The organism is Oceanithermus desulfurans (assembly GCF_014201675.1).
Classification (GTDB): Bacteria; Deinococcota; Deinococci; order Deinococcales; family Marinithermaceae; genus Oceanithermus; species Oceanithermus desulfurans.
Genome location: NZ_JACHEZ010000002.1, coordinates 329362 through 371779, shown reverse-complemented (window position 1 = coordinate 371779; position 42418 = coordinate 329362). Strand labels below are relative to the sequence as shown.

At 70.7% G+C, this 42418-nt stretch carries 40 protein-coding genes (1 of these 40 cut by a window edge); 13 read left to right on the top strand and 27 right to left on the bottom strand.

Going from position 1 to position 42418, the window contains the following annotated elements:
• Nucleotides 1-104: 104 nt before the first annotated feature.
• From HNQ05_RS04175 to mtnK, 6 genes are all read right to left on the bottom strand, one after another.
• The gene (locus tag HNQ05_RS04175) at nucleotides 105-1055 is read right to left on the bottom strand and encodes a sugar-binding transcriptional regulator (RefSeq protein ID WP_147147107.1); all 951 of its coding nucleotides are present in this window, start codon (nucleotides 1053-1055) and stop codon (nucleotides 105-107) included.
• On the bottom strand, nucleotides 1052-2200 hold the full coding sequence (locus HNQ05_RS04170; RefSeq protein WP_147147109.1) for a RuBisCO large subunit C-terminal-like domain-containing protein: 1149 nt from the start codon (nucleotides 2198-2200) through the stop codon (nucleotides 1052-1054). Before HNQ05_RS04170 ends, HNQ05_RS04175 begins: the two co-directional genes overlap by 4 nt.
• An 85-nt stretch (nucleotides 2201-2285) precedes the next feature.
• Complete coding sequence (locus HNQ05_RS04165) at nucleotides 2286-3287, bottom strand: transketolase family protein (RefSeq protein ID WP_147147111.1); 1002 nt, start codon at nucleotides 3285-3287, stop codon at nucleotides 2286-2288.
• Nucleotides 3284-4192, bottom strand: coding sequence for a transketolase (locus tag HNQ05_RS04160; RefSeq protein WP_147147113.1), 909 nt, complete (start codon nucleotides 4190-4192; stop codon nucleotides 3284-3286). The genes HNQ05_RS04165 and HNQ05_RS04160 overlap by 4 nt, the downstream gene beginning before the upstream one ends.
• A complete protein-coding gene (gene mtnA / locus HNQ05_RS04155) occupies nucleotides 4189-5220 on the bottom strand; it encodes an S-methyl-5-thioribose-1-phosphate isomerase (protein ID WP_147147115.1) in 1032 nt (343 codons plus the stop codon). The genes HNQ05_RS04160 and mtnA overlap by 4 nt, the downstream gene beginning before the upstream one ends.
• Complete coding sequence (gene mtnK, locus HNQ05_RS04150; protein WP_147147117.1) at nucleotides 5217-6434, bottom strand: S-methyl-5-thioribose kinase; 1218 nt, start codon at nucleotides 6432-6434, stop codon at nucleotides 5217-5219. The genes mtnA and mtnK overlap by 4 nt, the downstream gene beginning before the upstream one ends.
• A 179-nt stretch (nucleotides 6435-6613) precedes the next feature.
• Between mtnK and HNQ05_RS04145 the strand changes: the two genes are divergently transcribed.
• A complete protein-coding gene (locus tag HNQ05_RS04145; protein ID WP_147147119.1) occupies nucleotides 6614-7441 on the top strand; it encodes a CPBP family intramembrane glutamic endopeptidase in 828 nt (275 codons plus the stop codon).
• On the opposite strand, the gene HNQ05_RS04140 is transcribed toward HNQ05_RS04145, so the two are convergent.
• From HNQ05_RS04140 to HNQ05_RS04105, 8 genes are all read right to left on the bottom strand, one after another.
• A complete protein-coding gene (locus HNQ05_RS04140; RefSeq protein WP_147147121.1) occupies nucleotides 7438-8577 on the bottom strand; it encodes a phenylacetate--CoA ligase family protein in 1140 nt (379 codons plus the stop codon). The two genes, HNQ05_RS04145 and HNQ05_RS04140, sit on opposite strands and share 4 nt — an antisense overlap.
• A gap of 14 nt (nucleotides 8578-8591) precedes the next feature.
• Nucleotides 8592-9662, bottom strand: coding sequence for a branched-chain amino acid ABC transporter permease (locus tag HNQ05_RS04135; protein WP_147147123.1), 1071 nt, complete (start codon nucleotides 9660-9662; stop codon nucleotides 8592-8594).
• Nucleotides 9652-11520: an AMP-binding protein gene (locus HNQ05_RS04130; RefSeq protein ID WP_147147124.1), complete on the bottom strand. Its 1869-nt coding sequence runs from the start codon at nucleotides 11518-11520 to the stop codon at nucleotides 9652-9654. Before HNQ05_RS04130 ends, HNQ05_RS04135 begins: the two co-directional genes overlap by 11 nt.
• Complete coding sequence (locus HNQ05_RS04125) at nucleotides 11517-12266, bottom strand: ABC transporter ATP-binding protein (RefSeq protein ID WP_147147126.1); 750 nt, start codon at nucleotides 12264-12266, stop codon at nucleotides 11517-11519. The genes HNQ05_RS04130 and HNQ05_RS04125 overlap by 4 nt, the downstream gene beginning before the upstream one ends.
• Before the next feature lie 8 nt (nucleotides 12267-12274).
• Nucleotides 12275-13051, bottom strand: a complete 777-nt coding sequence (locus HNQ05_RS04120) for an ABC transporter ATP-binding protein (RefSeq protein ID WP_147147128.1) — start codon at nucleotides 13049-13051, stop codon at nucleotides 12275-12277.
• A gap of 1 nt (nucleotide 13052) precedes the next feature.
• Nucleotides 13053-13868 (bottom strand): branched-chain amino acid ABC transporter permease, encoded by an 816-nt coding sequence (locus HNQ05_RS04115; RefSeq protein ID WP_246104115.1) that lies wholly within the window; start codon nucleotides 13866-13868, stop codon nucleotides 13053-13055.
• Between the two features lie 56 nt (nucleotides 13869-13924).
• Nucleotides 13925-15106 (bottom strand): ABC transporter substrate-binding protein, encoded by a 1182-nt coding sequence (locus HNQ05_RS04110; protein WP_183677607.1) that lies wholly within the window; start codon nucleotides 15104-15106, stop codon nucleotides 13925-13927.
• 349 nt (nucleotides 15107-15455) lie between these two features.
• Nucleotides 15456-16067 (bottom strand): phosphoribosylanthranilate isomerase, encoded by a 612-nt coding sequence (locus HNQ05_RS04105; protein WP_147147135.1) that lies wholly within the window; start codon nucleotides 16065-16067, stop codon nucleotides 15456-15458.
• Nucleotides 16068-16145: 78 nt separating this feature from the next.
• Here HNQ05_RS04105 and HNQ05_RS04100 point away from each other — a divergent pair, with 78 nt between their 5' ends.
• The 5 genes from HNQ05_RS04100 to HNQ05_RS04080 all read left to right on the top strand — a co-directional run bounded on the left by HNQ05_RS04100 (nucleotide 16146) and on the right by HNQ05_RS04080 (nucleotide 19288).
• Nucleotides 16146-16547 carry a hypothetical protein gene (locus HNQ05_RS04100; RefSeq protein ID WP_147147136.1) on the top strand — a complete coding sequence of 134 codons (402 nt, stop codon included), beginning with the start codon at nucleotides 16146-16148 and terminating at the stop codon, nucleotides 16545-16547.
• A complete protein-coding gene (locus HNQ05_RS04095) occupies nucleotides 16507-17214 on the top strand; it encodes a response regulator transcription factor (protein WP_147147138.1) in 708 nt (235 codons plus the stop codon). Before HNQ05_RS04100 ends, HNQ05_RS04095 begins: the two co-directional genes overlap by 41 nt.
• Nucleotides 17215-17226: 12 nt before the next feature.
• Complete coding sequence (locus tag HNQ05_RS04090) at nucleotides 17227-18486, top strand: sensor histidine kinase (protein WP_147147141.1); 1260 nt, start codon at nucleotides 17227-17229, stop codon at nucleotides 18484-18486.
• A gap of 134 nt (nucleotides 18487-18620) precedes the next feature.
• Nucleotides 18621-18911 carry a type II toxin-antitoxin system RelE/ParE family toxin gene (locus HNQ05_RS04085; protein WP_147147143.1) on the top strand — a complete coding sequence of 97 codons (291 nt, stop codon included), beginning with the start codon at nucleotides 18621-18623 and terminating at the stop codon, nucleotides 18909-18911.
• Nucleotides 18912-18985: 74 nt separating this feature from the next.
• Nucleotides 18986-19288: a HigA family addiction module antitoxin gene (locus tag HNQ05_RS04080; RefSeq protein ID WP_183677604.1), complete on the top strand. Its 303-nt coding sequence runs from the start codon at nucleotides 18986-18988 to the stop codon at nucleotides 19286-19288.
• A 71-nt stretch (nucleotides 19289-19359) separates the two neighbouring features.
• Here the strand turns inward: HNQ05_RS04080 and HNQ05_RS04075 are convergent, their stop codons facing one another.
• Genes HNQ05_RS04075 through HNQ05_RS04040 form a run of 8 tightly spaced genes read right to left on the bottom strand, consistent with a single transcriptional unit; the run spans nucleotide 19360 to nucleotide 25389 of the window.
• Nucleotides 19360-20310 (bottom strand): 4Fe-4S dicluster domain-containing protein, encoded by a 951-nt coding sequence (locus tag HNQ05_RS04075; protein WP_147147145.1) that lies wholly within the window; start codon nucleotides 20308-20310, stop codon nucleotides 19360-19362.
• An 11-nt stretch (nucleotides 20311-20321) separates the two neighbouring features.
• Entirely contained in the window at nucleotides 20322-21404 is a 1083-nt protein-coding gene (locus HNQ05_RS04070) for a bifunctional 3-deoxy-7-phosphoheptulonate synthase/chorismate mutase (protein WP_147147147.1), read from the bottom strand.
• A gap of 15 nt (nucleotides 21405-21419) precedes the next feature.
• Nucleotides 21420-22169, bottom strand: coding sequence for a twin-arginine translocase subunit TatC (gene tatC / locus HNQ05_RS04065; protein WP_147147149.1), 750 nt, complete (start codon nucleotides 22167-22169; stop codon nucleotides 21420-21422).
• A 6-nt stretch (nucleotides 22170-22175) separates the two neighbouring features.
• Nucleotides 22176-22412 (bottom strand): Sec-independent protein translocase subunit TatA/TatB, encoded by a 237-nt coding sequence (locus HNQ05_RS04060; RefSeq protein WP_147147151.1) that lies wholly within the window; start codon nucleotides 22410-22412, stop codon nucleotides 22176-22178.
• Nucleotides 22409-23821 carry a bifunctional UDP-N-acetylglucosamine diphosphorylase/glucosamine-1-phosphate N-acetyltransferase GlmU gene (gene glmU, locus HNQ05_RS04055; protein ID WP_147147153.1) on the bottom strand — a complete coding sequence of 471 codons (1413 nt, stop codon included), beginning with the start codon at nucleotides 23819-23821 and terminating at the stop codon, nucleotides 22409-22411. Before glmU ends, HNQ05_RS04060 begins: the two co-directional genes overlap by 4 nt.
• Nucleotides 23818-24672: a prolipoprotein diacylglyceryl transferase gene (gene lgt, locus HNQ05_RS04050; RefSeq protein WP_147147155.1), complete on the bottom strand. Its 855-nt coding sequence runs from the start codon at nucleotides 24670-24672 to the stop codon at nucleotides 23818-23820. Before lgt ends, glmU begins: the two co-directional genes overlap by 4 nt.
• Before the next feature lie 3 nt (nucleotides 24673-24675).
• A complete protein-coding gene (locus tag HNQ05_RS04045) occupies nucleotides 24676-24891 on the bottom strand; it encodes a glutaredoxin family protein (protein WP_147147157.1) in 216 nt (71 codons plus the stop codon).
• A gap of 18 nt (nucleotides 24892-24909) precedes the next feature.
• Complete coding sequence (locus HNQ05_RS04040; RefSeq protein ID WP_147147159.1) at nucleotides 24910-25389, bottom strand: DUF456 domain-containing protein; 480 nt, start codon at nucleotides 25387-25389, stop codon at nucleotides 24910-24912.
• A gap of 126 nt (nucleotides 25390-25515) precedes the next feature.
• Here HNQ05_RS04040 and HNQ05_RS04035 point away from each other — a divergent pair, with 126 nt between their 5' ends.
• The 3 genes from HNQ05_RS04035 to HNQ05_RS04025 all read left to right on the top strand — a co-directional run bounded on the left by HNQ05_RS04035 (nucleotide 25516) and on the right by HNQ05_RS04025 (nucleotide 29580).
• Complete coding sequence (locus HNQ05_RS04035; RefSeq protein ID WP_147147161.1) at nucleotides 25516-26385, top strand: EamA family transporter; 870 nt, start codon at nucleotides 25516-25518, stop codon at nucleotides 26383-26385.
• Nucleotides 26386-26502: 117 nt separating this feature from the next.
• Entirely contained in the window at nucleotides 26503-26985 is a 483-nt protein-coding gene (locus HNQ05_RS04030) for an arsenate reductase (azurin) small subunit (RefSeq protein ID WP_147147163.1), read from the top strand.
• Nucleotides 26986-26994: 9 nt separating this feature from the next.
• Nucleotides 26995-29580, top strand: coding sequence for an arsenate reductase (azurin) large subunit (locus HNQ05_RS04025; protein WP_147147165.1), 2586 nt, complete (start codon nucleotides 26995-26997; stop codon nucleotides 29578-29580).
• Nucleotides 29581-29646: 66 nt separating this feature from the next.
• On the opposite strand, the gene HNQ05_RS04020 is transcribed toward HNQ05_RS04025, so the two are convergent.
• Together HNQ05_RS04020 and HNQ05_RS04015 are read right to left on the bottom strand one after the other, a co-directional pair.
• The gene (locus HNQ05_RS04020; RefSeq protein WP_147147167.1) at nucleotides 29647-30468 is read right to left on the bottom strand and encodes an EamA family transporter; all 822 of its coding nucleotides are present in this window, start codon (nucleotides 30466-30468) and stop codon (nucleotides 29647-29649) included.
• A 203-nt stretch (nucleotides 30469-30671) separates the two neighbouring features.
• Nucleotides 30672-32471 (bottom strand): S9 family peptidase, encoded by a 1800-nt coding sequence (locus tag HNQ05_RS04015; RefSeq protein WP_147147170.1) that lies wholly within the window; start codon nucleotides 32469-32471, stop codon nucleotides 30672-30674.
• A 78-nt stretch (nucleotides 32472-32549) separates the two neighbouring features.
• Here HNQ05_RS04015 and HNQ05_RS04010 point away from each other — a divergent pair, with 78 nt between their 5' ends.
• Nucleotides 32550-34445 (top strand): potassium transporter Kup, encoded by a 1896-nt coding sequence (locus HNQ05_RS04010; RefSeq protein WP_147147172.1) that lies wholly within the window; start codon nucleotides 32550-32552, stop codon nucleotides 34443-34445.
• Nucleotides 34446-34554: 109 nt separating this feature from the next.
• Here HNQ05_RS04010 and HNQ05_RS04005 read toward each other — a convergent pair whose 3' ends face one another.
• From HNQ05_RS04005 to HNQ05_RS03995, 3 genes are all read right to left on the bottom strand, one after another.
• A complete protein-coding gene (locus HNQ05_RS04005; RefSeq protein ID WP_147147175.1) occupies nucleotides 34555-36279 on the bottom strand; it encodes a hypothetical protein in 1725 nt (574 codons plus the stop codon).
• A 95-nt stretch (nucleotides 36280-36374) separates the two neighbouring features.
• On the bottom strand, nucleotides 36375-38216 hold the full coding sequence (locus tag HNQ05_RS04000; RefSeq protein ID WP_147147177.1) for a serine/threonine-protein kinase: 1842 nt from the start codon (nucleotides 38214-38216) through the stop codon (nucleotides 36375-36377).
• A 22-nt stretch (nucleotides 38217-38238) separates the two neighbouring features.
• Nucleotides 38239-38454, bottom strand: a complete 216-nt coding sequence (locus HNQ05_RS03995) for a transcriptional regulator (protein WP_147147179.1) — start codon at nucleotides 38452-38454, stop codon at nucleotides 38239-38241.
• A gap of 119 nt (nucleotides 38455-38573) precedes the next feature.
• Here HNQ05_RS03995 and murA point away from each other — a divergent pair, with 119 nt between their 5' ends.
• The 3 genes from murA to HNQ05_RS03980 all read left to right on the top strand — a co-directional run.
• Nucleotides 38574-39848 (top strand): UDP-N-acetylglucosamine 1-carboxyvinyltransferase, encoded by a 1275-nt coding sequence (murA, locus tag HNQ05_RS03990; RefSeq protein ID WP_147147182.1) that lies wholly within the window; start codon nucleotides 38574-38576, stop codon nucleotides 39846-39848.
• Nucleotides 39849-40140: 292 nt separating this feature from the next.
• Nucleotides 40141-41076, top strand: coding sequence for an ornithine cyclodeaminase family protein (locus HNQ05_RS03985; protein WP_147147184.1), 936 nt, complete (start codon nucleotides 40141-40143; stop codon nucleotides 41074-41076).
• Between the two features lie 68 nt (nucleotides 41077-41144).
• Nucleotides 41145-42418: the 5' portion of a methyltransferase domain-containing protein gene (locus HNQ05_RS03980; protein WP_147147186.1), read on the top strand. It continues 121 nt past the right edge of the window; the window shows 1274 of its 1395 coding nt (coding positions 1-1274); its start codon is at nucleotides 41145-41147; its stop codon lies beyond the right edge, outside the window.

Genomic DNA, 42418 nt, shown 5'->3' with positions numbered 1-42418 from the left:
GGACGGTACTTACGTCACGCCACCTTTCAAGATCCGTGCGCCGGGTAGAGGACCGTGGTCCTTACTGGGCGCAAGACTCAAGATATCAAAGGGGGAGAAAAGTGTCAACCATCCGGCCCCGGTTTTCCGCGCGGCTCCAGGAGCCGCGCCGCCGTCGGCGCGTCGGTGATCAGCGCATGGAAGAGGCCGCCGCGAAGGGCGGCGGCGAGCGCGGGGAGCTTGGCGGCGCCGGCGGCCATGGCGACGCGGTGGGGGATCTGCAGGAAGTCGTCCCAGCTTACGGCCAGCACCCGCTCGTCGAGGGGCGTCCTCACCGGGCGTCCGTCGGCGTCGAAAAAGCGCATCAGCACGTCGCCGACCGCACCCGCCTTTTCGATGAGGGCCATCTCCTCCGGGCTAAGCATGCCGGTGCGTACGGTGGTGCTTTCCCGCCCTACCTGGCCGATACCGACCACGGCCAGGCCGCTTTTGCACCCCGCGGCCAGCGCAGCGGCGATGCGCCCGTCGGCCAGGAGCGCTTCGCGCACCGCCGGGCTTTCGACCAGCACCGGCGCCGGCAGCGCCTCGAGCCCGCACCCCAGCGCCGCCGCCAGCGGCCCGCTGATGGAGTAGGGGTTGGCCTGCCCCAGAAAGCTGCCCGCCAGCTCGACCACGGTGCAACCTTCTACCGGCCGCAGCCGCCGCAGATAGGGGGCCATGCGGCCCACGGTGCTGCTCCAACCGAGGCCGACGCGCATACCTGGTCTCAGGCGGCCCGCCAGGTAGTCGGCCCCCGCCGCGCCCAGGGCGTCCTGGGTCGCCTCGACCGAGCCGGCGGCCGGCACCACCACCGCCGCGGTCAGTCCGTAACGTTCGCGCAGCGCCTCGGCCAGGAGGAAGGGCTCGGGGAGGGGGCGGGTGATGACGAACTGCACCACCCCCTCGGCCCGGGCCCGCGCCAGCAGCCGGGCCACCTTGACGCGGCTGACGCCCAGGCGGCGGGCCACCTCCTCCTGCTTCAGGCCCTGGTGGTAGTAGAGCCAGGCGGCGACGGTGACCAGATCGTCGGGCTTCATTTCACCTCCGCGGCCAGACGGCGGAAGTGGCGGGCGTTCTCGGTGAGGTCGGGCCCGCGCCGGTGCAGCGCCCCGCCGATCAGAAAGATCAGGTCGTCGCCGTAGAGCTCGCGCATCTCGGGCACCCGCTCCAGGCTCATGCCGCCGCCGGGGGCGGGGAAGGCGGGGGCGAGGCCCGTGAGCTCGTCCTTGAGGCCGGCGTTGACCTGGGCGCATTCCTCGCGGCTGAAGGCGAAGCGGCCGCCGTAGTTGGGGAAGATGACCACGTCGGCCCCGGCGAGCCGCTGCAGCTGACCGAAGAGGGCGTAGTGGGCGATGCCGCCGTCGCCCTTGGGCACGAAGCCGCCCAGGAAGGCGGGGTGGCTGAGGATGGGCAGCCCTACCTCGCGGGCCAGTCGCTCCATGCGGTCGAAGCCGACCAGCCCCGGAGCGACCATCACCGCCCCGGCCCCGGCTTCGCGGGCCAGGCGGGCGCGGCGCAGCGTCTCCTCGCCGGGGGCGGTGACGTTGGGGGCGTAGACCGCCTTCATGCCGCTTTCGCGCTCCGCGCGGGCGACGGCGGCGGTGACCGCCTCGAGCCGCGCCTCGAAGGGCGCGAAGGCCTGGTTGGCCAGCCCGTGGTCGTCCTTGATCAGCTGCACCCCGCCCAGGGCCAACCGGTAGGCCATCGCGGCCAGCTCCTCGGGCCCCAACCCCAGCGGCTTGAGGGCAGTGGAAAGCAGCGGGCCGGCGGGCACGTCGAGCACCCGGCGCAGGCCGCGGGTGCCGTAGCGGGGCCCGGGAAAGCGGCGGGCCAGCTCGGAGCTCAGGCCGATGCGCTCGAGCCGGACGTTCGGCAGCAGGCTGGAGTTGCCGAAGAAGACGTTGAGGAGTTGGGGCAGCTCGCCACCCACCAGCTCGACGGCGAAAGAAAGCTCGGCGGCGTAGACGCCGGGGGCGGTTTCTTGCAGGCTCTCGACGCGGGCGACGACCTCACGGGCGATCGTTCCTTCCACGAGCTCGGCGGGAAACTCGATGGTTTGCTCCACCGCAAGCGCCCTGGCCGCCTCCTCGGCCGCCGCCGGCGTTTCGGCGGCGATGCGGTAGCGGGCGGTGAAGCGCGCGCCGGAGAGGGGGAGGGCGGTGTCGTAGCGCGGCCGGTTCATGAGACCCCCTCAGCCCGCAGGAAGTAGGAGGTAGGGGGTAGGAGGCGGGAAGCCCCACATCCCCCCTCCCACATTCCACTCCCCATCACAACGCCTCCGCCTTGAAGTCGCCGTGCACCGGCTCCACCCGCACCGCCGCCAGGTCGTCCTCGCCGATGTTCAGGTCTTCGCCCACCAGCTTCTCGACCGCCCGCACCAGCGCCAGGGCGTCGAGGCCGTAGTGCCGCATCAGGTAGGGGCGGCTGCCGCCGTGGGCGTAGGTGTCGGGGATGCCCAGGCGCACCAGCCTCTTGCCGACGCCGTGCTCGGCCATCACCTCGGCCACCTCGCTGCCCAGGCCGCCGACGGTGGTGTGGTTTTCGAAGGTGATCACGCCGTACTTGGGCCGGCTTGCGGCCTCGAGCACCGCCGGGTCGGTGAAGGGCTTGTGGGTGGTGACGTGCAGGTGCTCGATGCTCACGCCCCGCTGCTCGAGCACCTGGGTCGCCCGCATCGCCTCCTCGGTGGTGATGCCGGCGGTGAACAGGGTCACGTCGGACCCGCGGCGCAGCCGGCGGGCGCGGCCGAGCCGCATGGGGGTGGTGAAGAGCCGGGGAATCTGCCCCCGCAGCATGCGGATGTAGACCGGCCCGTCGACGCCCTGGGCCACGTCGAGCACGCTCTCCACGTCGGCGGCGTCGCCGGTCTCGAGCACGGTCATGTTGGGAACGGCGCGCATGATGGCCACGTCCTCGATGGCCTGGTGGGTGGCCCCGCCGGGGGTGGTGATGCCGGGCAGGAAGCCGACGATGCGCACCCGCAGGTTGGGGTAGGCGACCGACATCTGCACCTGGTCGAGGGCGCGGCGGTAGAGGAAGACGGCGAAGGTGTGGACCCAGGGGGTGAACCCCTCGCGGGCCATGCCGCCGGCGGCCGACATCATGTTCTGCTCGGTCATCCCGAAGCTGTAGAAGCGGTCGGGGTAGGTCTCGGCGAAGCGGCGGACCTCGGTGGAGCTGGTCAGGTCGGCGGAGAAGACGACGACCTCGGGCTTGTCCGCCGCCCACTTGACCAGGTTCTTTTGGTGCACCTGGGTTTCGAGCGTCACTCCCTACCTCCCCACTTGCGCACGTAAAAGCGCTCGAGCGCCTCCTTTTCTTCCGGCCCCGCGAAACGGATGTAGTGGAACCTGGGCGCCCGCTCCGAGAGCACCTCGACCCCGCAGTAGGGGTTGGTGCGGGCGACGACCACCAGAGGCCGGCCCTCGTGGGGCGTTTCGGCCGCGGCCGCGAGCGCCTCCACGTCGTGCCCGTCCACCTCCACCGCCACCGCGCCGAAGGCCTCCAGCCGCTCCTTGAGCGGCTCGATGCCCATCACCTCGTCGATCCTGCCGTCGGCCGACTGGCCGTTGGCGTCGACGTAGGCGATCACGCTGTCGAGCTTGTAAAAGCTCAGCGTCTCCATCGCCTCCCAGGTCTGGCCGATCATGAACTCGCCGTCGGACATGAAGGCGAAGTTGCGCCCCGTCTCCCCTTTGCGCCGGCGGCCCAGGGCGATGCCGATCACCTGGCTCAGCGCCTGCCCCAGCGACCCGGCCATCAGCTCGTGGCCCGGGGAGTGCTCGGCGCCGATCATCTCGACGGTGCCGCCGTCCTGGTTGAACATCTCAAGGCCCTCCTCGGCCATCCGTCCGGTCTCCACCAGGGTGGCGTAGAGGACCAGGGCGTAGTGGACAGGGCTGATGAAGAAACGGTCGCGTTCGGGTTCGTGGGGGCCGTTGTAGCCGGCCCCGGTGGTGTAGTCGGGGTTCTTGCCCGGCACCCCGCCAAAGGGCGGGGGCACCGGGGGGGCCACCGAGGGCCCCAGGTTCATGACCCTGGTGTAGAGGGTCGCCAGAATCTCGGCGCTCGAACACGCCTGGCTCAGGTAGCCGCCGCCGTTCTTGAGGGTGAACGCGGTCACCCGGCGGCGGATGCCGTCGGCCACCCGCTTCGCTTCCTGTGGCCAGCTCATGACCTTTCCTCCTTGGCTTTCCTGACCAGTGCGGGCAGGCTCTCTTCAAAGGGCGGGTAGGCCAGGCCCGCTTCGGTGACGATTGCGGTGATCAGCTCCGCCGGGGTGACGTCGAAGGCGGGGTTGTAGACGGGGCTGCCCTCGGGCACCACCCGGACCGGCCCGCAGTGGGTGAGCTCCTCGGGCGAGCGCTCCTCGATGGGAATCTCCGCGCCCGCAGCGGTCTCCAGGTCGATCGTGCTCGTGGGGGCGGCGACGTAGAAGGGCACCCCGTGGTAGCGGGCCGCGAGGGCCAGGTTGTAGGTCCCGATCTTGTTGGCGGTGTCGCCGTTCCTGGCGATGCGGTCGGCCCCCACCACCACCAGGTCGATCCCGAACTTCTGCATCACGTGGCCGCTGGCGCCGTCGGCGATCACGGTGTGGGGGATGCCCAGCTCGCGCAGCTCCCAGGCCGAGAGCCGCGCCCCCTGCAGCCGCGGACGGGTCTCGTCGAGGAAGGCGTGCACCTTCTTGCCGGCCTCATGGGCGATGCGGATGATGCCCAGGGCGGTCCCGTAGTCCACCGTGGCCAGCGAGCCGGTGTTGCAGTGGTGGAGGATCTTCGCCTCGTCCGGGATCAGCGGCAGCGCGTTCCTCCCGATCGCCTTGTTGGCGGCCACGTCCTCCTCGGCGATCTTCAGGGCCTCGGCCTCGAGCGCCCCCACAAGCTCCTCGCGGCCGCCCGCGAAGCCCGCCCAGACCCGCTTCATGCGGTCGAGGGCCCAGAAGAGGTTGACCGCGGTGGGGCGCGACGCCCGCAGCCGCGCGTCGGCCGCCTCCAGGTCCTCTCCCCGGCGGGCGGCGAGGACGACGCCAAAGGCCGCGGCCGCGCCGATGGCGGGCGCCCCCCGCACCGCCATGGTGCGGATCGCCTCGGCCACCTCCCCGGGGGTCTCGAGCTCCAGGAACGTCTTTTCCTCGGGAATGCGGCGCTGGTCGAGGAGGACGAGCCGTCCCCCCTCCCACGCGATCGATCGGAACGTGCTCACAGCAACACCCTCCCCGCGCGCACCAGCGCGGCCAGGTCCTCGGGTCGTTCCAGCGCGCGCCAGCTGGCGATCCAGGCGCGGGCGATGTCGAGGCCCAGGCTCTCGGCGGCGGCGCGCTCGTCCTCGTCTTCGATGCTCCAGAAGTCGGAAACGTGGGCCATCCCGATCAGGCGGCGGAACATCTCGGCCGCGCCAAACCCGGCCGCGTCCTGTAAGAGCCGCTTCAGGTAGCGCTCGCGGTAGCGGTCCGAAGACCACTCCTCTCGCTGGACGTCCTTCTCCCAGGCCGCCAGGAACTCGCGCTCGAAGACGCGCCAGGTCTCGATCAGGCTCTCCAGCAGCCAGTCGCGGAAGGCCCGCTTTTCCTCTCCGTTCGCCGCGTGCGCCTCGTAGGCGGCGTAGGCCAGTGCCAGGTTGCCCAGGTAGGTGCCCAGGTCGTGGCCCATCGGCCCGAAGAAGGCGAACTCGGGGTCCACCACCTTGGTCTCCTCCTCGTTGGCCAGAATCGAGCCGGTGTGCAGGTCGTTGTGGATCAGCGCCTGGGCCTGGGTCATGTAGCGCTCCTTGAGTTCGTGGACCTCGGCGCGCAACCCGTCGTCGGCGTAGATCTCGCGCACCAGGGGCTCGAGCGGCGGCGAGTAGCGGTTGTTGGGGTGCTCCATGAAGGGCTGGGTGAAGACCAGGTCCTCCTGCACCTTGCGCAGCACCGGGTTCACCAGCTCGGCCGCCCGCGCCTTCTTCTCGCCCGAGGGCAGGTAGAGGTCGGAGGTGTAAAAGAGCGTCCGCGCCATGTAGCGGCCCAGGTGCTCGGCCGCCCGTGGAAAGCGCGTCCCCTCGCGCAGCGCCGCGCGCATCTCGCGGTGACGGTTCAGGTCTTCCATCACCAGCACCGCGTCCTCGGGGCTGAAGAAGTAGACCTCGGGCACCTGCTCGGGGGCGTGCTCGGCGGCCACCTGCAGCACCGCGTGCTCGATGGCCAGCCGGCCCTTGGGCATCTTGAAGTCGGGGTAGCGCCAGGCGTAGCCGAGGGCCTGCTTGACGATCAGCGACCGCCCCGCGTGCGGGTTCTTCACCCGGAAGAGCAGGTTGACGTTGCCGTCGGTGATCGGCTCGGCCACCCAGTCCTCCGCCCCCCCGCCCAGCCGCTCGGCCAGGCCCCTTTGCGCCAGATAATCCTTGACCGTGGTCTCGTTCAGGGCTTCCAGCTCGCCCACGCTAAACCTCCTCCCGCCGGGCCCGGCCCGGTCGTGCTGAACATTTGTTCGTGCTTAAACATATTTTCGGCTAAGGATACCGGGCCGCCGCCCCGACCGCAAGGGGCGGGCCGCCACCCGGCCGCCGGCGGACTTGGGGCGGCGGGGCGGACCGCGGATTAAACTGAACCCGAACGGCCATGCGCGTGCTGCACGGAACCCGGCGTGCGCGGTTCGGGCTGGCCTGCGTGGCGGCGGCCCTGGTGCTCAACTACATCCTTCTGACGTCCGCGGGGCCGCTGGTGTCGCTGCCCGCCTGGCCGCTGGTGCGGCTCGCGCAGCAGCTCGAGCCCGCCGACCCCAACCTGGCCGCCACGCTCCACTACCTCGCGGCCACCTGGGGCCGGCTCGTCTGGCTGGTGGTGGGGCTGGGGTGGGCCGTCTGCGGCCTGCGGGCCCGCGACCTGGGGCTTCGCTGGGGCGGCTGGAAGGAGGCGCTACGGGCCACGCTGGCCCTGTGGGCCGCCAGCGAGGCAATCCTGGCCGCCGCCTCCGCATGGCGGGGCGGCCTGGAATGGAACCCGCTATTCCACCGGCTCTCCCCGGCGGCCGTGGCGGCCGGGGCGGTCTACTACGTTTTCGGAGTGGCCCTCTTCGAAGAAGCCTTCTACCGCGGCCTGCTGGTGCCGCAGTTCTTTCACTTCTTCCGCGCCCGCTTCCCCGGCCGCGCTCCGGCGCTGGCGGTACTCGTCTCGCAGCTCTTCTTCGCGCTCAGCCACCTGCCCCACTACTCGCTGCCCTTTCCCGTTCCGGTGGGGCTCGCCGTCCTCTGGTTCACCGGCGTCCTGCTGGCGCTCATGTGGCTGCGCACCGGCAACCTGCTGATGGCCGTCGGCTGGCACGGGCTCATGGACCTGCCCTACCACCTCACCGCCGCCCCCGCGGGCTGGCCCGAGGGGGTCACCTACCTGGTGGGTCTGCTGCTCCTGGCCGTCTGGCCGCGCGCCGCCGCATGGCGGGCACGCTAGCCGAAGCGGCGGTCCACCACCAGGCCGCCTTCGATCACTTCGGCGGCCTCGATCCGGTCCACGCGCAACCCGGTGGCGCGGCGCACCGCGTCCGCGAGCCCTTCGGGCACCGCGGCGGCCTTGACGCGCAGCACCAGCGCGTCGGTGCCGCCCTCCTTGGTCTCGACGACCACCTGGAAGCCGCGGGGGTCGAGGCCGAAGCCGGCCAGGATGGGCGCGAGCTCTGTGGGGTAGAGCTTCACGCCCTTGACCTTGACCATCGTGTCGGTGCGGCCAAAGACGCCGCGGGGCAGGCGCAGGCCCCCCTCGCTGCGCTCGGCGATGGCCAGGTCGCCGGTGCGGAAGCGGATCATCGGCATGAGGGTGCGCGAGAGCGCGGTGACCACCAGCTCGCCGCGCTCGCCGTCGGGTACAGGCTCGAGCGTCTGGGGGTCCAGCACCTCGAGCACGGCCATCTCGGGAATCTCCCACAGCCCGTCTTGGTCCATGGTCTCCGCCGCCACGATGCCCAGCTCGCTGGTGCCGTAGGCGTCGAGAGCGCGGCCGCCGATGGCCCGCTCGACCCGCTCGCGGTAGCCGGGCACCGAGGTGAAGGGCTCGCCCCCGGCGAGCAGCAGCTCGAAGCGCCCCCCCGCCTCGGCGATCTTGAGCGCGAAGCTGGGGTTGGAGACGAGCGCGTCGAAGCCGAACTTACCGGCGATCTCGGCGATGCGCGCCGCCTCGCCGGGCCCGTGGGGGAAGACCGTGGCCCCCGCGCGCACCAGCGCCTCGTGGAAGAGCCAGCCCCCGGCGAAGACGTGGTAGCTGAAGGCCACGATCACCCGCTTGCCGGCGAGGCCCAGCCGCCGGAAGTAGGCGCCCAGGGCCTCGGCCTGGGCCTCCAGGTCGCCGGCGGTCAGGTACTCGGGCATCCAGCCGAGGAGCGGGCTGGGGGTGAGGTGCACCAGCGCCGTGCCTTCCGGCGGCCGCGGGTGCTCCTTCAAGAAGGCCACCCAGTCGTCGCGGGTGACGGGCTCGACCTGGGCGAGGTCCGCGGGGGTGAAGGCGCCGGGGTCTGCGCCCGCCAGCCGCTCCGCGTAGAGGGGGTGGTCCTTGGCCGCAGCGATCACCGCTTGGAGACGTTCGGTCCGGTTCATGGCTTCCTCCTTGGTTAATAGGGTAACGGCCAGGTGCGCAGGTAGGCGCGGATCCGGCCCCACAGCCCCACCAGCCCCAGCGGCTCGAGGATCAAGAAGAGCAGGATCAGCCCCCCGAAGGCGACGTTGCGCCAGGCGGCCAGCGCTGCGGCGTACTCGGGCCCGAAGGCGCCCACCACGGCGTTCAGCAGCTCGGGGATGAGCATCACGAAGACGGCCCCCAGCACCGCGCCGAGCACCGTGCCCGCCCCGCCGACGATCACCATGGCCAGGTACTGCACCGAGATGCCGAAGAGGAAGTACTCGGGCGTCACCGAGCGGTAGAGGTTGGCGAGCAGGCCGCCGGCGATGCCGGCGTAGAAGGCCGAGAGCGCGAAGGCCGAGAGCTTGGCCAGCGTCAGGTTCACCCCCGCCACCTGGGCCGAGAGGTCGTTGTCGCGCACCGCGAACCAGGCGCGGCCGGCGCGCGTGGCCAGGAGCCGCTTGCCGTAGAAGAAGAGCGGCACCGCGAAGGCGAGGACCAGGTACCACAGCCGCTCGGCGCGGTCGAGCTCGAGCCCCAGCACCTCGGCCGGCGGCAGGTTGCGCCCGCGGATGCCGCCGGTGACCGGCTCCCAGTTGTTGAAGACCCACAGCGCCAGGAACTGGAAGGCCATGGTGGCGATGGCCAGGTAGACCCCCTTGATGCGCAGCGAGGGCAGCCCCAGCACCACCCCGATGGCCGCGGCCACGGCCCCGCCCAGCAGGATGCCCAAGGGCGCGAGCGGCCCCGCGAGGTGGCTGGCGGCGTAGGCGCCCACGCCCAGGAAGGCCGCCTGCCCCAGCGAGATCTGCCCCGCCCCGCCCACCAGCAGGTTGAGCCCCAGCGCCCCGACCGCGGCGATGGCCACCAGGGTGAGCACGTAGACCGGGTAGCCGGGCAGCAGCAGGGGCACGGCCAGCAGCGCCAGCAGCAGCAAGGCCACGCCCGCGCGCCCCAGCGGGGTGCTGGCGTAGGCCTCGTCGGCGGCGTAGCTCTCGCGCACCGCGCGGGCGAAGCGGCGGCTGTAGGCGTCGGTCAGCGTCTTGGCCAGCTCAAAGAACATCGGCGATCCTCACCTCCGCTTCCAGCACGTCCTCGCCGCCCTCGAAGCGGATGGGCAGCTCGAGCCGCACCCGCTCCGCGCCCCCGTAGAGGCCCTCGATGAGCGGCGCGTAGCGCACCTCGACGACGTTGCGCTTGACCTTGCGGGTGCGGGTGATCTCCTCGTCGTCGGGGTGCAGCTCCTTGGGCAGCACCGCGAAGCGCCGCGGACGCAGGGCCTCGGGCATCTGGGCGCTGGCCGCGGCGATCTCGCGCGCGATCAGCTCGTAGACCTCGTCGCGGCCGGCCAGGCTCGGGTAGGTGGTGAAGGGGATGCGCCGCCGCCGCGCCCAGTTCTGCACGTTTTCGGGGTCGATCTCGACGAGCAGGGCCACGAAGGGGCGGTCGTGGCCCAGCACCACCACCTCGCGGATGAAGGGCGAGTACTTGAGGCGGTTCTCGAGCAGCTGCGGCGCGAAGCGGGTTCCGTCCGCCAGGTGCCCCACCTCCTTGAGGCGGCCCAGCACGATCAGGTGGCCGCGCTCGTCGAAGGCGCCCGCGTCGCCGCTCTTGAACCAGCCGTCCGGGGTGAAGGTCTCGCGGGTCGCCTCCTCGTTCTTGTAGTAGCCCACGAAGACCTGGGGGCCCTTGACCAGGATCTCGCCCTCCTCGGAGATCTTCACCTCGGTGCCCGGCAGCGGCGGGCCCACCGTCTCGGGGGGGGCGTCGCCGGCGGGGTGGGCGCAGGTGGAGGCGGCCGTCTCCGACTGGCCGTAGACCTGGCGGATGTCCAGGCCAATGGCGCGGTAGAAGGTGAAGACCTCGGGGCCCAGCGGCGCGCCGCCGGTGATGGCCACGCGCGTGTCCGCGAGCCCCAGCCGGCCGCGCAGCGGCCGCGCCACCAGCGGGTAGGCCGCGGCCCGCGCCAGGTCGAGCCCCGGTCCCACGCGCTCGCCGCGGAAGCCGCGGCGGGCGCCCTCGAGGAGCGCGTCCAGCCCCCAGCGAAAGGTGCGCCGCTTAAGCCAGCCCGCCTCCTGGGCGCGGCTCTGCACGAAGGCGGCGGCGTCCTCCCACAGCCGCGGCGGGGCCAGGTAGAAGTCGGGCTGCACCTCCCTCAGGTCCTCGGCCAGCGTGGCCGGCTCCGAGGGAAAGTGCACCAAGAGCCCCAGCGCCAGCGTCTGCACCACGGTGAGCATCTGCTCGCCGATCCAGGCGAGCGGCAGGTACGAAAACAGCCACTCGTCCCCCCGCAGGCCGAGCACGTCGCGCAGCGCGTGGTGGCCCGCCATCAGGTTGGCGTGGCTGAGCATGGCCAGCTTGCTGCGGCCGGTGGTGCCCGAGGTGGGCGCGAGCAGGGCCACGGTTTCGGGCGTGAGCGCCGCCAGCCCCGCGCGCACCGCCTCGCGGCGGGCCCGGCCGGCCTCGGCCACCGCCGAGTAGGGGCGGACCTTGTCCGACCAGTAGCGGCTCATCCCCGCCTCCTCCCAGACGAGGACGAAGCGCAGCCGCTCCAGGTGGGGCAGCACCTTGTCGAGCTGTTCCTCGTCGGCCACCACCACCCCGACGGCCTCGGCGTACTCGAGGAACCAGCCCACCTCGTCGGCCATCGCGTCGGCGTAGAGGCCCAGCGGCAGCGCCCCCAGCGCCTGGGCCGCGAGCTCGGCGGTCACCCACTCGGGGGCGTTGCGCCCCAGCACCGCGAGCACGCCCCCGGCCCCGAGCCCCAGCGCCTCCAGGCCGCCGGCCAGGTCGAGCACCTCGTCCGCCCAGGCGCGCCAGCTGCGCGGCTGCCAGACGCCCAGCCGCTTGACCCGCAGCGCCGGGGCCTGCGGGCGCACCTCGGCCCAGCGGAAGAGGGGCTCGAGCAGCGTCCCCTTCACGCCTCCGCCCCCAGGTAGGCCTCGACGACGCGCGGGTTCTCGCGCGCCCCCGCGGGCTCGCCCTCGTAGAGCACCTCGCCGTACGAGAGCACCAGGACGCCGTCGGAGAGCTCCATCACCGCGCGCAGGTCGTGCTCGACCCAGACGAGGGTCACCCCCCACTCGCGGCGGGCGTCGAGCAGGTAGCGGGCCAGGTCCTGCTTCTCCTCGAGCGCCAGCCCCGCCATGGGCTCGTCGAGCAGCAGCAGCTTGGGCCGCCCCGCCAGCGCCCGCGCCACCTCCACGCGCTTCTGCAGCCCGTAGGGCAGCATCCCCGCGGGGACGTGGCGGTAGGGGGCGAGGTGCAGGTAGTCCATCACCTCTTCCGCCCAGGCGCGCGCCGCCTGCTCGCGGCGCGCCCGCGGCAAGAGCGCCGGGTAGCCGAAGCGCAGGTCGGCCCCCAGCTTGACGTTCTCGAGCGCGGTCATGCCGCGGAAGATCTCCAGGTTCTGGAAGGTGCGCCCCAGCCCCAGACGGGTGCGCGCCTGGGGGCTCTGGCCCTCGAGGGGGCGGCCGTCGAAGCGCACCCGGCCCCGCTGGGGCCGGTAGAGGCCCGAGAGGACGTTGAGCAGGCTCGTCTTGCCCGCGCCGTTGGGACCTATGATTGCGTAGAACGCGCCCGCGGGCACGCTAAAGCTCACGTCCGCGAGGGCGAGCACTCCCTTGAAGCGCAAGGTTACCTGTTCGACCGAGAGCAGCGGTTCCACCCTACCTCCTAGATCCAGCGCTTGCGCCGGCGGTAACGCTTGGCGCCCGTAAACCCGCCCGCGCCGGCGCCCAGGTAGAACTCCATCACGTCGGCGTCGCGCTCGGCCGCCTCGCGTTCCCCCTCGAAGACGACGCGGCCGTGCTCGAGCACGTAGACCCGGTTCGCCAGCTTCATGGCCGCGCGGGCGTTCTGCTCCACGAGCAGCAGCGCCATGCCTTTTTCGCGGTGCATCCGCGCCAGCACCTCGAACAGCTCCTCGACCAAGAGCGGCGCGAGCCCCAGCGAGGGCTCGTCGACGACGAGGACCCGCGGGTCGGTGATCAGCGCCATCCCCAGCACCAGCATCTGCTGCTCGCCGCCCGAGAGGTAGCCGCCCTGTTCGTGGCTGCGCTCGGCCAGGCGCGGGAACCAGTGGAAGACCTCGTCCATGCGCGCCGCCAGCTCGCCGGCGGGCAGGCGGTGCCCGGCGGCGCGCAGGTTCTCGCGCACGGTCAGGTAGCGGAAGATGGGCCGCCCTTCGAGGACCGCGGTCAGCCCCTGGCGGTGCACCGCCAGCGCCCCGGCGGTGGTGACGTCGCGGCCGCCCAGCTCGATGCGGCCGTCGCTGACGCGCCCCTCGTAGCTGCCGAGCAGCCCCGCCAGCGCCCGCACCAGCGTGCTCTTGCCGGCGCCGTTGGGGCCCAGCACGGCCACGGCCTCGCCCTTTGCGAGCTCGAGCGAGACCCCGTCGAGGGCCAGGATGACGCCGCGGTAGAGGGCCTTGAGGTTCTCGACCTTCAGCACGTCACACCCGTTCGATGTCGCGCCGCCCGAAGAGGCCGTAGGGCCTCACCAGGACGACGATCAGGACGATGACGAAGGGGATGGCCTCGCTGATGCCGGGCAGGTAGGCCTCGAGGTAGCCCTTGGACATGGCCTCGGCCACGCCCACGATCAGGCCCGCCACCAGCGCGCCCCCCACGGACTCGAGCCCGCCCAGGATGGTGACCGGGAAGACCATCAACCCCAGCTGCACCAGGTGCGGCCCCACCCCCGAAAGCCCCGCCAGCAGCGCTCCGCCCACCGCGGCCAGCGCCGCCGAGAGGCCCCAGACCGCGGTGACGATGCGCGGCGCCGGGATTCCCATGGCCAGCGCCGCCACCTCGCTCTCGCTGACCGCGCGGATGAGCACCCCCCAGCGGCTCTTCTGCAGGAAGTAGATCAGCCCCAGGGCCACCGGCAGGCTGATGGCCAGGCTCCAGAAGGCGCGCGGCGGCAGGATCAGCTCGCCGAAGGTGAGCAGCACCGGCGGCAGGCTGCCCGAGAGGTACTTCTGGTCGGGCCCCCAGACGAGCTGGGCCGCGCCGTCCAGGGTGAGGGCGAGGCCGATCGTCGCCATGATCACGGCGACGACCGAGCGGCCGATCAAAGGCCGCACGAAGGCGCGCTCCACCCCCACGCCCACCAGGAAGGCGACGGGCAGCGCCCCCAGCATGGCCAGCGGCAGCGGCAGGAAGTGGGCCAGCGTGAAGGTGACGTACCCCCCGACCAACAGGAACTCGCCGATCGCGAAGTTGACCACCGAGGTGGCGCGGTAGACGAGCACGAAGCCCATGCTCATGAGCGCGTAGAGCGCCCCGGTCGCCACCCCGGTGAGCAGCAGCTGCCAGAAGAACGTCACGCCAGTTCGAGCCAGTCGGTCAGCGGTTCGTAGATGCCCTTGCCCGCGTTGGCGCGGTAGAGCCGGGTGTAGGGCAGCCGGTGGTTGACGAAGCGCATCGAGTGGATCAGCCCCATGGCGTCGTAGTCCCACATCTTGCCCAGCGCCTTGGTGATCCCGGGCCGGGTCAGCTCGCCGGCGGCGGCGGCGCGGCGCATGGCCTCGCCCACGGCCACGCCCACGAAGAAGGCGCCCATGTAGAAGGTGGTCAGGTAGCCGGGCTCCTTGCCCTTCGACGCCCGCAGCTTGTAGATCTCCTGCACCGCGGGGGTGTTCTTGTCGTAGGAGTAGGCGTTGTGGTAGGTGGCGATGAAGCCGTCGGCGGCGGGGCCGGCGCGCTTCATGAGGATAACCTCGGAGGAGTAGTAGGTGCCCATGAAGGTGGCGTTCAGGCCGTACTCGCGCGCGGTCTTGACGAGCAGCGGCTCGGCGGTGAGCACGTAGCCCTGGGTGAGGACGAAGTCGGGCTTGGCCTGGCGCAGCTTGAGGACGGTGGGCGTGGCGTCCGAGAGCACCAGCGGCGTGACCTCCTCGGCCACGACGGGCAGGCCCAGCTGCTCGGCGCGCTGCTTCACGTAGGGGATGGGGTCGCGCCCGAACTCGCTGTTCGAATGCACCAGGGCGATGCGCGCGCCGGGCTTCTTCTCGTGGATGTAGCGCAGCAGCGCCTCCATCATGTCGGAGTAGGTGGGCCCGAAGACCCAGATCCCCGGGTACTTCTCGGGGTCGGCGAGCTCGCTCGAGTAGGAGGTGGCCGAGTAGGGCACCCCGATGCGGGCGATCTCGGGGGCCAGCGCCTTGGAAAGCCCGGTGGAGTCGCCGTAGACGAAGAGCAGCTCGTCGGGGCTCTCCTTGCCGATCACCCGGTTGAAGGCCGCCGTGCCCTTGGCGACGTCGTAGCCGGTGTCCTCGACGATCAGCTCGAGCTTGCGCCCGCCGACGCCGCCCATCACCTCGTTGACGTAGTCGGTGGCGTCGCGGAAGGCGTCGAGCGCGGCGTTGCCCGCGAAGGCGAAGGGGCCCGTGAGCGGCAGCAGCGCCGCCAGCTTGACCGGGCGCGCCTGCGCCCGGGCGAACCAGGGCACGCCAAAAGCGGCCGCGGTTCCGATACCGGTTTGGAGCAGTTGCCTACGTGTGATCTTCATGCATCCCTCCCGTCCCTGCTTGTGGTTTGGGTCCCAGTTTATACCAAACCTCCACCTGCTCCACAAGACCCGCTCCTTGAGCCGGTTTCTGCCCAAGCTAGGGAAAAGCGTAGCGCCGGGGTATGCAACCCGCCGGCCGGGGATCTGCGGCCTGCGGACCGCGGCCCGCGGCCCGCCCCTCTCAGCTGCGATTCATTTGCAACAAGTCTGGCCGCGCGGCCAAAGCCGATGCGCTTCGGCCGTTTCGACTTCGTAAAGCTATACGTTTATCCACACGCTGCATATTTCAGGTTTTTACGATGGGTATCGGGGTTTTCCGGATCTCCACATTTATATTCACAGGTTATCCACAGCCCCGGCGCACCCGCTGTAGAAAAGCCCGCAGCCGCGCCTCGTCCTTCACCCCGGGCGCCGACTCCACGCCGCTCGAGACGTCGACCGCGTAGGGGCAGAGCCGCGCGAAGAGCTCGGGCAGCCGCTCCGGCGAAAGCCCCCCCGCCACGATCAGGCGCGGGTGGTCCGCCAGGGGCTCGAGCCAGCCCCAGTCGTAGGCCTCGCCGCTGCCGGGGCGGGGCCCGTCCGCCAGCAGCGCGTCGGCCGGGTACGTCAGCAGCGCGGGATCGGGCGGCCCCGAAAGCCGCACCGCCTTGATCACCGGCAGGTGGCGCCGCAGCGCCTCGGCCCACTCGGGCGGCTCGCGGCCGTGCAGCTGCACCGCGCCGAGCCGCGCCGTCCGCGCCACCGCCAGCACCTCGTCGGGGGGCGCGTCCACGAAGACCCCCACCCGCATCACGAAGGGGCCCAGCCGCGCCCCGATGGCCGCCGCCTGCTCGGGCGTGACGCGCCGCTTGGAGGGCGCGAAAACGAACCCCACCGCCCAGGCCCCCAGCCGCTCGGCGGCGAGGGCGTCTTCCGCGCGGGTGAGGCCGCACACCTTGGCGCGCACCGGCTCCATAGGCCCAGCCTAATGCATTAAACCGGGCTTAACCGCTCCCACATCGCCCCCGTGCGCGCCGCGCGCTATCCTAAGGGCATGGTCGGCCTTCTGCTCACCGCCGTGCTCGCCCTGGCCCCGCTGCCGGGCCTGCCGGCGCTGCCCGACGGCACCGAGGTGCGCATCGTCTCGCCGAACCTGCGCACCGTCTACCTGTTCTGGCGGATCGAGCAGGGGGCGCTGCGGCTGAAGGCGCGCCCGATCCGCCCCCCGGAGAACGCCAGCGTCCGCCTGATCGTCAAGACCCGGCGCAGCCTGCACATCTACGAGGGCCGCGTCCGCGGCGACGACATCTTCCTGCTGCTCGACACCGGCATCGTCAGCCTGCGCGAAACCTTCGTACGGGTCTACCACCTGCGCACCTCCAAGGCGCTGGACTTTTGGAGGGAAAGGAGGGAGGGTGAACCCCCAACACCCCGAACCCGCCCCCGAAGACCCTAAACGCATCCTCATCATCGAGGACGACCCCGAGATCGCCCGCCTGCTCCAGGCCGAACTGGGCGAGGCCGGCTACCGGGTGGAGTGGGCGCCCGGGGGCATGCAGGGCCTCGTCAAGCTGCGCGAGGACCCGCCTCACCTGATCGTTCTCGACCTGGGGCTGCCCGACCTCGACGGCTCCGAGATTGCCCGCCGCGCCAAGCAGCACGGCGACGTGCCGATCATCGTGCTCACGGCCACCGACGCGGTGGAGCGCAAGGTGCAGCTGCTGCTCGGCGGCGCCGACGACTACCTGACCAAACCCTTCCACCCCGCCGAGCTGCTGGCGCGCATCCAGGTGCAGCTGCGCCGCGGCGAGGGCGGCGAGGTGCGGCGCGTCGGCGAGCTGGAGATCGAGGTCGAGTCGCGCCGGGTACGCGCCGGCGGCCGCGAGGTGGCCCTCTCGCCCAAGGAGTTCGCGCTGCTCGAGCTGCTCTCCAGCCGCCCCGGCCGCGTCTTCAGCCGCGACGAGATCGCCCGCCACATCTGGGGCAAGCCGCTGGAGACCGAGTCGAACGTCGTGGACGTGCACGTCGCCAACCTGCGCGCCAAGCTGCGCGAGGCCGGGGCCTACGGCTACCTGCGCACCGTACGCGGCGTCGGCTACGCGTTGCGCAAGCCGGCTTCGTAGCAGAATACGGTTGTGCGTTACACCACCCGGCTCACCCTGGTCTTCGGGCTGATCTGGGCGCTGATGCTGGCGCTCAGCCTGCTCGGCATCTACGGCGCCCTGCGCGCGGGGCTGGAGGGGCGCATCGTTCGCCAGCTGCTCGACGACGCCGGCGCCCTGGCCGAGCTGTACAACTCGGGGACGACCGGCCAGGTGCGGCCCACCGGGGGAACCGCGGTCGCCCTCTACGACGGCTCGGGTCTGCCTTTCCTGCTCGACGAGCCCCAGCACCGCATCCCCGCGGAGGTGCTCACTCAGGCCGACGAGGGACCGCAGCTCTACCGCGGGCCGGGCTTCGTAGCCGCCTACGTGGCCACGAGCATCGGGGTGCTCGCGGTCTCGCAGGACCTGGGCTTCATCGACCGGCTGCTTGAACAGGTGGCCCAGGTCGCGGTGCTCATCTTTCTGCTCACGCTGCCGCTGGGCTGGCTGTTGGTGCGCGTGGGGGTGGGCTGGGCCAACCGGCCGCTGGTGCGGGCGGCCGAGGAGGTGGCCCGGCGCAAGGGGGCGGACCTCTCGCCCATCCCCTACGACGGACCCACCGACGAGCTGGGGCGGATCGTCGCCCGCTTCAACGACCTGCTCGCCGAGCTGCGCGACGCCCGTGAACGGGAGCGGGTCTTCCTGGCCGAGGTGAGCCACGAGCTGCGCACCCCGCTCACGGTGCTCGCCGGCTACCTCGAGCGCCTGCGCAAACACCCCGGCGACGACGAGGCGCTGGCCGGGGCCGAGCGCACCGCCCGCCACCTCACCCGCCTCGTGGGCGACCTGCTGGCCCTCGCCCGCGGCGAGGCCGAGCGCACGGTCAACCCCCACATCGTCGACCTCGCCGAGCTGGCCCGCGGCGTGGTGGCCGGCTTCCCCGGGGTGGGCCTGGAGGTGCGGGCCGCCCCCGAGGTGCTGGGCGACCCCGACCGCCTGATCCAGCTCCTGCGCAACCTGGTGGCCAACGCGGCGCGGGCCGCCGGGCGGGCGGAGGGGGTGCGGGTGGTGGTCGGCGCGGACGGCGATACGGCCTGGGTGGAGGTGCACGACGACGGGCCCGGCATCGATCCCGAGGTGCTGCCCCACCTCTTCGAGCGCTTCGCCCGCGGCCCCGAGGGGGGCACCGGCCTGGGCCTGGCCATCGCCAAGCAGATCGCCGAGGCCCACGAGGGGCGCATCACCGTGCGCTCCCAGCCGGGGCGGACGGTCTTCCGGGTGGAGCTTCCGGGGCTGGAGGGGGAAGGTTAGGGAGCCCGCCCTACCCGCCAGTCGCCGATCACGGGCTCTTTGAGGAGAAGCCGATAATGCATCGCTGCTGGGCCGACTTGCTATATAACATATAACGTGATACGCTATATGCCATACCAGCGAGGTGCCGAAGCGTGCGGTTTGCTCATCGGGGGACGCAGGACATTTTCGACGGGAACGACACCAAGGCCGCAAGGAGTACGCTCCCTCGAGAGCTTTGGGAACGCGCCCGGCGCAAACTCGACATGTTGAACGCAGCCGTCAGCCTGGACGATTTGCGAATCCCTCCGGCCAACCGTCTGGAAAAACTCAAAGGCCACCTGGCCGGGTACCACAGCATCCGCATCAACGACCAGTACCGCATCGTCTTCAGGTGGGACGAAGGCAAAGGAGCCAGCGAGGTGAGGATTACCGACTACCACTGACCAGGTGGCTAGGGCCGGGAAGGCCGCACCCGAGAAGGGCGGGCCACCCCCCAGCGAAAGGACCGGATCGAATCATGAGGCTACCCAAACACCGCACCCCAACCCACCCCGGGGAAGTGCTGCTTAAGGAGTTCCTGGAGCCCTACGGGCTCACGCAGAAGGAGCTGGCCCGGCGCATCGGCGTCTCCTACCCCCGCGTCAACGAGTTGATCCACGGCAAGCGCGGCGTGACGCCCGACACCGCCCTGCGGCTTGCCCGGCTCTTCGGCACCTCGCCCGAGTTCTGGCTGAACCTTCAGCAGGCGTACGATCTCTATCTGGTCGGGCAAAGCGCGAATCACGAAGACATCAAGCCCCTGCGCCAGGGCGTCACCTGAACGCCCGGCTGCGGCCGGTGGGGTGCGGGAATTTCCCACCCCCTGCTCCCCACCTCCGGCAACCCGCTTTCCTACGACCACTCCGGCTCGCCGCGGAAGAGCTCTTCGGGCGCTTCGGCCAGCACCCGGTCGCGGCCCGCCTCGATCAGCTCGATCACCTGGGGCGGGCAGCTGGCCACGCAGCCGCCGCAGCCGGTGCAGGCGGCCACCTCCAGCTCGAGCACGTATTCCTCTCCCTCGCGAACGCGCTTGACGGCCCCGGTGGGGCAGACGTTGGCGCAGACGGGGCAGAGGGTGCAGCCTTCGAGCACCTGGATGGCCGGCCAGCGCACCTGCCCCTGGCTGCGGGCCGTCGCCATCTTGCGCAGCCGCAGCTCGGCGGGCAGGTCGTGGTCCTCGTCGAGGCCCAGCTGCTCCGGTGGCTCGGGCAACACCTCGGCGGCCATGCGCTTGGTGCCGCCCATAAGCTGTTCGAAGAGCTCGCGCCGGCCCACGATCGCCCCAGGCAGGGCCTCGGTCGTCAGGCGCACCTCGAGCTCCGGGTAGTAGCGCCGCGCCTCCTCGATGACCTGCTCGAGCGCCTCGGGCACCGTGGGCCCGCCGATCTTGCAGTTCGCGCAGTCGCCCCGGGCCAGGGTGAGCGGACCGTGGCGGCTGGCCGCCTCGGCGATCAGGCCCGGGGTGAGCCGGCCCAAACACAGCACCTCCTGGCCGTGGCCTTGGGCCTTCGAGCACTTGAGCTGACCGCGGCCCTTGTCGAGCGCCTCCTGCACGGGCCCCAGCGGAAACTCGAGCGCCACCCCGGGGCAGACCTGGGTGCACAGCCCGCAGCCGGTGCAGCGGGTGTCGTCGATCTGGACGGTGAAGTGGGAGAGGTCCACGGCCTCGTGGGGGCAGGCCTGCTGGCACAGGTCGCAGCCCCCCACCGCGTACTTCTCGACCAGGCAGCGGCTGCCGGTGTAGCGGGGCGTGGGGTCGGTGAGCTTGAGGAACGCCCCGAGCAGGTTGTCGAAGAAGCCCACGCCCGCCTCCCCTAGCCGCGCCGCGTCTTGGCGGGCTCGAGCAGGTCGCGCACCGCGTCCAGAAAGGCGTCGAACTGCGCAAAGTCCATCTGCTGGTTGTTGTCGGACATGGCCACCTTGGGGTTGGGGTGCACCTCCACGTGCACCGCGTCCACCCCCGCGGCCAGCGCCGCCCGCGCCAGAGGGGCCAGCAGGTCGATGCGGCCGGCGGCGTGGGTCACGTCGACGACGACGGGCAGGTGGGTGAGCTGCTTGGCCAGCACCGCCCCCGAGAGGTCCAGGGTGTTGCGGGTCCACTTCTCGTAGGTGCGGATGCCGCGCTCGACCAGGATGACCTGGTCGTTGCCCTGGCTGAGCACGTACTCGGCGGCGTAGAACCATTCCTCTACGGTGGCGCTGAGGCCGCGCTTGAGCAGCACCGGCTGGCCCGAGCGGCCCACCTCGCGCAGCAGCGCGAAGTTCTGCATGTTGCGCGCGCCCACCTGGAGGATGTCGGCGTACTCGGAAACCACCTCGACGTCGCGGGTGTCCATCACCTCGGTCACGAAGGCCATGCCGTGGCGGTCGGCCGCCGCCCGTCCCAGCTTCAACCCCTCGACCCCCAGGCCCTGGAAGGCGTAGGGGCTGGTCCGCGGCTTGTACGCCCCGCCGCGCAGCACCTTGACGCCGCGCGAGGCCAGGAACTCGGCGGTGCGCTGCATCTGCTCTTCCGACTCGATGGCGCAGGGGCCGGCGATCAAGAGCGGCCCGTCCCCGAAGACGGCCTGGCGCACCTTCACCCGGGTGTCCTCGGGCCGGGTCTCGCGCGAGAAGAGGAACTTTTGCTTGTCCTCCTGCTCCTCAAGCGCCAGCGTGGCCTTGAAGATCTCCTTGAACAGCTTCTTGACCGTGCCGTCGGGGAAGGGGCCGGGGTTCTCGGCCGCCAGGTAGGCGAGCATCTCCTCCTCGCGCGCCGGGTCGTAGTGGCCCAGACCGCGCTCGGTCTGGATGCGCCCGATCTCGGAGGCGATGCGGGCCCGCTCCGAGAGCAGGGTGAGCAGTTCGCGGTTGATGCGGTCGATCTCCCGCCGCAGTTCGAGGATGCGCGGTTCCATTCGCCTATCCTAACGCTATTCGGCGTCGGCGTCGGCGCGGGTGCGGCCGCGCCCGGCGGCGCGCGAGACCCAGATGGAGACCTCGTACAGCAGCAGCAGGGGCACCGAAAGCAGCGCCAGGTTGAAGGGGTCGGCCGTGGGCGTGATGATCGCGGCCAGGGTGACGATCACCACGATGGCGATGCGGCGGTTGCGCGCCAAAAAGCGCCAGTCGAGCATGCCCAGCTTGGTGAAGAGGAAGCTGAGCACGGGCAGCTCGAACATCAGCCCCACCACCGTCAGGTACATCAGGATCTGGCTCATGTACTTGTCGATGGTGAGCAGCGGGATCACCTGGTCGCTGAGGAAGCCCAGCAGGAAGGGCACCGCGAAGGGGAGCAGCACGTAGTAGGAGAAGACGACCCCGACGGCGAAGGAAAAGCCGGCCCCCAGAATGAAGGGCACGGCCAGCCGCCGCTCGTGGGGGTAGAGGCCGGGGGCGATGAAGGCCCAGAGCTGGTAGACGATGAAGGGCAGCGCGATCACCAGGCCGCCGAACGCGGCGATCTTGAGCGAGACGATGAAGCCTTCGGTGATCGTCTGCTGGTAGAGGTTGGCCTCGATGCCGCGCACCTGGGTGGCCACGTCGAGGGGCCGCTTGAGGATCTTGAGCAGGTCGACGCGGAAGTACCAGGCCACGCCCATACCCACGAACCAGGCCAAGAGCGCCCGGATGATGCGGGCACGCAGCTCTTCCAGGTGCTCGACGAGGGGGGCTTCCTGCACGCTAGACTAGGCGTCCCCGGCGGGCTTCTTTTCGGCCTCGGGCGCGGCGGAGGGCTGGGGCGCCGGCTTTTCGGGTTCGAGATCCACCGCTTGCTCGAACTCCTGCTTGATCTCGCTGGCGCCCTTCTTGAACTCGCGGATTGACTGCCCCAACCCGCGGGCCAGCTCCGGCAGCTTCTTGGGGCCGAATAGGATGAGCACGATGACCAGGATGATGAGGATTTCAGGCATTCCGAGGTTCATGTCGTCTCCCCTTCCATTCTAGTACCGTCCTTCTGAGAATTGGATGCGCGTGCCTTGCGCTCGGCCCAGCCCTCGAGGTTGCGCTGGCGGGCGCGGGCGATGCCGAGGGCGCCTGCGGGTACGTCCTGGTTGATGGCGCTGCCGGCGGCCACGGTGGCCTCGGCGCCGATGCGCACCGGAGCGATGAGGACCGAGTTGGAGCCGATGAAGGCGCGCGGGCCGATGATCGTGGGGTGCTTCTTCACGCCGTCGTAGTTGGCGGTAATGGTTCCCGCGCCCACGTTGGTGCCCGCGCCCACCTCGGCGTCGCCCAGGTAGGCCAGGTGCCCGGCCTTGACCCCCGGGCCCAGGCGGCTCTTCTTGACCTCGACGAAGTTGCCCACGAAGGCGTTCGCCTCGAGCACCGCCCCCGGCCGCAGCCGCGCGAAGGGCCCGGCCACCGCGCCGGCGGCCAGGCGGGCGCCCTCGAGCACGCTGTGGGGGCGCACCTCGGCGCCGGGGGCGAGCTCGCTGTCGCTAACGATGCTAAACGCACCTACGGACGCGCCCTCGCCCACGCGGGTCGCCCCCTTCAGCATCACCCCGGGCTCGAGCGTCACGTCGGGGGCGAGCTCCACGGTGGGCTCGAGGTAGATCGTCTCGGGCATCACCATCCGCACCCCCTCCCGCATCCAGTGCGTGCGCAGCCGCTCCAGCAGCACCCGCTCCACCGCGGCCAGCTGCGCCCGGTCGTTCACGGCCAGCAGCTCGGTCGGGTCACTGGCCTTGAAAGCCCGCACCTCGAGGCCGTGCTTCTGGTAGACGCCGATCAGGTCGGGCAGGTAGTACTCGCCCGCGGCGTTGTCGCGGCCGATCTCGTTCAGGTAGTCCCAGACGTGCGCGTCGAAGGCGTACACCCCGGCGTTCACCTCGCGCACCGCCCGTTCCTCGGGGGTGGCGTCCTTGTACTCCACCACCCGGTCCACCCGCCCCGCGGCGTCGCGGATCACCCGGCCGTACCGGGCGGGGTCGTCGGGCTCGAAGGTCAGCATGGCCATGCCGCCGCCCGTGGGCACGGCCTGGGCCAGTCCGGCAAGGGTGCCGGCCGAGATGAGGGGCGCGTCGCCCATGGTGACGACGACCGGCCCCTCCCAGTCCGAAAGCGCCCCCTGGGCGCTGGCCAGGGCGTGGGCGGTGCCCAGCTGCTCGGCCTGCAGCGCGGTGCGCACCCCCAGGGGCTCGAGCACGTCCCGCACCGCCTCGGCTCCGTGGCCGACCACCACGACGACCCGTTCGGCCCCGGCCTGCTGCGCCGCCCGCGCGGCGTACTCCACCAGCGGCCGGCCCAAGAGCGGGTGCAGCACCTTGGGCAGGGCCGACTTCATGCGCGTGCCCTTGCCCGCCGCGAGCACGACGACGGCGAAGCTCACGCCGCGGCCTCCTCCCCGCTCCGGCCCATGCGGTAGAGCATGTAGACCGCCAGCACGATCAGGGGAATCGAGACGAGCTGGGTCGCCGTGAAGAACCCGATCCCCGCCTTCTCGTTGAGATAGACCGGCCACCACAGCGGGTTGAGCCGGAAGGGCTCCTCGACGAGGCTGCGCAGCACGCTGTACCAGAGCACGAAGTTCCAGAACGCCCAGCCCGCGGGCCGCTTCTGCCGCCACCAGTAGAAGACCAGGCCCAGCAGCACCAGCCCGATCACGGCCCCGTAGATCTGGGTCAGGTGCACGGGGCCGCGCACCACCTCGCCGCTGCAGAACCCCCAGGCCAGCTGCCCGGTGCTCGTGCAGATGCCCGGGAAGCCGGTGGCCCAGGCGGGCCAGGTGTAGCCGACGGCCCAGTCGGTGAGCCGGCCCACGGTGTCGGAGCCGTTCATCAGGTTGCCGATGCGGCCGCCGATGATGCCCAGGGCCACGCCCGGAAGCGCCGCGTCGAGGTAGACGTAGGGCGGCACCCCGTTCTTGCGGGCGAAATAGACCATGGGGATCAGGCCTCCCAGGATCCCGCCGTGGAAGGCCAGCCCGCCCTGCCAGATGTAGAGGGCGCTGATCGGGTTGGCCGCGAAGTAGCCCCAGCTGGTCAGCACGTAGACGAGCCGAGCCCCGATCACCCCGGCGATCACCGCCCAGAAGACGGCTTCCTCGAACTTTTCGGGGTCGTACCCCTTGGCGGCCACGTAGCGCCGCGCCAGGTAGTAACCGACGAAGATGGCCGCGGTGATCAGAAAACCGTACCAGCGCACGGTCAGCGGCCCGATCTCGATCATGATGGGATCCATACCCTACCCCCTCCCCAGCGCCCGCGCCAGGTCCTCTTCGCTGAACGCGCCCTCCACGAGCACGACGCCCTGCCGGAGCACGGCGGGCAGCTGCCGCCCCTCGGCCAGCTCGGGGCGCTCGTCGACGTCGATGCGCTCGTAGGGCAGGCCCATCGCCCACAGGTAGCGTTCCTGCTGATCGCAGGCCAGGCAGTTCTTCTTGGCTAAGTAGATGTACAAGGGCGTCCCTCCGATTCCCTAGAATATCCTCTGGATCACCAGCCAGCCCATGGCCAGGTGCACCAGCAGCTTGGCCAGCACCCCGCCGAGCACCCCCAGCAGGCTGCCCCAGGCGGCGCGCAGCGCTTCCCGTCCGGCCTTACCGGCGATCAGCTCGGCGACCAGCGCCCCCAGGAAGGGCCCCACCAGTATCCCCAGCGGACCCAGCACGACCGCGCCCACGAGCGCCCCGATCACCGCGCCCCAAACCCCCGCGCGCCCGGCGCCGTAACGCTTGGCCCCCAGGGCCCCGGCCACGTTGTCGAGCGTCATCGCCAAGAGCCCCAGGCCGATCAGCCAGGCCCAGTCGGCGCGCGAGAGTTCGCTGAACCCCACCAGCGCCTCGTGCAAGAGCGCCGCGGCCCAGATGAGCAGGGTGGCCGGCACCATGGGCACGAAGGTGAGCACCAGCGCGGCCACCCAAAGCAGCACGAACAACACGTCGGCGGTGAGGTTCATCCTTTCCATAGTAGCGGCGGGGAATGAGAAACTTCGCCTGCGCGGGGGCGTCGCGGGTGGGTCCGGGGTCGGGCGGCTCGGAGGGGGTGTAGGCTGGGGGTGAACCGCTGACCCGCGGGTCACGCTATGGACCGCAACGAAGCCCGCCTTACCCCGATCGACGTTTCCGCCCTGCTTACCCTGTACTTCGTCTGGGGCGGAGCCTACCTGGCCAACAAGCTGGCCATCGCCACCATCGATCCCTTCATCATGCTGGCCATCCGGCTGGGGGCCAGCGGCCTGCTGCTCTTCGTGCTGCTTCGCCTGCTCGGCTGGACGCTGCCGAAGGGCCGGGAGGTGCTGGGGTCGTGGCTGATCGGCCAGCTGCTGCTCGTGGGCGGCATGGGCGCGGTCGTCTACGCGCAGCAGTGGGTGAGCTCGAGCCTGGCCGCGGTCATCGTCTCGACGATGCCGTTGTGGAACGCCTTCTTCGCCAACTTCCTCGGCCGCAAGACCCGCAGCGTGGAGTGGGCGGGCATGCTCCTGGGCCTGGCCGGGGTGTACCTGCTCGCCGGTGAACCCGACCTGAAGCTCGACCCGAAGGCGCTCCTCGTCTTCGTCGGTCCGGTCAGCTGGGCCTTCGGCTCGGCGATCAGCACGCGCGTCCCCCAGGCGCCGGGGCTGATGTCGAGCGCGGTGCACATGATGGGCGCGGGCCTCAGCTTCACCGTGATCGCGCTCCTGGCCGGGGCGCGCTGGCACGAACCCAGCACCACCTCGCTGCTGGCGCTGGGCTACCTGGTCCTGCTGGCGGGGGTGGTGGGCTACAGCGCCTACCTGCACCTGCTGGCCCGGCCGCTGCGGCCGGCTTTGGTCACCAGCTTCGCCTACGTCAACCCCCTCGTCGCCCTGGCGCTGGGCATCGGCTTCGCCGGCGAGCGGCTCACCCAGGCGGGCCTCGCCGGCGTGGGCCTGATCGTGCTGGGGGTGGGGCTGGCGGTGAGCAGAAGGGGCTAGCCTTCGGGTCAAGAAGCGCGCTGCTCGAGCCGGCATACCCCCCAGCGAAGCGTGCTAAACTAAGTGAGATAAATACATACGGGAACTTCGTAGACCAAACCTAATGGGGAGGGATCCATGACGGCTATTTTGACCAGGAGGAGGTTCGTTCAGCTGTCGGTGGCGTCCGTCGCGCTTTTTTCGGCCGGCGGCCGCGCGGCGACGTGGTTTGCCCCCAGCCTGACCTATCCGTCGATCAAGGTGGGCAACGTCGCCAAGATCGAGGTGGGAAAGCCTGCGTACTTCAACTACCCCGACAACCGCTCGCAGGCCGTTCTCGTCAAGCTCGGCAGGGAGGCTCTGGGCGGTGTGGGCAAGGACCGCGACCTCGTGGCCTTTTCCGCGTCCTGCACCCACATGGGCTGCGGCGTCCAGTACAAGGACGGCCGGTTCGTCTGCCCGTGCCACCAGTCCATGTTCGACCCGGCCAAGAACGGCCAGGTCTACCAGGGACTGGCGAGCGAGTGGCTTCCGCAAATCCCCTTGAGGGTCGAACCCAACGGCGACGTCGTCGCCACCGCCGTCGAGGGGCTCATCTGGGGTCGGGTTAAGAACGTTTAGGAGGCGGTCGTGGCTTTGTTCGAACGCAGGGATCATCTTCCCCTTCCGCCCAAGGGGGCCAAGACCTACAACACCGTGTGCCAGTACTGCAACGTGGGCTGCGGATACAAGGTTTACGTTTGGCCCGTGGGCGAAGAGGGGGGGCCGGAGAAGGATCAAAACGCCTTCGGGGCCGACTTTACCAACCCCCAGCCGCCGCTGGTGGGGCTCAACTACACCGAGACCATGCATTCGGTCGTTCAGGGCAGGGACGGGCGCGAGTACCACGTGGCCATCGTTCCTGCGCAGGATTCGCCCATCAACCGCGGGGACTACTCCATTCGCGGGGGCACCAACGCCCTCACCACCTTCAGCCCCACGCGGGGGACGCAAGACCGCCTCCGCTACCCGCTACTGCGCCTGGGCGACCAGTTCCAGGCCGTGACCTGGCAGGAGGCGCTCACTCTGATGGGGCGGGTCATCAAAGGAATCCGCGACCGTGACGGCAACGACGACAACCTCACGGTCAAGTGTTACGACCACGGCGGTTCGGGTCAGGGCTTCGAGGACAACTACGGAGCCGGTAAGCTGTTCTTCGACGCGCTGTCCATCCGGCACATCGCTATTCACAACCGCCCCGCCTACAACTCCGAGGTCTGGGGCAGCCGCGAGCGCGGCGTTCACGAGCTGAATTACGACGTTTCCGACGCGCGGCTGGCCGACACCGTGGTGCTCTGGGGGGCCAACCCCTACGAAACCGCCACCGTCTTCTACGTGGAGCACATCCTTCCCAACCTCAAGGGGGCCACGCTGGGGGAGAAGAAAGCGGCCTTCGCGAACGGCGAACCCGCCGAACCCGGTTACCTGATCGTGATCGACCCGCGCAAAACCAGCTCCCTCACCGCGGCGGAGGTGTACGCAAAGGACCGGGTGCTCCATCTGGCCCCGCGGCTGGGAACCGACTACATCCTGGCCAACGCCATGGCGCGCGTCGTCTGGGAGCGCGGCTACTACGATCCGGACTACCTGAAGGCGCGCACCGACCTGACGCTCTTCGAGGACTACAAGAAGAAGAGTCTCAAGCTGGGCACGCCCTACGACGCTTTCATGGACGAGGCCGAAACGATCACCGGCGTACCTCGCGCGCAGATCGAGCAGGCCGCCGAGTGGATGGCCAAGCCCAAGGGCGGCGGGCAAAAACGGCGCACCCTGACGATCTACGAAAAGGGCATCATCTGGAACATGAAGAACTACGACCAGGTCGCCGCGGTCGTCCAGCTGGCGGTGCTCACCCACAACATCGGCCGCCCCGGAACGGGCTGCGGCCGTCAGGGCGGGCACCAGGAGGGCTACGTGCGGCCGCCCGCCCCCACCCCGGGGTCGATCTTCAACGGGGGACCGCCGGTCAACGTGGACAAGCTCCTCACTTCGGGCAAGGGGAAGTTCTACTGGGTGATCGCCACCGACCCCTACCTTTCCACCCCGAACAGCCAGTTCTTCCGCAAGCGCATCCACGAGCGCACCCAAAAGTTGACCGAGGCCCTGGGCCGGGCCGGAGAACCGGGCACCGTCCAGGCGTGGGCGGACAAGATCTTGCAGGCGCTCTACGAAGATCCCGACGCGCTATTCATGGTGGTCCAGGACATCTACATGACCGACACCGCCAGGGACGCGCACCTGATCCTGCCTGCAGCCGCCTGGGGCGAAGCCAACGACACCTCCATCAACTGCAACAGCCGCCTCCTGCGCCTCTACGAGAAGTTCACCGACCCCCCCGGGGAAGCCAAGCCCGACTGGGAGATCTTCAAGTGGGTGGGGATGCGGCTGGCCGAACTCTACCGCGCCGACGGTCGCCGCGAAGAAGCCGCCAAGTTCGAGTTCGGCAAGGACTGGAAAACGGACGAGGACGTCTTCCTCGCCGGCTCCCAAGAGTTCAAGGACAACGCCGTGAGCGAGGCCGACGAGGCCACCCTCGAGGCCGAAAACTACAAAGGCGTCACCTACGGCTTTCTCAAGGAGGTCGGCCAGCAGGGTATTCGCACCCCCGTGCGCAAGGACCCCGCAACCGGGAAGCTGGTGGGGACGCTGCGTCGCTACACCCACCGCTTCGGCAGCTCGGACGGAAAATTCAAGTGGTACGGCACCGACGACTGGGAAGGCTACCCGCCCGAGGTGGACAAGTACCTGAAGGGCGATGCGCCTGAGCGCTATCCCTTCTGGGTCACCACCGGCCGGGCGCAAACCATCTGGCAAACGGCCTACCACGACCGCAACCTGCCGGAAAAAACGCTGGCGCTTCCCCTGCCCTACGTCGAAGTCAACCCCGAGGACGCGCGGCGCCTGGGGCTCGCCGGCGGCGACCTGGTCGAGGTGTACAACGAGGAAGGCAACGGCACGTTCATGGTCTACGTTACCGACGCCGTTCAGCCGGGGATGCTCTTCCTGGTGATGTACCATTGGCGCGGAACCAGCAACTCGCTGACCTCGGGCTACACCGACCCCAAGACGACGATCCCCTGGTACAAAGGAACCCGGGCGGCCCTGCGTAAGGTCGCGGGAGCGCTGCCCAGCCTTCACCAGACCGCCAGCACCCTGCAGCAAAACCGCTTCGAGTAAGCCAGCGACGCGGGCGGCGGCCTCCATGCGGAGGCCGCCGCCTCCTGACGCTCGTCCGCGAAGCCCCTACGCCCGCGCCCCGCGGTTCAGAACCACCCCCAGGGCGATGAGCGCCCCGCCCAGCAGCACCCCCGGCGTGAGGGGCTGCCCCACCAGGAAGACCGCGAACAGGGCCCCGGCGAAGGGCTCGATCAGGGCCACCAGCGTGGCGATGCGCGCCGGCACCCGGCGCACCCCGAGCAGGAAGAGGCCGAAGGGCAGCACGGTCCCGAAGATCACCAGGTAACCCACGGCCAGGGCCGCGCCGGCGTCGAGCGCCAGCACCTGGGCGCGCTGGGCCCAGAGCACGGGCAGCGACAGGAGCGCCCCCACGCCGGTGGCCACGCCCAGGCTGGTAAAGGCAGGGGTGCCGAGCCTCTGGGAGATGGCGGCGTAGAAGGCAAAGGAAAACGCCGCGAGCAGCCCGTAGGCCACCCCGACGGGGCGGCCCACCCAGCCCCCGGGCCCGAGGACGAGCAGGTAGGCGCCGGCCACCGCCAGGGCCACCCCCGCCAGGCTGCGCGGTGCCAGCCGCTCGCGCCGGAGCAGCGCGTAAAGCGTGAGCAGCACCGGCGCTAGGTACTGGAGGAAGATCCCGGTCGCCACCGTGGTGGCGTCGATGGCCAGGTAGTAGAAGGCCTGCGCTCCCGCGAGCGCCAGCCCGACGCCGAACAGGCGCAGGTACTCGCCGCGCTCGGGCGGCCGGCGGACCACCACGGGCAGCAACAGCAGAAAGGCCAGGCCGAAGCGCAGCGGAATGAGCACCTCGGGGGGAATCGACTGCATGAAACGGCCGGCCAGGGCCCCGCCCAGGCCCCAGAGCAGCGCGGCCAAGACGATGTAGGTCACGTTCCGCTCCGCATAGCCTGAGTGTAGCGCCGCTCGCAGCCCGCGGGTCGCCCCGGGCCCCTTCCGCCCGTGTCCTTTGGGGCTCGGGGCGCGACCCCGACCGCGCCGGCAAAAAGTCAACTGAGCAGGGTTGAACGTTGGGTTTTATCCTTGCAAAGATCGCACCGCGGTACCACAACGGCAAGGGTATCGCCGGCTCCGGTCTAGCCGAACCTGAGCTCGCGGTCCAAGAACGCCAGCGTCTCGCGGTAGAAGTCCTCGGTCGTCCCAGGCTTCTTCCAACCGTGCCCCTCGCCCTCGTAGACCTTGTAGCGGTGGGGCACGCCGCGCTCGCGCAGGATGCGCACCAGCTCCTCGGCCTGGCTGGGCGGCACCACCTTGTCCTCCGCGCCCTGGAAGACGTAGAGGGCGTCTTCGATCCGGTGCGCGTGCGCCAGCGGGGAACGCTCACGGTAGCGCGCCGCCGCCTCGGGCAGGGGCCCGATCAGCCGGTCGGTGTAGCGCGACTCGAACTTGTGGGTCTCGCGGGCGAGGCCAAACAGGTCGGTGACGCCGAACAGGCTGACCCCCGCGCGGTAGACGCCCGGGTGCAGCGCCAGCGTCATCAGCGTGGTGTAGCCTCCGGCGCTGCCGCCCATGAGGGCCAGACGACGGCCGTCGGCGCGGCCCGAGTCGGCCAAGAAGCGCGCCGCAGCGACGGCGTCGGCCACGTCCATCTCGCCCCAGCGGCCGTAGAGGGCCTCGCGGTAGCTGCGCCCGTAGCCGGTCGAGCCGCGGTAGTTGAGCTCGAGGTAGGCGTACCCGTTCGCGGCGAAGAACTGGGCCTGGGGGTTGAAGGCCAGGGTGCGCTGGCTGGTGGGGCCGCCATGGACGCTGACGACCGCGGGCGGCCGCGGTTCCCCGCCGGCGGACGGGTAGAAGAGGCCGTGCACCCAGGCGCCGTCCTCGGCCTGGAAGCGCACCGCCTCGGGCTCCACGCCCCCGGCGTCCAGGCCCGCGGGCCAGCCGTAGGCGCACGTGCGCCACGCCTCACCGTCGTAGAAGACGACCCGCTCGCCCAGGTTGGGGCCGCTGGCAAGCGCGGCCAGCCCCGCGGCGTCGCCGCTGAGCGAGCCGATCCAGGCCGCTCCTGCGGGCAAGGGCACCTCCGAAGCCGAGCCGTCCGCAATGCGCCAGAGCACGGCGCGCCCCGCGCGATTCTCGCGCAGGTAGAGCGCGCCGCCGGGGCCGAAGCTCATCACCCGCTGCCCCTGGGACCAGGCGGGCTCGAGCAGCACCCGCCCCTCCAGCCACACCGACCGCTCGCCGGTCTCGAGGTCCAGGCGGACGAGCCGGTCGGACTCCTCTCCTTCGGGGTTCTCGATCCAGAAGAGGCCGCGCCCGTCGGGCTCGAACAGCGGCTGAAAGACCGGGGTGCGCGGCCCGCCCGCGACCCGCTGCACCTCGCGAGGGCCCTCCGCCCCTGCCCGCGCGAGCATCAGCCGCGCACCGTCCCAGGGCATGTTCGGGTGGTCCCACTCCACCCAGGCCAGGAGGCCGCCGTCGGGGCTCCAGGCGGGCTGCATGTAGAAGTCGGCCCCCTGGGCCCAAACCTGGGGCCAGGTCTCGCCTGCGGCGCTGGCGGCCGCCAGCACGTCGCGCCCCTCGTGGTGGTGCACGTAGACGAAGCGGGAGCCGTCGGGGCTGGGCTGGGGGTCGGCCGCCGCGCCGAAGTGTGGGGTGAGGCCAGCGGGTTCCGGGCGTTCGTACGGCAGCCTCCAGACCCGGCCTTCGGCCACGTAGAAGACCGCGTCCGCTCCGGGGTTGAACGCGCCGCCGCCGTAGCCGACTCCCGGGTTCAGAGCGTGGTCGGGCGCGTACCGCCGGGGCGCGCCGTCCCAGCCCAGCAGCACGGTGCGCCCGTTTTCCTGTTCGGTCCACAAGACGCGGCCGCCGCGGGCGCGTACCTCGGCGTGCGCCCCCAGCCGGGCCCGCGTGAGGTCCCTGGCGCTCTGCAGGCTCATGCCCCAGTCTACGCAGCCGGCGGGACGCACGCCAGCGCCGCGGGTGTACCCTAATAAAGCCACAGGAGGCGTTGCGCCATGGCCGATCCCGTCCACAAGAAAACCGAACCGAACGGCCGCTACCTGATCGCCCTCTCCGTCGCCGCTTTGGGCGTCGTCTTCGGCGACATCGGCACCAGCCCGCTCTACGCGGTGCGCGAGGCCTTCGGCGAGCACTACGGGCTGGCCCTCACCGAGGCCAACGTGCTGGGCGTGCTCTCGCTCATCTTCTGGTCGCTCATCGTGGTGATCTCGCTGAAGTACCTGACGCTGGTCATGCGCGCCGACAACCACGGCGAGGGCGGCATCATGGCGCTGACCGCGCTGGTCATGCCCAGCAAGCTGCGCCGCGGGCACTGGCGCTACCTGGCCGTGATGCTCGGCCTGTTTGGGGCCTCGCTGCTCTACGGCGACGGCATGATCACCCCGGCCATCTCGGTGCTGAGCGCGGTCGAGGGGCTGGAGGTGGCCGCCCCCCGGCTCGAGCCCTTCGTGATCCCGGTGACCGTGGGCATCCTGCTCGCCCTCTTCCTCTTCCAAAGCCGCGGCACCCAGCGGGTGGGCGGCCTCTTCGGGCCCGTCACCCTGGTCTGGTTCAGCGCGATCGCCCTTTTGGGTCTGGCCCAGATCGTGCGCAACCCCTACGTGCTCACCGCGCTCAACCCCTACCACGCGGTGCACTTCTTCACCGCGAACGGCGCCACCGGCTTCTGGGTCCTGGGTTCGGTCTTCCTGGTGGTCACCGGGGGCGAGGCCCTCTACGCCGACATGGGCCACTTCGGACGCACCCCTATCCGGCTTACCTGGTTCTTCGTGGTGCTGCCGGCGCTGCTGCTCAACTACTTCGGCCAGGGGGCGCTGCTGCTCGCCAACCCCGCGGCCGTGGAGAACCCCTTCTACCTGATGGTGCCCGGCTGGGCCACCTACCCGATGATCGCGCTGGCCACCGCCGCGACGATCATCGCCTCACAGGCGGTGATCTCGGGCTCCTTCTCGCTCACCCGCCAGGCGATGCGGCTGGGCTTCTTGCCGCGGATGACGGTGGTGCAGACCTCGAGCCAGGAGATCGGCCAGGTCTACATCCCCACGATCAACTGGATCCTGATGTTCGCCACCGTGGGCCTGGTCCTGGGCTTCCGCTCCTCGAGCCGCCTGGCCGCGGCCTACGGCGTGGGCGTGACCACCGACATGGTCTTCACCACCCTGCTCTTCGCGGTGGTGGCCTGGAGCCTGTGGAAGTGGCCGCGTTGGGCGGTGGTGCTGCTGACGCTGGGCCTGCTCGGCGTCGACCTCAGCTTCTGGGCGGCCAACATCGTCAAGGTGCCCCAGGGCGGCTGGTTCCCGCTCGTCGTGGGCGCGGTGATGCTGGTCGTCATGACCACCTGGCACCAGGGCCGGGCGCTGCTCTCGAGCGTGCTGCAAAAGGACGCCTTCCCGCTCGAGCGCTTCCTGGAGACCCTGGCCGCCTCCAAGAACCCGCCCGTGCGCGTCCCCGGCACCGCGGTCTACCTGACCCGCAACGCCGACGTGGTTCCGCCGGCGCTGCTCAGCAACCTCCGCTACAACCGCGCGGTGCATGAAAACGTGATCGTGGTCAGCGTCGAGACCGAGGAGATCCCCCGGGTGCTGGGCTCGCTGCGCGCCGAGGTGCGGGCGCTGGACCTGGGGTTTACCCGGGTGGTGCTCCACTACGGGTTCATGGAACACCCCAACGTGCCCGTCGCCCTCTACGACATTACCGAGCTGGACCTCGACCCCGACGACACCTACTTCGTCCTGGGCCGCGAGATCGTGCTGCCCGAGGGCAAGCTGGGCATGCCGCGCTGGCGGGAACAGCTCTTCGCGGTGCTGCAACGCAACGCCCTGCCGGCCACGGCCTTCTTCGACCTGCCCCCGGCGCAGACCTTCGAGGTGGGGCATCTGGTGCGCTTGTAACCTTCCTGCGCTCGCCTGCTTCCGCTTTCGCCGGGCGAAAGCGGGTCGAAGACCGCGCCTGCCCCGCAGCGCACCAAACCGGTGGGGCTCTTCGCAGGCTGCCGGGTGCTCAGGCCGGTTGGGCGGCGAAGCTTTCCAGCTCGTCCTTCCAGGGCCCCAGCCCCAGCTCGCCCAGGTGCTCCAGGTAGTAGCGCACCCCCGCGGCCAGGTTCTGGCGGAAGGCGGCCACCGCTTCGGGGGTGCGGTCGCGGTCGGTGCCGAACTCGCCGGCGATCACGCGGCGCAGGTAATCGGCGTAGAGGCGCAGCTCCTTGATGAAGACGTGGGGCCGGTTCGCCTCGAGCTCGAGCGGCCTGCGGCCGTAGATGTGGTCCACCATCTCCTCGAGCGTCCGCTCGCCCGAGAAGTAGGCCAGGTTGGGCCCGGGACAGACGGAGACGCCCGTCTCCTTCATCTGGGGCGGGAAGCGGTACTCCAGGTGGGCGGGCTCGGCCAGGCCGGTGCAGAGGCACTGCTTTTCGAGCAGCTTTTCGATCTCGCGCCGGTAGGCCTCCTCGGATAGGCCCAGCGACTTCAGCTGCTGAATCTTGCGGTGCTGGTAGTTGCGGCTGGCCGTGCAGATGGGCTTCTCGGTGAACTCGGTGTTGAACTCGAGGTGGCCCTTGGGGCAGGGGCTGCCGGGGTGGCCCTCCTCGTACCACTTGCGGTTCAGGGCTTCGATCGAGGCCCCGCGCATCACGTTGAAGGGCACCCCCAGCGGCGAGGCCCCGGAGAGGTGGAGGTCGTCCTCGCCCGCGGCCGAGAGGTCGCGGCGGGTGCGCTCGTCCACCACCGTCACCTCGGGAACGAGCAGGAAGGGCGAGCCCCAGCCCACGCTGTCGAGGCCGTAGCGGTCACGCAGCATCGCGTGCTCCGCGGCCGTCCCCACGCCCCCCTGGGCGGTGAAGCGCACCTCGGGAGGCTCGTTCGGCACCGGCCGGCCCAGCTTTTCCAGGGCCTTCTTGTAGATCTCGAAGAGCGAGGCGACGATCTCGTCGCGCTTGCTCTTCAGCTCCTCGAGGATCGGCCCCATCAGGTACCCCTGCGAGGCGAAGGCGTGGCCGCCACAGTTGAGGCCGCTCTCGACCCGGTACTCGCTCACCCACAGCCCCTTCTTGGCCAGGAACTTGCCCTGGGTGAGGGCGCTGCGGGCGTCGGAGACCTTGAGCGCGATCTGCTTCTTGATCCGCCCCGCTTCGCCTGCGAAGAAGCCGGCGAAGTTCGCCATGTAGCTGTAAAGGCGGGCGTTGAACCCCGCCGAGAGCACGAGCACGCCTTCGAGGGTGCTCTCGGCGAAGCCGCGCAGGGCGGCGTGGGCGTCGTTGTACTCCACCGGCAGCGGCTCGCGGCCGACGAAGTTGGGCTTGTCGACCTTGGTCATGACGTTGACCTCGACGCGGCCGGGGGCGAGGCCGGCGCGGATCTCGCGCTCGAGCGCCGCCCGCTCGGATTCGCCGGCCTGCCGCCAGCGCTGCCAGGCGCGGCGCGGCGGGCTCGCCGGCGGCAGCAGCGTGAGGTAGCGCCACAGCTCGCTGCCCGGCTCGAGCGGCGCGGCGCGCAGGGCCTCGAAGTCCTCGCGCACCAGCTCGTCCACCAGGTCCAGGTAGGCGGCCGTACGGCGGGCGCGCGAGTCGGCCTTCAGGTCCTTGGCGATCGGTTCGTAGGAGCGTCCGCGCACGCGCGACCAGTAGCCGCGCATGCGCTCGAGCAGGTCGTCGTCGACGATCGAGATGACCGAAGCAATGCCGTACTTGGCGATTCGGATGGGCGTGTCCACGGTGAACGCGGTGCCCATGACGGGAATGTGAAAGGTGTGGTGTGCCATGCGTACCCCTGAGCCTTAACTCGCCCCAGCCTACCGGATTTCGCGTGAGAATGGGCGGACCCGGTTCAGGCCCCCTTGAACTCGAGCAGCCGCCCCTCCAGCGTGGCCACGTAGAGGCGGCCGGCGTGCGGCAGCGGCGCGGCCTGGACTTCGCCCAGCCCCTCGGCGCGCCACAGCTCACGGCCGCTGGCGGCGTCGAACGCCCGCACCTCGCCCGCCTCGGTGGCCAGGTAGAGCACCCCGCCGGCGAGGCTGAGCCCGGCGGTGACCCGGCCCACCTCGGCCGTCCAGGCCTCGTCGCCGGTCGCCAGGTCGAGCGCGTAGAGGACGCCGCTCCAGCCGGCCACGTAGGCGCGCCCCTCGCCCACCGCGGGGCTGCCCCAAAGCTCACCCTCGACGTCGTAGGTCCAGCGCACCTCGCGCGCCAGCGGGTCGAAGGCGTGCACCTCGCCGGCCCAGGTGGGCAGGACGAGCACGCCCCCGGCCGCGGGGATGTGGGCGTGGATGGGTCCGGCCTCCACCTTGTAGACGAGCTGGCCGCTGGCCGGCTCGAGCGCGAAGAGCCAGCCCGACTCGCTGGCGGCGAAGAGCAGCCCGCGGTAGAGGGTGGGCCCCGCCGAGAGGTGCCCCCCGGCCTCGAAGGCCCACTCGAGCTCACCTTCGGGGGTGAGGGCGTAGAGGTAGCCGTCGCGCCCCGCCAGGTAGACCCGCCGCGCGGTCACAAGCGGGCTCGCCGTCACCTCGGCGCGGGTCTTGTGCTCGAAGAGCCGCGCCCCGCCCAGGCCGCGGGCGCGGAGCACCCCTTCCCAGTCGGCGAAGTAGACCCGGTCCTCGGTGAGCGCGGGGGCGGCGGTCACCTCGTCGCTGGCGGGGAAGGGCGAGGCGGGCTCGAGCCCCGGCACCCGGAAGAGGTGCAGCGCCGCGCCGCCGCCCACGGCCAACCGGCCCGCGCGCGCCACCGGCTCCATAGGCCAGACGGCCTCGCCCTCGAAGGCCGCCCGGGCGGCCAGCTCGAGCCGCTCGGGCCGCACCGGGCCCGAGGGGTAGTGGCCGCTGCGGGCCAGCCCCGCGCGGGCGCTGCCCGTGAGCTCGGCCCGCACCGCCTCCAGCACCGCCGCGAGCTCGCGCCGCGCCTGGGCCGCCGACTGCGGCCGGGCGGCCGGCTCCTTTTCCAGCATCCGCAGCAGCCAGGCCGCGAGCGCCTGGGGCAGGGCGGGGTTGAGCTCGATCGGATCGCGCGGGGGTTCGTAGACGTGCTGGTAGAGGACGGCCTGGTCGTGCTCGCCCTCGAAGGGGGGACGGCCGGTGAGGGTGCGGTAGAGCACCGCCCCGAAGGCGTAGAGGTCGGCCGCGGGGGTGAGGGCCACCCCCTTGGCCTGCTCCGGGGCCATGTACTGGGGCGTGCCCAGGGTGTAACCGGTACGGGTGAAGTGGCGGGTGGCCTCGGCCAGGTAGGCGAGGCCGAAGTCCATCAGCTTGGGGCGGCCTTCCTCGGTGAGGAGGATGTTCTTGGGCGTCAGGTCGCGGTGCAAGATCCCGCGTGCGTGCAGGTGCGAAAGCGCCGCCAGCACCTCGAGCGCCGCCTCCAGGATGGCGAGCCCTTCGACCCCCGACTCGAACGGTCCCAGCCGGTCGAAGGTGCCGCCCCGCACCAGCTCCATCACGAAGTAGGTGCGGCCCTCCTCCTCGCCCAGGTCGTAGATGGCCACCACCCCCGGGTGGCTGAGCGCCGCCAGCGCCCGCACCTCCTGAGCGAAGCGCTCGCGCTCGAGCGGGTGCACGTGGGCGTGCAGCAGCTTGACGGCGACCTCGCGGCCCACGCGCTCGTCGCGGGCGCGCCAGACCTCGGCCATGCCCCCGGAGCCGATGGGCTCGATGAGCCGGTAGCGGCCGGCGAGAACGTCCACCTACGTATTGTATCGGGGAGGGTCAGTCTTCTTCTTCGGCCAGCTTGGCCTTCAGCTCCTCGACGCTCATCCTGCCCTCTTCCAGCTCGCGGGCGATCTTCTGGATCGCCAGCCGCACGACCTCCGACTTGCTCACCAGCCGCTCGGGGCTGGAAAGCTCGTAGGCCGCCTTGGTGAGCAGGGCGTCCTGGTCTTCGCTGATGACCACTTGCAGGCGTTTCTTCTCTTTCTTGGGCATAGGCCTCCGGACCCTCACTATACCACGATGAGACAATGCTTGACAATGCGCTGGAGTTGTTATATCATCACCTTACGCATGATGTGTATCATGCTCATCGTAGGGACCGGGGGTCCGACATGCAGCAACCGTTGATCATCCAAGGAGGCACGCCCCTGCGGGGCGAACTGCGGGTCAACCCCGCCAAGAACGCGGCGTTGCCCATCCTCGTGGGCAGCCTGCTCACGCGCGAGCCCGTCGTCCTCGAGGAGGTGCCGCGCCTGCGCGACATCGAGGTCCTGCTCGAGCTGCTCGCCCACCTGGGCACCCGCTACGCCTGGGAGGGCCGCACCCTCCACCTGCACACCCCCGAGATCCAGAGCACCCAGGCCCCCTACGAACTCGTCAGCAAGATGCGCGCCAGCTTCATCGTGCTGGGCGCGCTCCTCGCCCGCGAGGGCGAGGGCGAGGTGAGCATGCCCGGCGGCTGCGCCTTCGGCCCCCGCCCGGTGGACCTGCACATCAAGGCGCTGCGCGACCTGGGCGTCGAGATCCACGAGGAAAACGGCACCTTCACCGCCCGCCGCGCCGGCTGGCCCGAGGGCGAGGTCGTCTTTGACCGCCCCACCGTGGGCGGCACCGAGCAGGTGATGCTGGCCGCGGCCCTGGGGCCCACCGAGGTGACCATCGTCAACGCCGCGCTCGAGCCCGAGATCGTCGACTTCGCCAACTTCCTGCAGATGCTGGGCGTCCAGATCGAGGGCGCCGGCACCGCCAAGATGACGATCCGCGGCGCCGAGGCGCTGGGCGGCGGGAACTACGCGATCATCCCCGACCGCATCGAGGCCGGCACCTACCTGCTGGCCGTGGCCGCCACCCGTGGCGAGGTGCTGCTCGAGGGCGCCCGCCCCGAGCACATGGACGCGCTGCTCTCGAAGCTGAAGAACGCGGGCCACACCGTCGTCACCGGCACCGACTGGGTGCGCCTGAAGAGCACGGCCAACCCCGAGCCCTTCGACGTGGACGCCCGCGAGTACCCCGGCTTCCCCACCGACCTGCAGCCGCCGGTGACCGCCTACCTGGCCACCGTCCCCGGCGTCAGCCTGGTGCGCGACCTCGTCTACCCCGACCGCTTTACCCACGTGGGCGAGCTCGCCCGCCTGGGCGCGGAGCTGCACCTCAAGGAACGGGTGCTGGCGGTGCACGGGCGCGCCCTCAGCGGCGCCCGCATCAAGGCCTTCGACATCCGCGGCGGTGGGGCCATGGTCATCGCCGCGCTGGCCGCCGAGGGCGAGACGGTGATCGAGGGCATGCAGCACGTGGGGCGCGGTTACGAAGACCTGGAGGCGCGGCTGCGCCAGCTGGGCGCGGTCGTCTACGGCGAGCCGGTGCGGCTCGAGCAGGCAGCGGACTAAAGACGACCCCAGCACCCGGGGCGGGTTTAAAAACCCGCTCCTGCGTTTCTGGAACCCCCACACCTTCGGCTACCGCTCGCACTGTGGGCCATAAGAATTCTTCGGTGTCCTTGGTGCAGGGGGGGTGGGCCCGGTCCGTCGTTCTCGCGCGACGCAAACCGCAGGGCCGACCCAGAAGAAGTAGCGTGGCGATGCCCACAATGACAGGTTATTCAACCGCGTAGGCTACGCGTATGCCGGGAAGAAGAGCGCGTAGCGGCTGGGGGCTTTGCGCCTGCGCCGAGGAACAGGCATGAGCCCCGCCTGGCCGATCCTCACCGACGCCGACCTCGAGCGAGACCTCGCCCGGACGCTCGATCTCGTCATGGCGGGGATCCGGGATGCCCTCTTATCCCATGCCGAAGGCGCGCTCGAGGCCCCGCCCCGATTTTCCGTCGACGCCGGCCGGGGGCGGCTCGTCTTCACCGTAGGCGCGGAGCGCGCCCGCACCCGCGCCATGGGCTTTCGGGTCTACGAGACTTTCCCCGAGTCCACCCCCGAGCACGGGCAGATCGTCGCCGTCTTCGACGCCGCGGACGGCCGCCTCTTGGGCCTCGTCCTCGGCAACCTGCTCGGCGCGCTGCGAACCGCGGCGTTGAACGCGGTGGCCATAGAGCGTCTCGCCCGCGGGGACGCCCGTACCCTTGGCGTCCTCGGCACCGGCTTCCAGGCCCGCTGGCACACGCTCTTTGCCCTTCGGGTCCGGCCTTTTGCGCGGGTTCTCATCTACAGCCGAAGGCCCAAAAACCGCGCCGCCTTCGTCCGCTGGCTTTCCGCGCACACCGATCGGCCGGTGGTCGAAAAGACGCGCGCCGAACCGGTAGTGCGCGAGGCGGACGTGCTGCTCGAGGTCACCAACGCCCGCGCCCCCGTCTTCGACGCTGCCTGGCTGCCCCCGGGGGTGCACATAAACGCCGTGGGCCCGAAGCTCCAAAGCGGACACGCGTTCCCGGTCAAGGCCGCCCTGGACGCCGACCTGCTCGCCTCCGATGCGCCGGCACAGCTTTCCGCCTACGAAGGCTACTTCTTACCGGAGGCGGCTCAGGGACGGGTGGTCCCGCTCTCGGCGCTGGTCGCCGGCCGGCACACTGGGCGCACCGCCCCCGAGGAACGCACCGTCTTCCTCTCCGCCGGCCTCGCCGGTACCGAGCCGGCAGCAGCGCGGTACCTGCTGGACGGGCTGGGGTAGCGGCCGCACCTCTTAGGTCATTGGCACCTGTTCCAGCGCCCGGAACAGGAAGATAATGGCATCAGGCCATGCCCCGGAACCCAACCCCGGCGCCCGACCCTTGGCGCTTCTTCGCGCTGGCGCTGGGCCTGTCGTGGGCGTTCTGGGCGCCCGTGGCGTTCGCGGGTTGGAACGTCTGGTCCTGGCCTGCGGTGGGGTTGGGGGCGCTGGGGCTGTTCGGCCCCGCGCTCGCCGAGGCGGTTCTGGTAGCCCGCGCCCGCGACCCTGCGCTGCGGCACGACTACCTGCAGAGGCTGGTGGACCCGCGGCGGATACCCCCCGGGGTGTGGGCCGTCCTGGTGCTGGGCTTTCCCCTGATCAACGCGCTGGCGTTGCTGTGGGGCGCGGCGCTCGGGGAGCCCTGGCCGGAGTTCGAAACCGCCCGCGCGCTGCTGGACGCCCCCTGGCGGCTGCTGCCCTTCGCGGTCTTCGTGCTCCTCTTCGGGCCGCTACCCGAGGAGCTGGGCTGGCGCGGTTACGCCCTGGACGGACTGCAGGCGCGCTTCAGCGCGCTGACGGCCAGCCTGGTGCTGGGCCTCGTCTGGGCCGGTTGGCACCTGCCGCTCTTCTTGATGCCGGGCACCTACCAGCACGACCGGCTGGGTTTCGCCACGCCCGGCTTCTGGGCCTTCGTGCTGGGAACCGTCGTGACCTCGGTACTCTTCACCTGGGTGTACAACCGCGCGAACCGGAGCACGCTGGCGGCCGTTCTGTTTCACTTTTCCATCAACTTCTCGGGCGAGCTCTTCGCCCTGCCCGAGCCGACGCAGGTCTTCCGGACGGTTCTGGTCGCCCTCTGGGCGGCGGCCGTGGTGGTGGTCGAGGGTCCGCGGACCCTCCGCGGCGGCGCGTCCTGGGCGCGCTTTTTGGGCCGCGGCGCCTTCGCCCCCGATTTCGCCTTCGTGCTCCTCTCGCCGCTGCGGAGGCTTGTGCTGTCCCCGTCGCGGCTCGCCGAACGCCTGCACCTGCGTGAGGATTCCCGGGTCCTCGAGCTCGGACCGGGCCCGGGGTACTTCAGCGTCGAGGTGGCCCGGCGGATTCCGCGGGGAAGGCTCGAGCTCCTCGATCTGCAGCCGCGCATGCTGGAGCTGGCCCGCCGCCGCCTGGCAAGGGCCGGCCTCGAGTCCCGCGCGGGCTTCACCGTCGCCGACGCGGACGGAACTCTTCCCTGGGGCGACGGTGCTTTCGACGTCGTCTTTCTGGTCGCGGTGCTGGGTGAACTGCCCGACCCCCTCCACGGCCTGTGCGAGGTCCGGCGCGTCCTCAAGCCGGGCGGGTGGCTCTCCGTCACCGAGCAACCCGG

What these genes read in the sequence shown, in the direction of transcription:
- HNQ05_RS04175 (WP_147147107.1), bottom strand. Translation starts at nt 1,055, where the DNA reads ATGAAGCCCGACGATCTGGTCACCGTCGCCGCCTGGCTCTACTACCAC.
- HNQ05_RS04170 (WP_147147109.1), bottom strand. Translation starts at nt 2,200, where the DNA reads ATGAACCGGCCGCGCTACGACACCGCCCTCCCCCTCTCCGGCGCGCGC.
- HNQ05_RS04160 (WP_147147113.1), bottom strand. Translation starts at nt 4,192, where the DNA reads ATGAGCTGGCCACAGGAAGCGAAGCGGGTGGCCGACGGCATCCGCCGC.
- HNQ05_RS04145 (WP_147147119.1), top strand. Translation starts at nt 6,614, where the DNA reads ATGCGCGTGCTGCACGGAACCCGGCGTGCGCGGTTCGGGCTGGCCTGC.
- HNQ05_RS04140 (WP_147147121.1), bottom strand. Translation starts at nt 8,577, where the DNA reads ATGAACCGGACCGAACGTCTCCAAGCGGTGATCGCTGCGGCCAAGGAC.
- HNQ05_RS04135 (WP_147147123.1), bottom strand. Translation starts at nt 9,662, where the DNA reads ATGTTCTTTGAGCTGGCCAAGACGCTGACCGACGCCTACAGCCGCCGC.
- HNQ05_RS04115 (WP_246104115.1), bottom strand. Translation starts at nt 13,868, where the DNA reads ATGAGCATGGGCTTCGTGCTCGTCTACCGCGCCACCTCGGTGGTCAAC.
- HNQ05_RS04105 (WP_147147135.1), bottom strand. Translation starts at nt 16,067, where the DNA reads ATGGAGCCGGTGCGCGCCAAGGTGTGCGGCCTCACCCGCGCGGAAGAC.
- HNQ05_RS04100 (WP_147147136.1), top strand. Translation starts at nt 16,146, where the DNA reads ATGGTCGGCCTTCTGCTCACCGCCGTGCTCGCCCTGGCCCCGCTGCCG.
- HNQ05_RS04080 (WP_183677604.1), top strand. Translation starts at nt 18,986, where the DNA reads ATGAGGCTACCCAAACACCGCACCCCAACCCACCCCGGGGAAGTGCTG.
- HNQ05_RS04070 (WP_147147147.1), bottom strand. Translation starts at nt 21,404, where the DNA reads ATGGAACCGCGCATCCTCGAACTGCGGCGGGAGATCGACCGCATCAAC.
- HNQ05_RS04060 (WP_147147151.1), bottom strand. Translation starts at nt 22,412, where the DNA reads ATGAACCTCGGAATGCCTGAAATCCTCATCATCCTGGTCATCGTGCTC.
- lgt (WP_147147155.1), bottom strand. Translation starts at nt 24,672, where the DNA reads ATGGATCCCATCATGATCGAGATCGGGCCGCTGACCGTGCGCTGGTAC.
- HNQ05_RS04040 (WP_147147159.1), bottom strand. Translation starts at nt 25,389, where the DNA reads ATGAACCTCACCGCCGACGTGTTGTTCGTGCTGCTTTGGGTGGCCGCG.
- HNQ05_RS04035 (WP_147147161.1), top strand. Translation starts at nt 25,516, where the DNA reads ATGGACCGCAACGAAGCCCGCCTTACCCCGATCGACGTTTCCGCCCTG.
- HNQ05_RS04030 (WP_147147163.1), top strand. Translation starts at nt 26,503, where the DNA reads ATGACGGCTATTTTGACCAGGAGGAGGTTCGTTCAGCTGTCGGTGGCG.
- HNQ05_RS04015 (WP_147147170.1), bottom strand. Translation starts at nt 32,471, where the DNA reads ATGAGCCTGCAGAGCGCCAGGGACCTCACGCGGGCCCGGCTGGGGGCG.
- HNQ05_RS04010 (WP_147147172.1), top strand. Translation starts at nt 32,550, where the DNA reads ATGGCCGATCCCGTCCACAAGAAAACCGAACCGAACGGCCGCTACCTG.
- HNQ05_RS04005 (WP_147147175.1), bottom strand. Translation starts at nt 36,279, where the DNA reads ATGGGCACCGCGTTCACCGTGGACACGCCCATCCGAATCGCCAAGTAC.
- HNQ05_RS03995 (WP_147147179.1), bottom strand. Translation starts at nt 38,454, where the DNA reads ATGCCCAAGAAAGAGAAGAAACGCCTGCAAGTGGTCATCAGCGAAGAC.
- murA (WP_147147182.1), top strand. Translation starts at nt 38,574, where the DNA reads ATGCAGCAACCGTTGATCATCCAAGGAGGCACGCCCCTGCGGGGCGAA.
- HNQ05_RS03985 (WP_147147184.1), top strand. Translation starts at nt 40,141, where the DNA reads ATGAGCCCCGCCTGGCCGATCCTCACCGACGCCGACCTCGAGCGAGAC.